Here is a 57,671-nt window from a genome sequence, read left to right as displayed (position 1 = left end):
GCGCTCGACCGCATCGTCCCCGTCAAATGCCGCCGGCCATTGCCGCCGGGACGCGAGATGGCGCTCGTCTGGGATGCGCGCATCAGCCAAGCCGGCGTCCCCGGCCGCACTGCGGGTCGCGACCAGCGTTTCGATTATGACGTGCGCCCCGCGTTCACCGCCAAAATGTCGTGCAGCCGCGTCAATCCGCAGGCGGGCTGTAACCCGATCAAGGATGTCGTGCTGAGCTTCGCCGCGCCCGTGCGGCGCGAGAGCGCGCTCGCCGCGGCGCTTAGCACCTCCGATGGCAAGACACTCGCGCCCCAAATCGACGACGACGACAAGAACGACGCCTGGCTGACCACCGTGCGCTTCGCCGGCCCGCTGCCACAGAATGTCGACGCGACGCTCGTGCTGCCCGCGAATGTCACCGACCAGAGCGGCCGCAAGCTACAGAACCAGTCGAACTTCCCGCTGAAATTCCACATTGACCGCGCGCCGCCGCTGGTCAAATTCGCCGCCGACTTCGGCATCCTAGAAGCTGGCGAGGGCGGCGTGCTGCCGGTCACCGTGCGCGGGGTCGAAGCCAGCCTCGTCCAGTCGAACCTCAAGATGCCCGTGGCGGCGTTGAAAGTCGGCGACGACGATGCCGCGATCGCGCGCTGGCTCCGCCGCGTCGACGACGCCGACGACACCGACTATCGCGAGGAAAAAAACGCCGCCGGCAAGGACGTCACCGTGAACTACACCGGCACCAAGTCGGTGTTCGTCGGCGCCCCGGCGGGCGGCGAACGCCGCAACCTGCAACTGACCCCGCCGGGCGGCGGCAAGGAATTCGAGGTCGTCGGCATTCCGCTCGCCGAAAAGGGCTTCCACGTCGTCGAGATCGCGAGTCCTGAACTCGGCGCCGCGCTGCTCGGCCGCCGCGAGACGCGCTATGTCGCGACCGCCGCGCTCGTCACCAATATGGCGGTGCATTTCAAATGGGGGCGCGAAGGCTCGCTCGCGTGGGCGACCGCGCTCGACACCGGCCTTCCCGTCAGCGGCGCCGAAATCCGCGTCACCGACGCCTGCACCGGCCGCCTGCTCGCGCGCGGCACCGCCGACAAGGCGGGCCGCCTCGCCTTCCCGTCGGCGCTGCCCGAACCCGAAACATATTCGAGCTGCGAGGAAAATCCCGACATGGCGAAAAGCGAAGGCCATGCCCTGATGGTCAGCGCGCGCTCGGGCGATGATTTCAGCTTCACGCTCACCGACTGGGGAAACGGCATCCGTCCCTATGACTTTGACCTCCCCTATGGCTGGTCGGAGCGGGCGGACATCCTGCACACCGTCTTCGACCGCGCGCTCGTCAAGGCGGGCGAGACGGTTCACATGAAGCATATCCTGCGCCGCCCGGTCGGACTCGGCTTCCGTACCCCCGAAGCGCTCGCGGGCAAGCTCCGCCTTGTCCACCGCGGCTCGGACACCGAATTCGAGATGCCGTTCGCGATTTCCGCCACGGGCAGCGGCGAGACCGTCTGGAACGTCCCTGCGTCGGCGCCGATGGGCGATTATGAGCTCGTCTTCGTCACCAAGGATAAGGACGGCGAGGACAAGACGATCTGGCCGGGCCAGACGGTTCGGGTCGACGAATATCGCCTGCCGACGATGAAGGCGACGATCACCGGGCCGAAAACCGCGCTCGTTCGCCCCGCCGCGGTACCGCTCAACCTCTTCGTCGGCTATCTCTCGGGCGGCCCCGCGCCCAATATCCCCGTCGAGCTCCGCACCAATTTCCGGTCGAGCTGGTCGCCGCCGGAGGATTATCGCGACTGGGATTTCGACGGCCAGCCGGTCAAGGAGGGCGTCGTCCAGCTCGACGACGGCGGCGATACGCCGTCGGCCGACCTGCCGCTCGCGCGCTCGGTCCCGCTCACCCTCGACGCCAATGGCAGCGCGACGACGAGCGTCACGGTCGACCAGCCGATCACCGAACCGACGCTGATGGCCGCCGAAATGGATTATGAGGACGCGAATGGCGAGACGCTGACGTCGAGCCGCCGCATCACCCTTTACCCCTCGGCGGTCCGGCTCGGGCTCAAGACCGACGGCTGGCTGATGCGCGACAACGACCTCCGCCTCAATTTCATCGCGCTCGACTTGGACGGCAAGCCGATCCGCGGCCAGCGCATCGACGTCGCGCTCTACAACCGTGAGATCATCACCGCGCGGCGCCGCCTGATCGGCGGCTTCTACGCCTATGACAACCAGATGCGCACGACGCGCCTCGGCGCGACGTGCAGCGCGACCACCGACAAGCTCGGCCGCGCGAGCTGCGCGATGGCGCCCGGCGTCTCGGGCGAAGTCACCGTCGTTGCGACCACGCAGGATGCCGACGGCAACGAAGCGCGCGCGGTGCGCTCGGTGTGGCTCGCGGGCGACGACGACTGGTGGTTCGGCGGCGACAATGGCGACCGCATGGACGTGATCGCCGAACAGCCGCGCTACGCCGCGGGCGACACTGCGAAATTCCAGGTCCGCATGCCGTTCCGCGAAGCGACCGCGCTCGTCACGGTCGAGCGCGAGGGCGTGCTGTCGAGCTTCGTCGTGCCGCTCAAGGGCACGAATCCTGTCGTCAAGGTCAAGCTGCCCGCGACCTACGCCCCCGACGTCTATGTCTCGGTCATGGCGGTGCGCGGCCGCGTCACCGGCGGCGAGAGCTGGTTCCGCAAGCTGAAGCGCGCAGCCGGCTTCAAGATCGAGAATAGCGAAGGCGCGCCGCCGACCGCCCTGGTCGACCTCGCCAAGCCCGCCTACCGCATGGGCATCGCGCGGATCAAGGTCGGCTGGGAAGGCCATAAGCTCGGCGTCAAGGTCAAGGCCGACAAGGAGAAATATTCGGTCCGCGAAACCGCGAAAGTCGACATCGAAGTCAAGACCCCGAGCGGCAAGGCGCCGAAGAACGCCGACGTCGCCTTCGCCGCGGTCGACGAGGCCTTGCTCCAGCTAGCCCCCAACGAAAGCTGGGAGGTGCTGAACGCGATGATGGGCGAACGCACGCTCGACGTGCTCACCTCGACCGCGCAGATGCAGGTGGTCGGCAAGCGTCACTACGGCCGCAAGGCGCTCGAACCCGGCGGCGGGGGCGGCGGCGACCTCTCGGGCCTGACGCGCGAGGATTTCCGCCCCGTGCTGCTCTGGAAGGGCAACGTTCCGCTCGATGCCAAAGGCCGCGCGAGCATCGACGTGCCGCTCAGCGACAATCTCTCGGGCTTCCGCCTCGTCGCCATCGCGACCGATGGACCCCAATATTTCGGCACCGGCGAAACGAGCGTGCGCACTGTGCAGGATCTCGGCGTCTTTGCCAGCATGCCCGAACTGGTGCGTACCGGCGACACCTACGATGCGCGCTTCACGCTGCGCAACGGCACCGACAAGGCGATGGAGGTTACCGCGACCCCGGCGCTGTCACCCGCCGTCGCGACCGCGCCGCCGCTCACCGTCACTATCCCCGCGGGCGGCGCGGTACCAATCAGCTGGTCGATGACCGCGCCCGAAGCCACCGGCCCGATCGAGTGGACCGTCGATGCGGCGTCAAAGGACGGCAAGGCGCGCGACCGCCTCGTCTTCGAACAGACGGTCGAACCCGCGGTGCCGGTCGAGACCTGGGCGGCGAGCCTCTTCCGCGTCGGCCCCAATACGACGCTGCCGATCGCGATCCCCGCGGGCGCGCTCCCCGGCGGCTATGTCGATATCGCGCTCGCGGGCACGCTCGCACCACCGCTCACCGGCGTGCGCGACTATATGAGCGCCTATCCCTACACCTGCTTTGAACAGCAGACGTCACGCGCCGTGGCATTGGGCGATGTCGGGCGGTGGCAGGCGCTCGCGGGTGCGATGCCGACCTATCTCGATGACGACGGGTTGCTCCGCTACTGGCCGAACGAGCGCATGACCGGGTCGATCGAACTCACCGCCTATGTGATGAGCGTGACCGCTGCGAACGGCTTCGCGATCCCCGAAGCATCGAGCGAAAAGATGGTGAAGGCGCTGCAGGCGGTCGTCGAAGGGCGCCTCACGCGCAAGGGCTATGGCCCGTGGGACATCCGCCCCGTGCGCATCGCAGCGCTCGCCGCACTCGCGCGCAACAAGGCGTCGAGCGCGAGCCTCGTCGCCGCGATCGACGTCGCGCCCGCCGACATGGCGACCAGCACGCTCGCCGACTGGCTCGTCGCGCTCGAAAAGACGCCGGGGGTGCGGAATGCCCCCGCGCTGCGCACCGCAGCCGAGGCCGAGTTGCGCAAACGCCTCGTCTACGAAGGCACGCGCCTCGACCTCGTCGACGACGCCAAGGCTCCGTGGTGGATGATGACGAGCGGCGACGAAATGGCGATCAAGGCCTTGGAAGCCGTGCTCGGCCGCAAGGGCTGGGAGGATGACGCGGGCAAGCTGATGGTCGGCGTCGCACAGCGCCAGCGCAAGGGCCATTGGGACACCACCCCCGCCAACGCATGGGGCGCGGTCACCGTCCGCCGCTTCGCCGCCCTCTATCCGGCAAGCGCGATCACCGGCATCACCAATATCGGCCTCGCGGGCGACACCGCCTCGCAAAGCTGGCCGCTGTCGGCCGAACCCGTCTCGCCGCTCCGCGTCGCACTCAACGCCGCGACGATGAACCTCAGCCACCAAGGCGGCGGCGCGCCATGGGCCACCGTCAGCGTCAAGGCGGCGGTGCCACTCAAGGAACCACTCAACGCGGGCTACCGAATCAAGCGCTCGGTCAGCATCGTCAAGGCGGCGAACAAGGACCGGCTGACGCGCGGCGACGTGATCAAGGTGCGGATCGAGGTCGTCGCGGCGGCGGGCCGGACGTGGGTCGTCATCAACGATCCGGTCGCGCCGGGCGCGACGATCGTCGGCAACCTCGGCGGCCAGTCCGAAATGCTGGCCGAACAGGCGAACGGATCGGGCGCGCAGCCGAGCTATGTCGAACGCGGCGAGGACAGCTGGCGCGGCTATTTCGGCTGGATGCCCGCGGGCACCCATGCGGTCGAATATGTCGTGCGGTTGAACGGTTCGGGCAAATTCACCCTGCCGCCGACGCGCGTCGAGGCGATGTATTCGCCCGCGATCCGCGGCCAGTGGCCGAACGCGCCGATGACGGTGGCGAGTGTCGGGCGATGATCAGACAGCACTCCAACAAGATCCTCCCTGTCGCGCGGCGATGGGGAGGTGGCAGCGTGAAGCGCTGACGGAGGGGCTTTTGGCGCACGACCCCGGCCCCTCCACCATCCTTCGGATGGTCCCCCTCCCCATGCCTGCGGCACGGAGAGGATTTGTTGGGCCTCTCAAACAATGATGCCCGGCAAACGCCGCTGGTTCGATGCACTGGCGTGGACGGCCCTGACCCTGCTCGTCCTCGTCACCGCCGCGCACCTTGTCACGCGCCCACCCGCGCTGCCGGAGTATGAGAAAGTGCGCGCCGACTGGCGCGCCAGCGAAGCCTGGCTCTACGACCGCGACGGCCAGCTCCTCGACAGCGAGCGCGTCGATTTCGAACGCCGCCGCCTCGCGTGGGTGCCGCTCGGCGACATCAGCCCCGCCGTCCGCGACGCAGTGGTGAACGCCGAGGACCGGCGTTTCTGGTCGCACGCCGGGGTCGACTGGCTCGCGGTCGCGAGCGCCGTCCGCGCGCGCCTGACAAGGGGGGAGACCGGCGGCAGCTCGCGCGGCGCCTCGACGCTCGCGATGCAGCTCGCGGCCTTCCTCGACCCCGGCCTCGCGCAGCCGGGCCAGCGCGACTGGCGCACCAAGATCCGTCAGATGCGCGCGGGACAGGCGCTCGCGGCAAACTGGTCGCACGAACAGATGCTCGAGGCCTATTTCAATCTTCTGCCCTTGCGCGGCGAGGCGCAGGGCATCGGCGCGGGCGCGCAAAGCCTGTTCGGCAAGAAGCCCGCCCAGATGAACCACACCGACGCCGCGCTGTTCGCGGGGCTACTTCCCAACCCCGCTGCGGGCGCCGAAGCACTCGGCCGCCGCGCGTGCCGCGTCGCGGGGACGCGCGACTGTTCGGCGATCCGCGCCGCCGCCGCGACGCTCGTCTCGGGCGAACATGCCGCACGCTTCGACCCCGGCCTCGCGCCACACCTTGCCGTCCGCCTGCTCGACAAGCCCGGCAAGCGCGTCACGACGACGATCGACCGCCGCATCCAGACCGCTGCGATCGTCGCGCTGCGCCGCCAGCTCGCGGGGCTCGGCGCGAACCGCGTCCGCGACGGCGCGGTCGTGGTGCTCGACAACGCGACCGGCGAAGTGCTCGCCTATGTCGGCGGCGTCGGCCTCGGATCCACCGCCGCGCAGGTCGACGGCGCCAATGCGCGGCGGCAAGCGGGCTCGACGCTCAAACCGCATCTCTATGCGCAGGTGATCGAGCATGGTTGGCTCACCGCCGCGTCGATCCTCGAAGACAGCCCAGTTCAGCTCGACACCGCCTCGGGGCTCTACGTCCCCAAAAATTACGACCGCAGCTTCAAGGGGCCGGTCAGCGTCCGCCACGCGCTCGCCTCGTCGCTCAACGTCCCCGCGGTGCGCACGCTCATCATCGACGACGTCCAGCAGTTCCGCGACCGCCTGTGGGCGCTCGGCTATCACGGCCTGGTCGAGGACGGCGAATATTACGGCTTCTCGCTTGCCTTGGGCTCGGCCGAAGTGTCGCTTGTCGAACAAGCCAACGCCTTCAGGACATTGGCGAATATGGGCAAGTGGTCGCCGGTCCACTTCGGCGATATGCGCAAAGATGGTGAAGAAGCGCGCGCGATCGTCAACCCCGCCGCCGCCTTCATCGTCGGCGACATTCTCGCCGACGCCTCGGCCCGCGCCGACGCCTTCGGCGCCGACAGCGCACTCCGCCTCCCTTTCTGGGCGGCCGCCAAGACCGGCACCTCGAAAGGCATGCGCGACAATTGGTGCATCGGCTATTCGGACCGTTTCACCGTCGCGGTATGGGTCGGCAATCTCGAGGGCGATTCGATGCGCGCCGTCTCGGGCACCTCGGGCGCCGCGCCGGTGTGGCGCGACGTGATGATGGCGCTCCATGCGGGGAGACCCGGCCAGCCACCGAAAATGCCGGGCGGCGTCGAGCTGCGGCAGGTCAGCCTCCCCGGCACGCGCGAGCCGCCGCGCCGCGAATATTTCCTTACCGGTACTGCGCAAACCGAGATGGCGGCCGCGCCGCAGGCCGCGCGCCGTCCGCGCATCACCAGCCCGGTCAGCGGCAGCGTCTATGCGCTCGACCCCGACATTCCGATTGATCGCCAGCGGCTCGCGGTCACGGTCAGCGGATCGGTCGCCGGATACCGGCTGATCCTTGACAAAAAGCCGCTCGGCGATGCCGACGCCGGGCAACAAATATTGCCCCGCCCGGGCGCACATATGCTCGCGCTGATTGATCCAGGCGGCCGAATGATTGACCGTGTGCGCTTTACGGTACGGTAAGCCGGGTTGCCCCCTGAAATTAAGTTGCGCTGACGCGCGGAGCGGCTAGTCTGCCCCGCCATGAGACGGGCGGCAGCTCAGCCGCTCCAAAGGGGAAGAACATGCTATTTGACCGCGTAAAGCCGTTGGATGCCATTTTGGCGACAGCGGAAAAGAAATCGCTTACGCGCACGCTCGGCGCTTTCCAGCTTACGATGCTGGGGATCGGCGCCGTGATCGGGACCGGGATTTTCGTGCTGACCGCGGAAGCCGCGCAAAAGGCGGGCCCCGGCATGATGATCAGCTTCATCATAGCCGGTTTCGTCTGCGCCTTCGCCGCGCTCTGCTACGCCGAAATGGCCTCGATGGTCCCCGTTTCGGGTTCGGCCTACACCTATAGCTATGCCGTGATGGGCGAGCTGATCGCCTGGATGGTCGGCTGGGCGCTGATCCTCGAATATGCGGTGGCCGCAGGCGCGGTGTCGGTGGGCTGGTCGGGCTATGTCGTCGGGTTGATCGAACATAGTTTCGGGCTCGACATACCCGCGAAATTCGTGCTCGGGCCGTTCGACGGCGGCATGATCAACCTGCCCGCGATGTTCATCGCCGGATTGGTGACCTTCCTCCTCGTCATCGGGACGCGCGAATCGGCGACGGTCAACGCAATCCTCGTCGTGATCAAGGTCGCCGCGCTGACGCTCTTCATCATCCTCGCCCTGCCGGTGATGAATATGGAGAAGTTCGAGCCCTTCGCGCCGCTCGGCATCGGCGGGATCGGCGCCGCCGCGGCATCGATCTTCTTCGCCTATGTCGGCTTCGACGCGGTTTCGACCGCGGCCGAGGAAACCAAGAACCCGCAGCGCAACATGCCGATCGGCCTGATCGGCAGCCTCGCCATCTGCACCATCTTCTACCTGCTCGTCGCCGCCGGCGTCATCGGCACCGTCGGCGCGCAGCCGGTCGGGATCGACGCCGCCGCGGGCCATGCGCTCGAACCCGGCAGCCGCGAACTCGCGGCCGCGTGCGGCGCGATCGGCGATCAGGCGGTGGTCTGCTCGAAGGAAGCGCTCGCGTGGACGCTGCGCGAAATCGGCTGGCCGCAGATCGGCAATTTGATCGGCCTCGCCGCCGGCCTCGCGCTGCCGTCGGTCATCCTGATGATGATGTTCGGCCAGACCCGCATCTTCTTCGTGATGAGCCGCGACGGGCTGCTGCCGCAAGCCTTCTCGAAGATCCATCCGAAGTTCAACACGCCGCACGTGATCACGATCATCACGGGCATCGCGGTCGCGCTGTTCGCCGCCTTCTTCCCTGTGGGGCAGCTGGCGAACATCTCGAACTCGGGCACGCTCTTCGCCTTTGCCGCAGTGTCGATCGCGGTGATGGTGATCCGCCGCACCGATCCCGGCCGTCACCGCCCGTTCCGCACGCCGGCAATCTATGTCACGGCGCCGATTGCGATCGCGGGCTGCCTCTACCTCTTCTTCAACCTCGACCAGAAGAGCATCAACCTCTTCCTGATCTGGGCCGCTGTCGGGCTGGTCGTCTACTTCGTCTACAGCCGCAAGCGCAGCCATGTGGGCTTGGGACATGTCGAGGTCCACGAGGACGACAGCGACGCCCCGCCGCCGCCGGTTCCGCCGGCACCGTCGTTCAGCTGACGGTTCGGACGATCAAAAAAGGGAAAGGGGGCTTCGGCCCCCTTTCTTTTTGGCTTTTTGGATAAGGCGATGGCGGCAATCGACCGATTGCTGCCATTAAATCCTTCCTGTCGCGAAGCGATGGGGAGGGGGACCGCCGCCGCAGGCGGTGGTGGAGGGGCCGCGACGTTGCGCCATGAGCCCCTCCGTCAGCGCTTCGCGCTGCCGCCTCCCCATGGCTTCGCCACAGGGAGGATATTTCCTCGTTCGTCACCCCGGACTTGATCCGGGGTCCCGCTTGATGCCGAAGACCGGTCGACGCCCCAAAAAACGGGATCCCGGGTCAAGCCCGGGATGACGGAAGTGGAGGAGAGCAACGACAGTTCACCACCCCAAAGTCGCCCTTATACCCCCCCGTCAAAAGGGCGTGCGCGGTGCGGTTCCGGGGCGCGTGAACAGCTTGCCGCGTTCGGCCCAGAAAACGAGCGCGAGGCCGACCACGGCGCTGATCAGGAAAGCATAGGCGAGCGGCAGCGTCGTGCCGTCATATTGCTGGCCGATCGTCGCGCCGACGGTCGCCGCGAGCAGCGTCTTGGCGAAGCTCTGATAGGAGGAGGCTACGCCCGCCATATGGCCGAAATCCTCCATCGCGATCGACCCGAAATTGCTGCCGATGAAGCCGACGAGACCGACGTTGACCATCATCAGCGCGGTGAACATCCACAGAGTCTCGGCGCCGCTCAATGCCGCAACGATCTGCAGGATCGACGTCGCCATGAAGGCGAGGACCGCCGACTGCGACACGCGCCGCGCGCCGAAACGTTCGACGATCGCGGCGTTCGAGAAATTGGCGATCGCGATGCCGACGGCGACGATGGCGAAGATCAACGGGAACATCGCGCGCGCGCCGAACACCTCGGCGATGATCTGCTCGCTGCTGTTGAGATAGCCGTAGAGCGCGCCCTGCATCATCCCCGATGCGATCATATAGCCCGCGGCGCGGCGGTGCCGCGTCACCGTTGCCCAGCCCGCGACCATCGTCTTGAAGTCGAGAGGACGCACGTCAGCGGGATCGAGCGTTTCAGGCAGGCGCCGGAGCCAGAACAGCATCACGATCGACATCACCGCGAGCACGATGAAGATCGCGCGCCAGCCCGCCACAGCGGCGATGCCCGCGCCGATCGTCGGCGCAATGATCGGCACGATCATGAAGACGAGGAATATCAGCGACAGTCGCTTCGCCATCGCGTCACCCGCGAACAGGTCGCGGATCACCGCAACGACGATGACGCCGAGCGCGGCGCTGACCAGCCCGTGAACGAAACGCAGCGCGAGCAGCATTTCGAAACTCGTCGCGAGCCCGCAGCCGATCGACAGCGCCAGATAGGCGAAGAGCGCCGGGACAAGCACGCCCTTGCGCCCGAAACGGTCCGAAAGCGGACCATAGAGCAGCGATCCGAAACCGATTCCGAGCAGATAGATCGAGATGACATGCTGACGATCATTGGCGACGGTGACGCCCAGCGCCTCGCCGATCGCCGGCAGCGCGGGCAACATCGAATCGATGGCGAGCGCATTGAGCGCCATGACCATCGCCATCATGACCACCATTTCCCGGTCGCCCGGCAGGCTCCGTTGGGGGGATTGGGCCGGCTTGTGCATCGCAGCAGCCTATGCGCCCAAGCCGCCGCTTTGGATAGCCCCCAAGGTGAAAGGACATTGCTATGCAAAGCAAAAGGGCCGCCCGATAGGACGGCCCTTCGCTTGTTGCCGGTGGGCGGGTCAGGCCTGGCGCGTGCCGGTCATCGCCATCGAACCGAACGCGCCGGCCTTGATCGTGCCCGTCAGCGCGTCGCCGTCGATCGTCGCTTCGCATTCGAGCGTCATCGGCATCGGCACCTTCATGTTCATGGTCCAGCTCAGCTTGTTGCCGTCGACCTTGCCATTTTCGACATCGAGCGACCCCATCGCGCCGGCATTCTGGCCGGTGAAGCTGTCGCCGTTGCTGGTGACGGTGAAAACCGACTTCTGATCGCCCATCGGCGACTTGGTGACGCAATCATAGCTGCCATCGACTTGGGACATCTGCGCTCTCCTTACTGAAACTGATGTTAGTTAGCGGGAGACACCGTTTCCACGGGCAGACCCAATCCGTCAAGCTGCGGTTTCACCACCGCGGCGTCGCCGACGACGACATAGACGAGATCGTCGGTGCTGAGCGCCTCCCGTGCCGCCGCATCCAATGCTTCGGGCGTCATCGCCTCATAGGTCGCGGGCAGCTTCTCGTAATAATCGTCGGGACGATCGAATTTGACGATCGCACGCAGCCCCCCGAGCACGTCGCTTGAGGTTTCGAAACTGCCCGGCAGTTCGCGGACACTGCCGTTCACGGTGCGCTGCAATTCCTCCTTGGTCACGCCCTTCTCGCCGAGGAAGGCCTTGAGGTCGCTTTGCAGTTCCTTGATCGAATCGCCGGTGCGGTCGGCCTGCACCGGCGCCGAAGCGATCCAGTTGACGCGGTTTTTTTCACCCGACACGCTTGTGCGCACGCCATAGGACCAGCCCTTCGTCTCGCGCAGGTTCATGTTGAAGCGCGACAGGAAATTGCCGCCAAAGATGTCGTTCGCCGCGCGCAACACTTCCAGCCCGTCGCCGCCCTTGGCATCGAGCACCTTGCCCGCGAGGATCACCGATTGCGGCGCCTTGGGCCGGTCGACGAGCAGGATGCGCGGCTGCGGCTTGGGGACGGTGACCTCGAAATGCTTCGTCGGCTTTGGCGTCGCCGGCGCTTTCCAGTCGCCGAACGCGGTGTCGAGTTCCTTCTTCACCTCGGCGAGCGTCGTGTCGCCGACGACGAAAATCCGCGCATTGTCGGGACGAATCCACGCCGAATGGAAAGCCGCGAGCTGGTCGCGCGTCGCCGCGGTCACCGCCTCCGCATTGCCGAGGCCCGAGGGCGGAATCCCATAGGGGTGCCCGGCGCCGTACAACGCGGGCATCAACACGCGGCTGGCGATCGCGCGCGGCTCGTTGAGTTCGGCCTTCAGCCGGTTGAGCTGCTGCGCGCGCACGCGCTCCAGTTCCTTCGCGTCGAAGGCCGGATTGCGCACATAATCGGCGAGCAGCGCGAGCGACGCGCGCAAATTCGGCTTGAGCGCGAACAGCCCGAGCGCGGTTTCGTCGGCGTCGGCATAGCCATAAGTCTGCGCACCGAGCCGCTCCTTCGCTTCGGCAAAGGCGATCGAATCGAGGCTGGTCGTGCCCTCGTCCATCAGGCTGAGCATCAGCGACTGGGTGCCGAGCGCGCTGCGCGGATCGGCGGCATAGCCGGCGTCGAAGCTCACCTGGACATTGACCGTCGGTACTGTCGTGCGGCGCGCGAACACCACCTCGATCCCGTTCTTGAGCTTCGCGCGTTCGATCTCGGGGAATTCGAGCGCCTTCAGCCCCGTGACGCCGGGAAATTGCGAACGATCGGCGATCGAGGTCGCCGCGCCGATCGCGCTGTCGGGACCGACATCGCCGAGCGCCGGGTTCCAGTAGCGATCGGGCTGAACCGCCGGCGTGCCCTTCGCCGCGACGACCGCGCCACCGCGATTTTCGCCGCCTTCGGTGCGCTCACCGGGGGTATAGGTCAGCGAAAAGGCCGGGCGCGACAGCCATTTGCGCGCCGCGTCGCGCACCTGCTCGGGGGTCGCCTTGGCGAGGCGCTCGAGCTCGACCTTGTAATAAGCGGGATCGTTCGAATAGAGCGCGCCCTCGGCCAGCGTCACCGCCTTGCCGCCGAAACCGCCGACCGATTCGAGCTGCGAGATCGCGCCGCCCAGATAGCTGGCGGTCGCACGCTGCAATTCGTCGGCGGTCGGCCCGCTCGCAAGGAAGGCCGCGATTTCCTCGTCGAGCCTTTTCGCGACATGCGCGGGATCGACGCCCGCCTTGACGTCGGCCTGGACCAGCACGATCCCCGCATCCTCGAACGGCGACGCGCCCGCCGAGACGCTGACCGCGATCGGGTCCTTGCGCACGAGCGCATTGTCGAGCCGCGACGAGGACAGCCCGCCGAGCACCGACATCGCCATCTGGAGCGGCACCGCTTCGGCGTCGTTGAGCCCCGGCATCGTCCACATGCGGTAGATGCGCGTCGTCGGGATCAGGTCCTTGACCTCCTTCGCGAGCGGCGCGGGCAGCGTCGGCAGCGCCGTCGCGGGCGCCTTGATTTCGGGGCCGCGCGGGATGTCGCCGAACCATTCGCCGACCTTCGCCTTCGCCGTCGGCACGTCGATGTCGCCCGCAAGGACGAGCACCGCGTTGTTCGGACCGTAATTGTCGGTGAACCAATTTTTCACATCGTCGAGGCTCGCCGCGTCGAGGTCGGCCATCGAGCCGATCGTGCTGTGATGATAGGGGTGCCCCTTGGGAAAGAGATTCTCGAAAATCTCGTAGCGCAGCAGCCCATAGGGATTATTGTCGCCCTGCCTTTTTTCGTTCTGGACGACGCCGCGCTGGTTATCGAGCTTTTCCTGCGTCACCGCGCCGAGCAGATGCCCCATACGGTCGCTTTCGAGGAACAGTGCGAGGTCGAGCGCACCCGTGGGCACGGTTTCGAAATAGTTGGTGCGGTCGAGGAAGGTCGTGCCGTTGAAATCGGTCGCGCCGACCTGGCGCAGCGGCTCGAAGAAATCATTGGGGGCGTTTTCGGAGCCGTTGAACATCAGATGCTCGAACAGGTGCGCAAAGCCCGTCTTGCCCGCGGGCTCGTGCTTCGACCCGACGCGATACCACACCGACACCGCGACGACCGGCGCCTTGCGATCCTCGTGCACGATGACGCGCAGGCCATTGTCGAGCGTGAAGGCTTCGTAGGGAATATCGACCGCTTTGACGAGGTCGGCGGTCGGCGCGGGGGCCGCAGTCTTTGCCTTGGCGAGCGCCGGAGCGGCAGCGACGAGCGAGGTCGACAGCGCAAGGGCGACCGCGAAACGATGAAAACGAGCCATGAAAATCCCCTAGATCAAGGCATGCAGGCGCGCCTGCTTAAAATCGGGTGCCGGACGGCACTGTATCAATGGTTTAGGACGGTGGTTCCGGGCTTTCAAGGCCGATAGAAACGCGCGCCGCTCGCCTTCAGCGCCGCCGGGTCGAACAGCACGGGCTTGAGCTTGTGCTGCGCGAACAGCGGCGCCTGGTCATTATAATGCGGGCTGTCGGGACGCGTCGTTGCGGCGCCAAACGGCTGGATCGATTCGGACCGGACGCGGCCGTTCCGGTCCCACGTCACGAACATGATAAAGCTGTCGCCGTGGCGCACCTTCAGCCGCCCGTCGGGCTCCACGTCCCACAGGGTCGAGGCGCGCACCGTGTCGTTGCCGCCATCGAGCGGCAGGTCGACGCGGTTCGCGCCTTCGCCGTGGCGGAGGCGCAGCACGGTGCCGAGCTTCGGATCGAGCCCGTTGAAATGTTCCTGCAGATGCGCGACCGTCTCCTTCAGCACCGTGCGCGGATCGGGTGCCGCGCGGCGCTGGTAATGGCGGCCGTTCGCCGGGCGCAGCAGCATCAGCGCGAGCGCGTCGCCCTTGCCCCGGCCGTCGAGATTCCAGTCCCATGCGCGCAGGAGGTCCTGCGCCCGCGCGAGCGCCGGATCATCCTTCGTATCGAGCGCGAGCAACCGGTCCATCCACGCTCTCGCATAACCGCTCCGCGAATAGGCGGTGTCATATTTGATCGCCTTGAGCCGCGCCTCGTCGATCTGCCCCGACGCCTCGAACAACTCGATCAGCCGCACCGCGCGATTGGTCATATCGTCCTCGATCCCGAGCAGCGGCGAAAAGGCCGCGGCGTCGAGTTCGTCGCCCGGCCCCGCCGCGACCCATGGCGTGTTGTTCGCGTTCATCACATAGCCCGAGCGCGGATTGACCAGCGCGGGCACGCGGTCGAACGGTAGCGTCTTCGTCCACAAATCGGCCGACGTGTCGCCCGGCAGCACCCCGCGCCAGTTGAACCCGGCCGGCCGGTCGGGGAACATCGCGTTATAGAAAAGCCCGATATTGCCCTTCGCATCGGCATAGATGAAATTGGTCGCAGGCACGCCCTGCCCTGCCATCGCCGCACGCCATTCGGCGAAAGTCTTCGCCTTGTTCAGCCGGTAATATTGGGTGACCATATTCGCCTGATCGATCCCGGCATAACGGATCGCAAAGGCGCCCTTTTCATTCTTCACGACCGGTCCGTGGACCGAACGCCAGATGGTGCGCGGCACCGGCAGCACGAAGGGGCCGAACTTGACCTTCAGCCACACGCGCTTTTCCTCGAGCGGGCGCCATGCGCCGTCGAAACGGTAATTTTCACCGCTGTCGTCGAGTTCCAGCTTGTAGACGTCGATCAGGTCGGGCCGGTTCACCGTGTTGGTCCAGCCGAGATATTTATTGTGGCCGAGGAAGGGGTAAGGCGAGCCTGGGAAGTTGGCGCCGGCGAAATCCCAGCCCTCTTCGCTATGGACGACCAGTTCGTACCAGGCGACGCCGCCCGTCCACGGCTGGTGCGAGTTGGAGACGAGCCGCGTCGCGCCGTCGGTCGATCGCGCCGGCGCGACCGCCATCGCATTCGACCCGTTATCGGCCGGGTCGGTGCCGACCGGCGTCAGCTCGCGCGGGACGAGCTTGCCCGACTTGTCGAGCGCGGGGCCGCCTTCGCGCCCGATCTCGGTGCCTTCGGTGAGCGAACCGAGAACCGAATCGAGCCCGAAGAAAAAGGGCGATCGCAGCACGAACCCCGCGACGACATCCTCGCCGGTCACCGGGAACAGTCCCGACAACCGCACCTCGCCCGGATGCTTGTCGGCATAATGGTTGAGCCCCGCGGCATAGGCCGTGAACAGATTTTTCACATCCTCGGGCAGACGCGGCCAGTCGCGCCGCGTCGTCGCGCGGATATCGAGCAGCGCCGCGGCATAGTCGACCTTCGCCCCATTCTCGCCAAGCATCGCGCCGGCGCGCCCGCGCGTCATCGCGAGCACTTCCTGCAGCGTCGCAAAATCATCCTCGGCGTGGGCATAGGCGACGCCATAGGCGACATCGGCGTCGGTCTTTCCGAAGATATGTGGCACGCCGAAATTGTCGCGCGCGATGCGAACGTCGGCGGGCTTGAAGGCGGGAGCCGGCGGCGCTTCGGCCGTCAGCGGTTCCCAAAAAGCGAGCGATACTGCGGCAACGACGACCAGAGCCAGAAAGCCCAGTAAAATCCGTCGCAGCATCGTGGGTCCTCTTCGTCGCCGGTCCGGGCGCATCTGTGGCCGTCATGTCGTCCGATGGCAAGCGGCTGTCGTTCGTCGAGGCGGATTTGCGGGTGGGCCGAGCGCGGCTATGCAGGATGCAGGTCTTTGAACAACGGGGAATTTCGAACGATGCGCATCAAGAGCCTGCTCCTTTCCGCCTGCCTGACGCTGGCGCCCGCACCCGCCGCGATGGCACAGACCGTCACTGGGTCGGGCGTCGTCCCGGCGACCGCCGCGAACAGCGCCGAGCGCGCCATCGGCTTTGCCGCGACGGCACCCACAGGCGCCGCGCTCGTCGTCATAATGACCGACGCCACGCTGCCGCCGCTCGACGGCGTCGCGCTGAGCGCGGCCGAGCGTCAGGCCGTCGCCGCAGCGGCCACCGCGGCGGGCTTCGACGGCAAGGCTGGATCGACACTGTCGCTGCGCGGCATTGGCGCGCACCCGCGCATCCTGCTCGTCGGTGCGGGCGCCACGCCCTCGTCGCTCGCGTTGGCCGAAGCGGGCGGCAAAGCGGCACAGGAACTCAAGAGCGAAGCGCATCCGGTGGCCATCGCGGGCGCTTTCGGCGACATAAGCGCGGCAGACGCCGCCTATGGCTTCGCGCTCGGCCAATATCGCTTCGACCGCTACAAGACGGTCGACAAAAACCCGCCGCCGACGGGCGCGGTGACGTTGGTGGGCGCCGCCCCCGCCGCGGCCGAAACCGCCTTCGCCCGCCGCTGGAAGTCGCTTGTCGACGGCGTGCGCCTGTCGCGCGACCTCGCGAACGAGCCAGCGAACATCATCTATCCCGAAAGCTTCGTCGCGCGCGTCCGCGAGGCCTTTGCCGGGGCGCCGGGCGTCAGCATCGAGGTGCTCGACGAAGCGGCGATGCGCAAGCTCGGCATGGGAACGCTCGTCGGCGTCGGACAGGGCAGCCCGCGCGGGTCGCGCCTGCTCGCGGTGCGTTATCGCGGAGCGGGCACATCCGACGCGCCGATCGCTTTCGTCGGCAAGGGCATCACCTTCGATTCGGGCGGCATTTCCTTGAAGCCCGGAAACGGCATGTGGAACATGAAGGGCGACATGTCAGGCGCCGCCTCGGTCGTCGGCGCGGCGCTGTCGCTCGCAAAATCGCGCGCGCCGGTCCATGTCGTCGCGGTCGCCGCGCTGGCCGAAAATATGCCCGACGGCAATGCCCAGCGCCCCGGCGACGTCACGCGCACCATGTCGGGCAAGACGATCGAGATGCTCAACGCCGACGCCGAAGGCCGTCTCGTCCTTGCCGATGCCAATGAATATGTCGCGGCGACTTACAAACCGCGCGCGATCGTCAATATCGCGACGCTCACCGGATCGATCGTCGGCGCGCTCGATGACCAATATGCCGGCCTTTTCGCGCGCGACGAAAAGCTCGCCGACGCCTTGCTCGCCGCCGGCGCCGCGAGCGGCGAAGAGTTGTGGCGAATGCCGCTTCACAAAAATTACGCCGAGAAGCTCAAATCCGACATCGCCGACATCCGTAACATCGCGCCAAGCCAAGGGCCGGGCGCCAGTCTCGGCGCGCACGCTATCGGGTTCTTCGTCGACGAGGCGACCCCTTGGGCGCATCTCGACATTGCCGGGGTGAACCAGGCCGACAAAGCGACGCCGCTTGTTCCCAAGGGAATGACCGGCTTCGGCGTGCGCCTGCTCGACCAGCTCGCGCGGGACAGCGAATAGAGTCTTGCGGAACCTCGCAATGCCCCTTGTGTTGCACAATGGCAACACTATCTTGCCCGGCGAGAAAGGGGCTTATCCAGAATGAACCTCGAAAAATTTACCGACCGCGCCAAGGGCTTTTTGCAGGCGGCGCAGACGATCGCGATCCGCATGAACCATCAGCGGATCGCGCCCGAGCATATCGCCAAGGCCCTGCTCGAAGACAATCAGGGCATGGCGGCAGGGCTGATCGCCAACAGCGGCGGCGACACCGCGCGCGCGGTGGCCGGCATCGACGCGCTGCTCGCCAAGCTCCCCGCCGTGTCGGGATCGGGCGCGCAGGCGACACCGGGCCTCGACAACGACGCGGTGCGCTTGCTCGACCAAGCCGAACAGGTCGCGGCAAAGGCGGGCAGCGAATATGTCGCCGTCCAGAACATCCTGCTCGCGATGGTGCTCGCCCCGAGCACGCCGGTGGGCAAGGCCTTTGCCGACGCCGGCGTGAAACCCGAAGCCTTGAACGCCGCGATCGCCAAGCTGACCGGCGGCCGCACCGCCGATACGGCGTCGGCCGAGGATCGCTACGACGCGCTCCAGAAGTTCGCGCGCGACCTCACCGAAGTGGCGCGCGAGGGCAAGCTCGATCCCGTCATAGGCCGCGACGAGGAAATCCGCCGCACGGTGCAGATCCTCGCGCGCCGCACCAAGAACAACCCCGTACTGATCGGCGAACCCGGCGTCGGCAAGACCGCGATCGCCGAGGGGCTTGCGCTGCGCATCGTCAACGGCGACGTGCCCGACAGCCTGAAGGACCGCCGCCTGCTCGCGCTCGACATGGGTGCGCTCATCGCGGGCGCCAAATATCGCGGCGAGTTCGAGGAGCGCCTCAAGGGCGTCCTCGACGATGTAAAGGCCGCCGAGGGCGAGATCATCCTGTTCATCGACGAGATGCACACGCTCGTCGGCGCGGGAAAGGGCGAGGGCGCGATGGACGCGTCGAACCTGCTCAAGCCGGCCTTGGCGCGCGGCGAACTTCATTGCATCGGCGCGACGACGCTCGACGAATATCGCAAGCATGTCGAAAAGGACCCCGCGCTCCAGCGGCGCTTCCAGCCGGTCTTCGTCGGCGAGCCGACGGTCGAGGATTCGATCTCGATCCTGCGCGGCATCAAGGAGAAGTACGAGCTGCACCACGGCGTGCGAATCACCGACGGCGCGATCGTCGCCGCCGCGACGCTGTCGAACCGCTACATCTCCGACCGCTTCCTGCCCGACAAGGCGATCGACCTGATGGACGAGGCGGCGAGCCGCATCCGTATGGAGGTCGAATCGAAGCCCGAGGAAATCGAGAGCCTCGACCGCCGCATCATCCAGATGAAGATCGAGGAAGCCGCACTCGGCAAGGAAAGCGACGCCGCGTCGAAGGACCGGCTCGCGAGCTTGCAGGCCGAGCTCGCCAATCTTGAGCAGCAGTCAGCCGAACTTACTCAGAAATGGCAGGCCGAGAAGGACAAGATCCACGCCGAGGCGAAGATCAAGGAAGAGCTCGACGCCGCGCGCTCGGCGCTCGATCAGGCACAGCGCGCCGGCGATCTCGCCAAGGCGGGCGAACTCAGCTACGGCACCATCCCCGGCCTCGAAAAACGGCTAGAGGAGGCGCAGGCGGCCGCGGGCAACGCCATGCTGCGCGAGGAGGTCACCGCCGACGATATCGCCGCCGTCGTGAGCAAATGGACCGGCATCCCCGTCGACCGGATGATGGAGGGCGAGCGAGAGAAACTGCTCGGCATGGAAGACACGCTGGGCCAGCGCGTGATCGGCCAGGATGAAGCCGTCCGCGCCGTCTCGACCGCGGTGCGCCGCGCGCGCGCCGGGCTGCAGGACCCCAACCGGCCGTTGGGCTCGTTCCTCTTCCTCGGCCCTACGGGTGTCGGCAAGACCGAGCTCACCAAGGCGCTCGCGCGGTTTCTGTTCGACGACGACAATGCGATGGTCCGCATCGACATGTCCGAATTCATGGAAAAGCACAGCGTCGCGCGCCTCGTCGGCGCGCCGCCGGGCTATGTGGGCTATGAAGAGGGCGGCACGCTCACCGAAGCGGTGCGCCGCCGTCCCTATCAGGTCGTGCTGTTCGACGAGGTCGAGAAAGCCCACGCCGACGTCTTCAACATCCTTTTGCAGGTGCTCGACGACGGTCGCCTCACCGACGGGCAGGGCCGCACGGTCGATTTCACCAACACGCTGATCATCCTGACCTCGAACCTCGGCAGCCAGGCGATCGCGGCGCTTCCCGACGATGCGCCGGTCGAACAGGCCGAACCCGCGGTGATGGAGGTCGTGCGCGCGCATTTCCGGCCCGAATTCCTGAACCGGCTCGACGAGATCGTGCTCTTCAACCGCCTCGCGCAGCAGCATATGGGCGGCATCGTCGACATCCAGGTCGCGCGCGTCCGGAAGCTGCTCGCCGACCGCAAGGTGACGCTAGACCTGACCGATGCCGCGCGCGCGTGGCTCGGCCGGGTCGGCTACGATCCCGTCTATGGCGCGCGGCCGCTGAAGCGCGCGGTGCAGAAATATCTGCAAGATCCGCTTGCCGACCTGATCCTGAAGGGCGAAGTGAAGGACGGGTCGACGATCAAGGTCGACGAGGGCGACGGCGCGCTGGTGCTGCTGGCCTCCGCCTGAGCGGGATCAGCCCGCGCGCGGCGCGGATCAATTGCTGTGATTGACGGGTGCGCGCGTCATCGCTTCGGCGGTGTCGCGCGCATTCTGGTTGCCCTGCGCCCAAGCCTGCTTCCACTGCTCGTTGGTACGGCACACGCGCGCCTTTTTGACCCACGAGCCGCTCTCCTCGATCTTGCGGCACTTGATATAATCGGGATGGGTCATCGCCAGCCCTTCGTTGAAGACCTTGATCTCGGCATTGGTCATGGCCGACGGCGCCTTGTCGAGCACGCGGCGGTTTTCGGGCTCCGCCGTCGCGGGGGCGGCGGCGAGCGCCAGTGCGGTTACGATATGCAGCATGGGAGAGATATCCTTCCGTTCATTGCGGCCGGTCGGGCGCCCGCATCAACTGATCCTGGGGTTCCTGCGAAACGCTCCACCCGCGCGCGAGCGTTTCCATCGAATCGCGCGCATCCTGATTGCCCTTGTCGACGATGCGCTTCCATTCAGCGTTAGTGTTGCAGACGCGCAGCTTCTTGACGAGCGAGCCCACCTGCTCGATCCGGCGGCAACGGATATAGTCCGGATCGCTCGCCATCCGACCTTCGTTATACGCGTCGATCTCGGCGCCCGACATGTCCGACGGCGCGCGCGCGAGCCGCGGCTCGCCTTCGCCCGCGCAGGCGGGCGTCGCGGCGATGATCGCAGCAGCCCATGTCAGCGACCGCATCTTACCCCCCCTTTTCGCCGCGATGACCGATCAGTTCGAGTTCACGCCCTTGCCCACCATCGCTTCGGCGGTGTCGCGCGCATTCTGGTTGCCCTGCGCGGTCACCTGCTTCCACTTTTCATTGGTGTAGCAAACGCGATTCTTCTTCACGAGCGACCCGATCTCAAGCGTCTTGCGGCATTTGATATAATAAGGGTGGGTCTGCGCCAGTCCCTCATTATGCGCCTTGATCTCGGTCGGGGTCATTGCCGACGGCGCCTTGGACGGCGGCGCGTGATCGGCGGGCGCCGCGCTCTCGGCGGCAAACGCCGGCGCAGCGAGCAGCGTCGCGGCCATGAAAGCAGGTAAAATCGGGTTCATGCTAGTCCTCCTGCCGCGGGCATAACCCACAGCCTCATGCCCTGCATCTTATGTGCCCTTGCGGCTTTCGCAAAGCTGAATCTCCGGCGCGACAGGCCGCGCCGGGCCTAGCGCGGCACGGCGTAGCCCGACGCATCGGCCGATACGAAATAGCGTAGCAGCAGTTCGCGTTCGCCGACGGTCATATGCGGGTTCCAGACGTCGAAGATCAGCACCGCACGCAGCTCGTCGCTGTCGTTCCATGCTTCATGTTCGATCGTGTCGTCGAAGGCGAAGGCGGTGCCTTCCTTCCACTCGCGCGTTTCGCCCCCGACGCGAAAGCCGCAGCCGGGCGGGACGATCAGCGGCAGATGCACGATCGCGCGCGTGTTGGTGACGCCGGTGTGGGGAGGGATGCGCGTGTGCGGTTTGAGCATCGAAAAGAAGGCACTGGGCGCGCGGCCCGGAATGCGCGCGCCCGGTATGGCGGCGAGCGCGGCGGCGGTCGCGGGGCAGCGGTCGAGCACCGGCTGGTTCGGCTCGCCATATTCCCACAGGAAACAGGCGCCCCAGTCGAGCCGGTTGTCGAGACCTGACCAGATGGTTTCGGGCGAGCCCGCCTCCATCCGCACATAGGGACGAAGCGCCTCGCCCGGATCGTCGAGCAGCGCCTGCAATTCCGCACGGATCGCGGCGGTCTGCGCCTCGATTTCAGGAAGCCAGGGAAAATGGCCGCGGTCGAAGAACTCGTCGGCGGGCAGGAAGGGATAATAAACTCCCGCGCATTCGTTCTGATAGATGCGGCGGCGACCGAGCGCGCTCGCGATGAAAGCTTGGCCGCGCCGCGCTTCGGTCTCCGACAGGTCGCCGCGCATTTCCTCGAACGCGCCCGACGCTGCGGTAAACATCGTATCGGTCGCCCCCGCAACGAAGTCCCGGCCATGCGCGAGCAGCGGGGCGAGCGGCGGCGGCACCGGGTCGAGTTGCGCGCCGAGCGCGATCGCGGCGCTCCACGCGGCGAGCGCCAAGCCCATTTCGCCGCGCGCCTCGTGGCGTTCGCCCTTGCGGATCCACGCCATCAGGTCGCGGCGATCGATCGCGAGCGCGGCGTCGAGCGCCTCGAGCTCCCGAACATCGTCGCCGAGCGCACGCCATGCCGAGGCGAGGTTGCGCTGCAAGGCGCCCGAATGCGGATCGGCCGCGATCGCCGCGCCGAAATGGTTCGCGGCTGCTTCATTGTCGCCGGCCTGCAAGGCCGCGATGCCAAGCCGGTTGGCCTCGACGGCCAGGGCGGGTGGAGGTGTGCTGGTCATGCCCATGCTTGCCATCGGCGGGACCAATCGGCAAGGTCGATTGATGACCGCCGCGCCCTCTGTGCCTGCCATTATCGACGACGCCGAATGGCTCGCGCATCGATACGATCCGGGGCACGACGCCTTCCATTTTCGCCAGGTCGCGCGCCAGAAGCGCACCGCGGTCCCGTTCCTCACGGACGCGCATCTGGGTGAAGAAACGGCGCCGGCGATATTGCGCCGGAGCGACTGCCTCGCCGCGATGGGGGCGGCATCGGCCCCGCTCCATTTCATCTTTCATTCGGCCTATTGCGCCTCGACAATGCTGACCCACGCGCTCGATCAGCCGGGCGTCGCAGCCAGCCTGTCCGAACCGGTACTGCTCAACGACATGGTCGGCTGGCGCCGTCGCGGCGCGGCGCCGCGCGAGCATGGCCGGGTGATGGACGGCGCGCTCACGATGCTCGGGCGCGGCTTCGCGCCGGGCGAGGCGGTGATCGTCAAACCGTCGAACATCTTCAATCCGCTCGCGCGGGGGGCACTGATGCTGCGGCCGCAGGCGCGCGCGATCCTGCTTTACGCACCGCTCCGTGCTTTCTTGCTGTCGGTCGCACGCAAGGGCATGTGGTGCCGCCTGTGGTGCCGTGAATTGCTCGAATCCTATCTCGCCGACGGCTTCGTCGGGCTCGGTTTCGAGCCGCGCGATTATTTCCGTCAGTCGGACCTGCAGGTCGCGGCGGTCGGCTGGCTCGCGCAGCAACAGGCCTTCGCCGCGCTGCTCGACTGGGCACCCGAGCGGATCGCATCGCTCGACAGCGAGACGTTGACGCGCAATCCCGCCGCGGCGGTCGCGGCGGCGATGGACCATCTGCACCTCGCGGGCGATCTTGCCGCGATCGCCGATCATCCGGCGCTGGCGCGCAACAGCAAGTCGGGCGCCGCATTCGCGGAGGGCGAACGGCAGCGCGACCTTGCCGAGGCCGAAGCGGCCTATGGCGACGAGATTTCGCAAGTGGTCGGCTGGGCGGAGGCCGTTGCGGAGCAGGCGAATATTCCGCTGATCCTGCCGGGGCCGTTGCCGGGGCGCTGAGACCCTTCGGAAAGAACGGTTTCGCCCGATAGTTGCCATCAAATCCTCCCTGTCGCGAAGCGATGGGGAGGGGGACCGCCGCCGCAGGCGGTGGTGGAGGGGCCGCGACGTTGCGCCATGAGCCCCTCCGTCAGCGCTTCGCGCTGCCACCTCCCCATGGCTTCGCCACAGGGAGGATATTTCCTCGTTCGTCACCCCGGACTTGATCCGGGGTCCCGCTTGATGCCGAAGACCGGTCGACGCCCCAAAAAGCGGGATCCCGGGTCAAGCCCGGGATGACGAAAGTGGAGGAGAGCAACGACAGCTCAACACCCCAAAGCCGTCGTTTAAGCCAATGTCGCCATCCCCATAGAAAAAGGGGCGGACATTGCTGTCCGCCCCCAATTCTTGGTCGAAGCGTGAAGCGACTAGAACTTCAGCTTCGCCGACACCGCGTAACGGCGGCCCAGCGCGTCGTAAGTCGACGGGAAGGTGTTGCCGCTGTTGTAGGTGGTCGAACCGATCGTGTTGCCGAGGATCGGCGGCTTGTTGTCGAGCAGGTTCTGCACGGTGGCGGTGAACACCAGATTCTCGCTGACGTTGAAACGCGCCGTCAGGTCGAAATAGTTCTGCGCCTTGACCTTGCGGAACTGCGGGTCGACCACGCAACCACCGGCGTCCGTACCGGTCGGATCCGGGCAGTCGCCCGGAGCGCCGAGCGCCGCATCGATGTCGTCCTGCAGCTGCTGGGGTTCGAACTGAACGCCGTCGATCCAGCGCCACAGCAGCGAGACGTCGACGGTGTCGAAGCCCAGCGTGAAGCGGTTCGAGAACTGGAATTCCGGCTGGATCGAACCCGTGAACGAGCAGTTCACGCTGTAGTAGCCGACGCATTCGCGGTTGAGCGAATCCGGGCTGGCAACGTTGGCGTTGAACTTCGAATGACGGGTCCAGTTGCCGACGAACGACCAGGCGAGGTTCGCGAAACCAACATCGGTGTTGTAGTTCATCAGAAGGTCGAAACCATCCGTGTACAGGCGGCCGAGGTTGTTGGTCAGACCGAACAGGCCCGGGGTGGTCGACGGATCGCCGTCGAGACCGCCGGTGATCGGGTTGCGGCGGATCGACGTACAGGCCGGGTCGCTCGCGCTCGCCGCCGAGATGTTGTCGAAGCAAGCCGCGATGATGTCACCCGGAAGCGGCGTGCCCAACACGTCGTTGATCTTGATGTTGTAATAATCAAGCGACAGGTTGAAACGCGGCAGGAAGTCGGGCTGGAACACCACGCCGAGCGTCCAGGTATCGGCCTTTTCGGGCTGCAGGTTCAGGTTACCACCGGCGGTGATGTTCGCCTGTGCCGCGGTCGGGTTGGTGATGACACCGATCGTCCCGGCCGGAGCGCCCTGTGCGATACAGATCGCGCGAAGGTCGGCGTTGGTGGTCGGAGCCGAGCCCGCGCAGGGATCGATACCGAGGTTGGTAAGCACCGTCGAAGTCGGCGTGAACAGTTCGCCGATGTTCGGCGCGCGAACCGCGCGGCTGTAGTTGCCGCGGAACTTGACGCCCGCGCCCGGTTCCCAGCTACCGCCGGCCTTCCAGGTCCAGGTGTCGTAGCCGCCGGCACCGCGGATGCTGTAATCCGAATAACGGATACCGGCTTCGAGCGTCAGGCTTTCGAAGAAGGGCTTGTCTTCGATCAGCGGCGCGACGACTTCGGCATAAGCCTCATAGACGTCATACGCACCGTCGATGTCGGGAGCCGCACCGCCGGCGCCGCCGAGTTCGCCCGCCGTCTTGGCAAGCAGATCCGACTGCTGCTGCGCGGTATATTTGCGGTATTCGCCGCCGATCGCGAAGCCGATCGGCTGCACCGCCATCGGCGAAGCGAAGCCGAGGTCGCCCGAGATGATACCGCGGACCTGCGCCAGCGAGGTGCGGTTGACCGAGGTGCTGTTTTCCTGAAGATAATCAGCCATTTCGGGCGTGATCGAGCCTTCGGGACCGAACAGGTCGACGGGAACACAAGCGGCGTTGCCGCTCTGACAGGTCACGCCGTCATCCGACAGCGAGGCTTCGCGCCAGCGCGACTGCAGGGTGTAGCCCTGAATCGTCTGGATATTTTCCGATTCGCCGTAAGCACCCTCGACGCTCCAGTCGATCGAGTCGGTGATGCCGCCGCGAGCGCCGACGCGATAGTCGAAGAAGGTCGTCTGATAGTCGCTGATACGCGGACCCACTTCGGGGGTACGACGGTTCAGCGTGGCGGTGACTTCACGATAGTTCGGATCATCAGATCCCGTCGCGGTCGCCGCCAGGTCGCACTCGGCCTGCGTGAAGCGCGGCGTATAGGTGCCGTCGGCCTGCGTCGTGTTGAAGCCGCAGAACTGGTTGCGCAGATTGGTGGGCAGGAACGGGTTGTTCAGGTTGATCGTCACCGAGCCGCCGAACGAACCCGACGGGGCGATGATCGTCGACACGGTCTGCTTCGAGAACATGCCGCGGGTGTAGACTTCCACCGCATCCGACACTTCGTAATTGGCCTGGCCATAGATGTTGAAGCGTTCGAACGGCGTCTGGAAAATGTTGAACGGGTTGAAGTTATAGGTCGCGAAGGTCGGAACCGCCGTACCCGTCGCCGGGTCGACCTGGAACACGCCGTTGTTGGCAACCGTCGGATCGGTGACCGGCAGACCGTCGGGGCCGAGCGGGCGGGTGCCCGAGAAGCGCGACGGAACCGAGGTGCCCGAACCGACGAACTGGTTCGAGTAGCTGTCGAGCGTATTTTCCGAGAAAGGACGCGCGCCCTGATAGACGGCGTCGGCCTGCTGGTAACCGACGCTCAGCACCGCGTTGCCGCGGCCATCGTCGAAGTTGGCGCCGATCGTGGCGTCGACGCGGAAGATGTTGCCGTCGCCCTGTTCGGTCAGCTGTTCCGAAGCGGTGACTTCAAGACCGGCGAAATCGCGCTTGGTGATGAAGTTGACGACGCCGGTGATGGCGTCGGCACCATAGGTGGTCACCGCCGCGCCGGTCAGCGCGTCGACGCGCTCGATCAGCGCAAGCGGGATGTTGTTGAGGTCGACGCGGCCGTTGACGTCCGACGGAGCGACGCGGTTGCCGTTCAGCAGGACGATGTTGCGGATCGAGCCGAGACCGCGAAGGTCGACGTACGAAGCGCCTCCGTTACCGTTGTTGACCGCCGAACCGATGTTGGCGACCACGCCGGGCAGTTCGCGCAGAACTTCTTCGGCGACGTTCGACTGCTTCAGCTCGATCGTGTCGGCGGTCGTGACGTTGACCGGCGTCGACTGTTCGAGGTTGGGGTTGCGGATCAGCGTACCGGTGACGACGATTTCCTCGCCCGGTGCCGCGCCCTCAACGGCTGCGTCCTGCGCATAGGCAGGAGCCGAAACCAGGGCGACGCTCATCACGAGCGGCGCAGCACCCAGCTTCAGCTTGGAATAGTGGGTTTTCTTCACAGTGCAGTCCCTTGCTACTGGTGGATTGAATTACCCGGACCCCCAGCGCGGCGACGGAAAGCCGACGCGCGCAGATGCCCCGATAGCGTGCGGGATGAAACTTCGTTCATGTCGAGTAAAGCAAATTCCCGGCGCAAAGGGCCGTTTCGCGGCGCATTGTGACGTATTTGCAACAAACTCGGAGGGCCGCGAAATACAATATGCTGCATCGCGTCATTCGCGACATTTTGTTTCAACGGTTACGAAATCCCGCGACGAGGCGAGCGTTCAGTCGCCGATCGGGCCCGCGAGCTTGGCCGGATCGAGGCGCGCGTCGCGCCACTTGAGTCCCCAGTGCATATGCGGCCCCGTCGCGCGTCCGGTTTGACCTACGGTGCCGAGCCGCTGGCCCTGCACGACGCGATCGCCGAGCTTCACGTCGAGGCGCTGGCAATGGAGAAAGGCGCTCGACAATCCCATGCCGTGGTCGACGATGAGCAAATTGCCCTCGAGCGTGAAGGGTGCGGCCGCCGCCAGCACGACCACCCCGTCGGCGGGCGCGGCGAAGGGCGTTCCCGCGGGCACCGCGACGTCGGTGCCACTGTGATAGCTGCCGGGCTTGCCCTGATAGACGCGCTGCGAGCCGAAGAAACCCGACAGCCGCCCCGTCACCGGCCAGCGGAACGCCTGCCGCCAGCCGTCGGATTCGACCTGCTTGCTCCGCGCCGCGGCGATCTGGGCGAGTTCGGCGGGGCGGCGGCGCTCGAAATCCGCGTCGTTCCGCGCGCTGCCGCGATAAGGCGCGTTGATATGCTCCAGTCGCCAGCGGCCCGGCGCGACCGCGATCGGCCGCACGACCTCGCGCCCGTCGGCAAGCGTCGCGACCAGCCGCGCCTCGGCGCTCGCGTCGCGATCGAAGGCGATCAGGAAGCGCCCGTCGGCCGCGACCGGAATCGCCTTGCCGTCGAAAGCCAGCGCGCGCGTGCCATCGGGTGCCCGTCCGACCATCACCGCGCCCTGTTCGGGGATGCCCTGCAGCGCAAAGTCGGCGCGCGCCGGCGGACGCGGCGGAGCGGGTGGCGGCGCGGGATCGGGCTGAACCGGCAACCGCGGCGCGGGCTGCGTTCCCGCATCGACCGGCGGCACGCAGCCGGCAAGCACGGCGACGAGCGCCAGCGCCGCTCCGCGTCGAAATCGATCCGCCGCCTTCGACCTCATGCCTTGCGCGCGGTATCCAGCGCGGCCTGAACCGACAGCGCGGCGCTGGCATAGGGTTCCTGCCGCGCGACCGACCAATAGCGCAACTCGTCGAGCCCGATCGGCGCCCCGGTCACCGCGCACAGAACATGGTCGCCGGGCGCGAGGACGCGAAAGCCGTTCGGTCCATATTGCAGGCGGGCGAGGCGGTTACGGCTGGCGATCAGCATGATTCTCTATCCATAAGTCGGCAAGTCATTGGAGCGACTATAACAGCATCGTCGCGCGCGGCCACCCCCGGCTCCGTTGGGCGGCCTCAGAACAGTTCGCCCTGCCCGCGCTTCCGCTCGGCGAGCGGCGGCTTGCGCTGTGGCTTGGGCGCGGGCGGCGGCGTATCGCTGCCCACCACCTGCACCGGCACGTCGCCGTCGGCGAACTGCAGCCGCAGATGCCCCGCGTCCTTCGCCTTGCCCGCCGACGTGACGATCGCGCCACCGCCATCGCGGACCATCGCATAGCCGCGCGATAGGAGTGCGCGCGGATCGAGCGACGTCAACAGCCGCCCCAGTCCTTCGAGCAGCGCGCGGTCGCGGTCCCAGCGCCGCGCGAGCAACGCGGGCCGCAGCGCCGCGCCGCGCGTCGCGACCCGCTCTGCAATCACCGTCAGCCGATGCCGCTGGCTGCGGTCGAGCCGCTCGCCCGCATCGTCGAGCCGCTGGCGCTGCGGCGCATAAAGCGCCTCGCGCTTGGGCAGGTGCCGTGCCAATGCCGTCAGCCGTTCGCCCGCCAGCGCCTGATGCCGGTTCGCCGCGCCGATGATCCGGCCGTTCCACGTCGCGAGCTGCGACATCAGCTCGGCGCGCACCGGGACCGCCATCTCCGCCGCGGCAGTCGGCGTCGGCGCGCGCACATCGGCGGCATAGTCGGCGAGCGTGACGTCGGTCTCGTGCCCGACCGCGCTGATCGTCGGGATGCGGCAGTCGGCGATCGCGCGCACCACGACCTCCTCGTTGAACGCCCACAGATCCTCGATCGACCCGCCGCCGCGCGCGACGATGACGAGGTCGGGGCGCGGTACCGGCCCGCCGGGCGCGATGGCGTCGAAGCCACGGATCGCATTCGCAACCTGCGCCGCGGCGCCGTCGCCCTGCACCAGCACCGGCCAGACGATCACATGCGTCGGGCAGCGGTCGGCAAGCCGGTGGAGAATGTCGCGGATCACCGCGCCCGTCGGCGAGGTCACGACCCCGATCGTGCGCGGCAGATAGGGCAGCCGGTCATATTTCCGCTCGCGGTCGAACAGCCCTTCGGCGCCGAGCCGCGCCTTCAATTTCTCGAAGAGCAGCATCAGCGCGCCCTCGCCCGCGACCTCGAGCGTGTCGACGATGAGCTGATATTTCGACCGCCCCGGATAGGTGGTGAGCTTGCCGGTCGCGATCACCTCGATCCCGTCCTCGGGCCGGAAGGCAAGCCGCCCCGCCTGCCCCTTCCACATCACCATGTCGATCAGCGCGTTGTCATCCTTCAGCGCCGCATAAAAATGCCCCGACGCCGCGCGCTTCGCCCCCGACAATTCTCCCCGCACGCGCACGCGCGCGAAGCCGTCCTCGACCGTGCGCTTGATCGCCGCCGACAATTGGCTGACCGATAAGGCTGGCGCATTGTCGCCGGGCGCCGCCTCGGCTAACAGCCGCGCTTCGGTGCCATCGTCGGACGCCGTATCGGGAAAAGGGACAGACATGAATATCCTGCTGGTCGGATCGGGGGGCCGCGAACATGCGCTCAGCTGGCAGTTGGCACAATCGCCAAGCTGCGCCAAGCTCTATGCCGCGCCGGGCAACCCGGGGATCGAGCTCTACGCCGAATGCGTGCCGATTTCGGTCGACGACATCGACGGCCTGATCGCCTTCGTCAAGGCGCACGCGATCGATTTCGTCGTCGTCGGCCCCGAAGCGCCGCTCGTCGCCGGCCTCGCCGATCGCCTCGGCGACATCGGCATCCCGGCCTTCGGCCCGTCCGCGGCCGCCGCACGCCTCGAAGGCTCGAAAGGCTTCACCAAGGATCTCTGCGCGCGCGCATCGATCCCGACCGCCGCCTATGTCCGCTGCACCAGCGCCGAGGAAGCGCTCGCGGTGCTCGAAGGCTTTTCGATCCCCGTCGTGATCAAGGCCGACGGACTCGCCGCGGGCAAGGGCGTAATCATCGCCGAAAGCCGCGAAGACGCTGAGGCGGCGATCGAAGATATGTTCGACGGCGCCTTCGGCAGCGCGGGCGCCGAGGTCGTGATCGAGGAATTTATGACCGGCGAGGAGGCGAGCTTCTTCGCGCTCTCGGACGGCAAGGACGTCATCGCCTTCGGCAGCGCGCAGGACCACAAGCGCGTCGGCGACGGCGATGTCGGCCCGAACACCGGCGGCATGGGCGCCTACAGCCCCGCGCCAGTGCTCACCCCCGAACTCGAAGCGCAGGTTATGGACCGGATCATCCGCCCGACCGTGGCGACGCTCGCCGCCGAGGGCACGCCCTATGTCGGCGTCCTCTTCGCGGGCCTGATGCTGACGGCTGAAGGCCCGAAGCTGATCGAATATAATTGCCGCTTCGGCGATCCCGAGTGCCAGGTGCTGATGATGCGCTTCAAGGGCGATTTCGCCGCGCTGCTCCACGCCGCTGCGACCGGGACGATTGCCGGCGCCGAACCCCCGGCCTTTTCGCACGACTATGCGCTTACCGTCGTGATGGCGGCCAAAGGCTATCCGGGCACGCCCGAAAAGGGCGGCGCGATCCGCCGCATCGCCGATGCCGAAGCGGGCGGCGTGCGCGTTTTCCACGCCGGAACGGCACGCGACGACCGCACTCTCGTCGCCGCCGGTGGCCGCGTTCTAAATGTCACCGCGACGGGTAAGAGCGTGACCGAGGCGCAGGCGCGCGCCTATGCCGCGGTCGACAAGCTCGATTTCCCGAGCGGTTTCTGCCGCCGCGATATCGGCTGGAGGGAAGTCGCGCGCGAAGCCGGGTGACAATGGTGGACGCGCGCGAAAACGCGGAATAGGCTGGGTAAAAGTCACAAGCGGAGAAGATCATGACCTGGCTTCAGGAAAACTGGATTATCGCGGTCGTCGGCCTCGTTATCGCCGTCGTTCTGTTGTGGTGGCTGTTCGGACGCGCCAAGCCAGCGGACGTTGCGCCGCCGACGGTAGAGCCGACGAAACCCGCCAAGCCGCTCGAACCGGCTAAGCCCGAGATTATCGCCGCCGAACCCGCGCGCTTCAAACCGGTCGAGCGGGCGCCGCAGCCCACTCCGCCCGCGACCCCGTCGCCTGCGCCGGCTCCGGCGGCCGAAGCGCCCCCGCCGACCGTTCCGGAGCCGGCACCGGCGCCGGTCGTCGAACCGGTCGCTGCAACCACCCCTCCGGCGCCCAAAGCCGCAGCCAAACCCAAGTCCGCCGCCAAGCCTGCCGCGAAGAAGGCCGCGACCAAGGAACCGGCGGCGAAACCCGCTTTGAAGCCGGCAACGAAGACGGCCGCCAAGCCCGCGGCAAAAAAAGCGCCGGCAAAATCGGCAGTGGCCGGTGCCGCCGCGATTCCCGAAGAACCGACCGTTCCCCCGCCGCCCACCTCCAAACCCGCCCCGGCGCCATCGGCGACGAAGACCGACAATCTGCAATTGCTGAAGGGTGTAGGCCCCAAGCTCGTCGTGCTGCTGAACGGCCTCGGCGTCACCAGCTTCCAGCAGATCGCCGACTGGACCGACGCCGACATCGCACGGGTGGACGCACAGCTCGGCGCCTTCCAGGGCCGCATCGCGCGCGACAATATCGTCGATCAGGCGGGCTATCTTGCGCGCGGCGACAAGGCCGGATTCGAGGCGAAATATGGCGCGCTCGGCGGGGAGCTATAAAGTCGCTTTCGACCGGGAGTTATCATAAGCTCCGCCCTGTGCCGCAGGCATGGGGAGGATATTTCCTCGTTCGTCACCCCGGACTTGATCCGGGGTCCCGCTTGATGCCGAAGACCGGTCGACGCCCCAAAAAGCGGGATCCCGGATCAAGTCCGGGATGACGGAAGTGGAGGAGAGGAACGACAGCTCACCACCCCTAAGCAGACCTTCGAATAACGCTTTCCTACATTATCCGGCCATGCTTCAAACTGGTCGATGGAACAAAGCATCCCGCCCGCCCAGCTGCTCGCCGGCACAGCCCTCGCCTTCCAGCCCGTCCCGCAGCGACGTCACCGCGCCGACGGATGGACGCCCGAAACGCAAGCCAATTTCATCCGCGCGCTCGCAGCGATGGGCTCGGTCGGAAAGGCCGCACGTGCCGTCGGCATGGGCCGTGCGTCCGCTTACCGCCTGCGCGAACGGGACGCAGCGGTGAGTTTCGCTGCTGCTTGGGATCGCGCGATTTCGATGGGACGCACGCACCAGTTCAGCATCGCGATGGACCGCGCCCTCAACGGGGTCACGATCGTCCGCGTCCTGAAGGGCGGCGCCATCGATGTCAGCGGCGGCCCGGACATGACGGTCGTTCACGCCGCGCTGCGCAACGAGGCGATGCCGCCTCACGTCCTTAAAGCGACAAAGGAGACAGAATGACGGCGAACGTCCGTATCTTTTGTCGCTTTAAGACCGAAATCGACCCGAGGTCATTCGCCCTCATCGTCCTTGGGCTTCGACAATTCGGTGACGAGCAATTTGTCGATCTTGCGCCCGTCCATGTCGATGATCTCGAAGCGCCAACCCCTGTCGGTGAATTTCTCGCCTTCGGTCGGCAGATGCTTCAGGATCGCGAGGACATGGCCCGCCGCGGTCGCATAGTCGCGGTCTTCGCCGAGTTCGATGCCGAGCCGCTCGGCCATCTGGTCGGCGGGCATCGATCCGGCGATGAGCAGGCTGCCGTCGTCGCGCTCGACGACGAAGGGCTCGCTGCCGATATCCTGGTCCGACGCGAATTCGCCCGCGATCGCCGAAAGCAGGTCGGCGGGCGTCACCAGCCCGTCGAAATGACCATATTCGTCGTGGACGAGCAGCATCGGCACTTCGGCGACACGCAGCGCCTCGAGCGCGTCCATCGCATCGATCTGGTCGTGGATGACTTTGGCGGGGCGCATCAATTGTTCGAGGTCGAGCATCTCGCCCTGAAACAGCGCTGCCGCGATATCGCGCGCCTGCACCACCCCGACGATGTCGTCGACCGATCCGCGCGCGACGGGGAGACGACTGTGCGGGGTCTCCAGCAATTTGTCGCGCACGCCGCGCGCATCGAGCGAGATATCGACCCAGTCGACATCCTTGCGCGGCGTCATCACCTCGCGAACCGGACGGTCGGCGAGGCGGACGACGCCCGAGATGATCGCGCGTTCGCTTTCCTCGATCACCCCCGATTTCGACGCCTCGGCGACGATCAGGTGGAGTTCCTCGGCGGTGACGCGATCTTCCGATTCGCGATTGAGGCCGAGCAGGCGGAACACCAGCGCCGAACTATTGTCGAGCAGCCACACCAAGGGCGCCGCGATCCGGGACAACCAGTACATCATCGGCGCAACGATGATCGCGATCCGTTCGGGCGCGCGCAGCGCGAACTGCTTGGGCACCAGTTCGCCGGCGATCAGCGAGAAATAGGTGGTGAGCGCGATGACCGCGGCGAAACCCGCCGCTTCGGCATTTTCGGCGTCGAGCCCGAACCATGCCGCGAGCCGGTCAGCGACCGGCTGCCCCAGGCTCGCGCCCGAATAGGCGCCGGTCAGCACGCCGATCAGGGTGATGCCGACCTGCACCGTCGACAGGAAACGCCCGGGGTCGGAGGCGAGCTGGCGCGCGATCTTCGCGCCACGGCTGCCGCGCTTTTCGGCCGCCTGAAGGCGCGGGTCGCGTGACGAGACGATCGCGAGTTCGGACATGGCGAAAACGCCATTGAAAAGGATGAGGATCAGGATGATCGCAACATCCGACCAGGGAAAAGGGGTCATCGGGCGGTCGTACGGCGCATCGGCGCCCAGCCCCTGTCAGCTTCGGTCATGCTTCCCTATAGGCGAAAGCTGCGACCTTGCACAATGGCGCACGGTCGAAACACGCCGCTCAGCCGCCGTTCAGTCGAATTCGGGAACCAGATTGCCGGCCATATGTTATCGGCAGGGAAGCGCGGCATGCAAAAGATCGAAGGCATCCGCCGGACAAGGGAGCGAAAAATGAACAGCAGGACGATCAAGCTCACCATTTTGACCAGCATGGGCGCAATCGCGCTGACCGGCTGCGTCACCGATCCGGTGACCGGGGAGAGGAAGATATCGAAGGCCGCGATCGGCGGCGTCGGCGGCGCGCTCGGCGGTTATCTGCTCGGCGACCTGATCGGCGGCAAGAACAGCCGCACCGAGGAAATCGTCGGCGCGGGCATCGGCGCGGTCGCGGGCGCGGGGGTCGGCTATTATATGGATCAGCAGGAAAAGAAGCTGCGCGAACGCACCGCTGGTACCGGGATCGACGTCGAACGCCAGGGCGACCAGCTCGTGCTCAACATGCCCGGCGACGTCACCTTTGACCTCAACAGCGCGATGGTGAAGTCGCAGTTCCGCAGCGCGCTCGACAATGTCGCCTCGACGCTCGCCGAATATCCGAGCACCTATATCGACGTTTACGGCCACACCGATTCGACCGGCAGCGACAGCTATAACCAGGGTCTTTCCGAACGCCGCGCCGCTTCGGTCGCCGACTATCTCGCCGGTCGCGGTATCCAGCGCGCGCGCATGGCGACGCTCGGCTATGGCGAATCACAATTGAAATGCTCGCCCGAACGCGGCGAAGCCGATTATCAGTGCAACCGGCGCGTCGAGATCCGCATCGCGCCGGTCACCCAGAACGACGTCAACGCGGCGCGCTAAACAAGTTCCATTCCCGTGGAAAAGAAAGGGCGTCGCCGAAAGGCGGCGCCCTTCTCACATCAGCCGAGGCTGAAGCTCGCCTTGACTCCGTCGATGACGAACTGGGCCGCGAGCGCGGCAAGCAGAACGCCGAGCAGGCGGGTGATTACTGCTTCGCCCTTGTTGCCGATGATCCTCATCAACGGCCCGGCCGCCAGCAGCGCGCCAAGGGTCAGCAACAGAACGAGCAGTAACGCGCCAAAAATGACGAAGGCGCGGTCGAGCCCATTGTTCTGCGACACGAGCAGCATCACCGACGCGATCGATCCCGGCCCGGCGAGCATCGGCATCGCCATCGGAAAGACCGAGACATCCTCGATCTCAGGGGTCGCCATCACCTTCTCGGCGCGTTGTTCGCGGCGTTCGGTGCGCTTCTCGAACACCATGTCGATCGCGATGATGAACAGCATGATCCCGCCTGCGATACGGAAACTGTCGAGATCGATGTGGAGGAAGCTCAGCAATGCTTCGCCGAACATCGCGAAGAAAACGAGGATCAGTCCCGCGATGATCGTCGCGCGGATCGCCATCGAACGGCGCTGCTGCGCGCTCGCGCCCGTCGTCAGGCTGGCATAGATCGGCGCGCAGCCCGGCGGGTCGATCACGACAAAGAGCGTGACGAAGGCCGAGATGAAAAGATCGATCATGGCTGCTTCGGCGCCGCGACCCGGTCGTCGATGACGGTCGCCATCTCCTTGCCGTCCCACAGGCGGATCGCGACGCGGCGCGACTTGTCGGCGCGGACGGTCGAGGTCCAGCTCAGCGTCTGATCCGCCGAGAGGCCGACGGCCATATCTTCGCCTTCGCCCGCCGCTTCGATCGGAACTGCGGGCCGCGAACCGCAGACCGCCCCTTTCGACGCGATGAATTCCGGCGCTTCGCGCGGCGTCACCAGCGCGTCGCCATGGTCGAGAACCCAGCTCAGCCGGCCCTTTTCATCGCGCGCCCAGACGGTGGTGAAGAAACCATTTGCCGGCCCCTTTTGCCACGCGCCGGTGGTGACGCCGCTATTGCCGTCGCAGCTGACATAAACGGCATGCGGCTGCCATTTCACCGCCTCGGCAGGATCCTTCTGTGATTTCAGCCAGTCGCGCGCATTGACGCGTTCGGGCACGAACATCACGGCGTCAGGATGCGCGGTTTCGCGGAAGGCGGTCCATTGCCCCTTTTCCTGCGCGAGCCGGGCGAAGCCGATCTCGGCGGCGATGAAGGCGCTGGGGTTCGCGGCGAGCGGCCGGTTGCGGAAATCATCGGGCGATCCCGCACAGCCCGCGAGCGTCAGGGCAAGCGCAGCGACGATCAGCTGGCGCATCAAAAACCCTCCGGTTCGGCAAGGCCCGCGCGGCGATGCGCGGCGACGAGCGTATTGCGCAGCAGGCAGGCGATGGTCATCGGACCGACACCGCCGGGCACCGGCGTGATCGCGTCTGCGACACTTGCTGCGTCGGCATAATCGACGTCGCCGACGAGCCGCCCCTTGGCTTCGCCTTCCGCGGGGGGCAGGCGGTTGATACCGACGTCGATCACGACCGCGCCGGGCTTGATCCAGTCGCCCTTGACCATTTCCGCGCGGCCGACCGCGGCGACGACAATGTCGGCGCGGCGGACGAGATCGGGCAGGTCCCTGGTCCGGCTGTGCGCCATCGTCACGGTGCAATTGGCGCCGAGCAGCAATTGTCCCATCGGCTTGCCGACGAGGATCGAACGTCCGACGACGATCGCATCCCTGCCCGACAGGTCGCCGAGCCGGTCCTGCAACAGCAGCAGGCAGCCATAGGGCGTGCACGGCACCATGCCGGGGATGCCGAGCGCGAGACGCCCGGCGCTGACCGGGGTCAGCCCGTCGACGTCCTTGTCGGGATCGATCGTCGCAACCGCCGCCTGTTCGTCGAGGTGGCCGGGGAGCGGAAGCTGGAGAAGGATGCCGTCGACCCTATCGTCGACGTTGAGCTTGGCGAGCAGCCCCTCGACGTCTTCCTGCGTCGCGGTCGGCGGCAGGCGGTACTCGAAGCTTTCCATGCCCGCGGCGACCGTCGCCTTGCCTTTCGACCCGACGTAGACCGCGCTCGCCGGATCGTCGCCCACCAGGACCACGGCAAGCCCGGGCGCGCGTCCCGTCGCCGCGACAAAGGCCGGAACGGCATCGGCGATTCGCGCGCGAAGCCCCGCCGCGAAGACCTTGCCGTCGATCACTTTGGTCGCGGGAACCGAAACGGTCATGTGTCAGGCCATCCCGGTCTGTACGCCGAGCCGATACAGATAGGACATCACCGGGCCCTGGATGATGATGAGCAAGATCAGCACGACCATCGGCGTCAGGTCGATGCCGCCGAAATCGGGCATAATGCGCCGGAACGGACGATAGAGCGGCTCGGTGATCCGGTCGAGCACATGCCAGAGCTGTCCGACGAAATCATTGTGCGTGTTGATAACATTGAACGCGATCAGCCACGACATCACCGCCTGGACGATGATGATCCACCAGAGGATGTTGAGCAGGATCGACAGAATATCGAGAAGCATGAAATACAAGGAAGGTCTCCGGCCGGAAGGTCGATGGCGTCCGTCTTAGCGGTGAATGAGCGTACCCGCACCCCTTGCGGTGAAAATTTCGAGCAGCATCGCGTGCGGAATGCGCCCGTCGAGGATGACCGCCGCCTCGACCCCCGCATCGACCGCCGCGACGCAGGTTTCGACCTTCGGAATCATGCCTCCGGTGATCGTACCGTCGCCCTTGAGCGCGTCGATCGCAGCGCGGTCGAGGTCGGTGAGCAGCGCCCCCGACTTATCGAGGACGCCCGCGACGTCGGTGAGCAGGAAGAAGCGCTTCGCCCCCAGCGCGCCCGCGATCGCCCCCGCCATCGTGTCGGCGTTGATATTGTAGGTCGCGCCATCGGCGCCGAGCGCGACGGGTGCGACGACGGGGATGAAATTGTCGTTGGTCAGGTTGACGAGGATCGTCGGGTCGACCGCGACGGGCTCGCCGACGAAGCCAAGGTCGACGTGGCGCTCGATCCCCGAATTGGGATCGGGCTCGGTGCGTGCGACTTTTTCGGCCAGCACGAGGTTCGCATCCTTCCCCGAAATGCCGACCGCGCGACCGCCGAGCCCCGCGATCCAGCTGACGATTTCCTTGTTGATCTTGCCTGCAAGGACCATCTCGGCGACTTCTGCGGTCGCGGCATCGGTGACGCGAAGTCCGCCGACGAAGGTCGATTCGATCCCGAGCTGCTTCAGCATCGCACCGATCTGCGGCCCGCCGCCATGTACGACCACGGGATTGATCCCGACGGCCTTCAGAAGCACGACATCTTCGGCGAAGTCCCGCTGCGCCTCGGGATCGCCCATCGCATGCCCGCCATATTTGATCACGAAGGTCTCGCCGGCATAGCGCTGCAGATAGGGCAGCGCCTCGACGAGCGTTTCGGCTTTGGCGAGGAGGTCGGGCATTTGCGAGGGGTCGGTCATCGATATCATCCGGCGTTCTTCGTATCGAGGCTGCGGCCGAGAGCGACCAGCCCGGTGATGACGAAAGGAATGACGAGCACCGACAGCGCAACCTTGGCGAGCATCTGCCCGCCCATCAGGTTCGCAATCGGGAACACGCCATAGAAGGCGATCGTGACGAAAAGCAGCGTGTCGACGATCTGGCTCAGAGCGCTGGCGATCGCGCCGCGGATAGCAAGCCATGTTGTACCGGTCCCCGCTCCTTCACGCCCGCGCAGCTTCGAAAAGATGGTGACGTTCAGAAATTGCGAAGTGCCGTAAGCGACGATTCCCGCGGCCATCAAACGCGGGCTTTGACCAAGAACCATATCGAAGGCCGCAAGCCGCTGGGGCTGCATTTCGGGCGATGCCGGGAGCGCGAGAACCAGCGAGGTCAGCATGATCGACAGGACGAGCGGGACGAAACCCCAAAGCACCAGCCGGTTCGCGACCGACTGTCCATGGAGTTCGGACACGGCGCTCGACAGCGCCACGAGCAGCAGAAAGGCGAAGATACCCGCCTCGACCGCCAGCCAGCTTCCCAGCGCAACCTGCTTGTTCCCGAGCACGCCGGCGAGGACGACCATGCCGCCATAGACGATCGAGAAAAGAAAGAGCGATGGCGAAAGCGTGCGCGGCAACGCCGCCGAGGTGGGTTCGGTCATGCCGCCCGATAGTCGGTTTTGCGCGGGCTGGAAAGTCCGAGAAGCACGGCTCGACGCGCGGCTCTTGCCCCGCCGCCAAAGCCCGTTATTCAGGCGCATTAACCTGCGGGGGACGCATTTACATCATGGAACGCCTCATCGGTCTGCTCGGCATCGTCGCATTGCTTGCGATTGCCGTGCTTTTTTCGTCGAACCGGCGGTGGATTCGGCTGCGCGTCGTTATTCCCGCCTTCCTGCTCCAGGCCGGGTTCGCGATCCTCGTCATCGGGACGCCGTGGGGCCGCGCGGTGATCCAGGCCATGTCGAACGCCGTCTCGAATCTTCTCGGCTATGCCAAGGCAGGGACGGATTTCATCTTCGGCCCGCTCGCCTCGCCCGAAATGGGCGCCAACAGCTTCGCGATCGCCGCGCTGCCCGTCATCATCTTCTTCGCCTCACTCATCTCGATCCTCTATTATCTCGGGATCATGCAACTGGTGATCAAATGGGTCGGCGGGGCGATCCAGAAGATCACCGGCATCACCAAGGTCGAAAGCCTGGGCGCGGCGGCAAACATCTTTGTTGGCCAATCCGAATCGCCGCTCGTCATTCGCCCCTATCTGGCGGGTCTCACCCCTTCGCAGCTCTTCACCGTCATGACAGTCGGCATGGCGGGCGTCGCGGGCACGATCCTCGGCGCCTATGCGAGCATGATCGGCGAGCAGCTCCTGCCCTATCTGCTCGCGGCGAGCTTCATGTCCGCGCCCGGGGGCATATTGATGGCCAAGATCATGATGCCCGACGATCCCAAGGACCTCGGCATCGAACCCGTGATCATGCCCGAGGCAAGCCACGACGAGGAAAAGCCCGCCAATATCATCATGGCGGCGGCGCAGGGCGCGCAGACGGGGGTCAAGCTGGCGGTCGCGGTCGGCGCGATGGTGCTCGCCTTCGTCGCGCTCGTCGCGCTTGCCAACGGGCTGCTCGCCGGCATCGGCGGCTGGTTCGGCTATCCCGATCTGTCTTTCCAGGCGGTCATCGGCGCGATCTTCCGCCCCGTAATGTGGCTGATGGGCGTGCCGTGGGAAGAAAGCGCGACGGTCGGCGGGCTGTTCGGTTCCAAGGTCGTGCTCAACGAATTCGTGGCCTTCATCGATCTCGGCAGGGCGCAGGCGGACATGTCGCTGGCGGCGGTCGCGATCGCGACCTTTGCGCTTTGCGGCTTCGCCAATTTCAGCTCGATCGCGATCCAGATGGCGGTGACCGGCGGACTCGCGCCGAACCAGCGCCCGATGATCGCCAAGCTCGGTCTGAAGGCGCTGCTCGCTGGCAGCCTCTCGAACCTGATGTCGGCTGCACTTGCGGGGCTGATGCTCGGGATCGCGCCGCCGATGGCCACCCCGGTACCCGAGCCTGCCGCGACCCCGGCGGCCACGCCCGATGCCGCCGTCGCCGCGCCGGCGCCATCGACGACAGCACCCTGATTCATTCCCACGAAACGCACGCGCGGATCGGCGATCGGGAGAGTTTGCAAGCCGTCATGCAATGACGTAAATTATGGGAACATAACGAATCCCGGGTCATGTTCGTCAACAGGGAGGCTGTCATGAAATCCGCTTATCGTTTGTCGATCCTTGCCGCAGCCGCGGCGTCGATAGGGGCGGGCTTTCTCGCTACCTCGAACGCCCAAACCGTTGAAACAGAACGATACCGTTCGCCCGAGGCGACGATCTATCGCGACGCCGGCTATCGCGGCCCCGCGGTATTCATCGGGGAGGAAAAGCCGAACCTTGGGCTCGCATGGCCCGTCAATTCGATCCGCGTCACTCGCGGCCGCTGGGAGCTTTGCGAACGGACGCGCTATCGCGGGAACTGCCGGACGGTCGATCGCGACACGCCGATGCTGAACAATGTCCTGCGCGGCATCACGGTTCAGTCGATGCGTCCCGCCGGTTCGGGCGGCGGCGGATGGAACCCCAACCCGCCCGCCAATGATCAGGTCGCGCGCGGCAATTTTGCCGAATTCCACACACAGCCGGCGACAAGCAACTACCGTGTCCTCGCCTGTACCCGCGGTTCGGCAACCGCCAATTGCGCGGCGCAAACGGCCGACAATTGGTGCCGCTCGATCGGCTGGAACGGGTCGGCAAGCGAGCATATGGAAACGGTGAACGGTCGGGTTTACCTCGCCGACGTGCTGTGCGTCCGCTCGGGTTATTGAGGGAAGACCGATAATGAAGTCCATGACGGTTGTCGCGGCCGTAGCCGCGGTTCTAGTCCTTGCGGGCTGCTCGTCCGTGCCGCCGCGCAACACCGGCACCAGCTATGATTGCAACCGAGGCACCAGGCTGAAGGTCGACTATGTCGGCAACACGGCGATCGTGCGCATCAACGGTCGGCGCTCGATGGTGCTGACGCAGACGCCGTCAACCGGCGGTGCGGTCTATGAAAACAAGAAGGGCGCGCGGCTCCAGCGGAATGGCAACGAGGTAACGTGGAACACCGCGCTACGCTCGGCGCCCGAAAGCTGCCGCACCGTCTACACGCCGCTCTGAGCGCCGGATCAGGGCCGGGCCGGTGCCTTGCAGCCGCGCTCGAGCCCGACGCCCTTCAGGAAGCCGCGGCGCACCGTCCCGGCGTAAACGGCAAGGGCATAGCGCCGCCGTTCGGCATTGGCGCCGGTAACCTCGCCGATCAGCCCGCGAAAGGGGATGATGCCGCCCGCCACCGTGCCGGCGACGCGCCCGGCGGTTTCCTCGCGCTTCTTCGCGCGGCTCTTGTCGACTTGTTCGTTGACATCCGGGCCGAGCACTTCGTCGAGTTCGTTGACTTCGCGGATGATGGCAGCGCATTTGCCGAGGCCCGCCAGCGAATAGGGATCGCCTTGCACCTCAAGCAGTTTGGGGGGCACTTCCTTGCCGTCGAAGGGTTCGGTCACCGAATTGGCCGTGCCTTCGATGGTCGACTCTTCGGGCGCGCCCTGTTGGGCGTGGACAGGTGCCGCGCCGGCCAGCAAGATTGCCGCGAGAGCGAATAAGACCTTGTTACGCATGATCATTCCATCCCCTACAGTCTTGCAGATCCAACGCGCCCGATGCCTTTCGGCTCCATCGCCCCCTATAGCGAGCGGCGCACAGCGATTTGAATCCATGGCCCCTGCACCCCATCATAGCCGCCGCCGAGACCTTCGGTAAGATCGAGCCAGTCCCAAGGCGCGGCGTCACGATAAACGGATTCGAGTTCCTCGCGCGCAAAATAGTTGAAATAGCGTCCGAAACGGTCGCGCCCCTCGCGCCCGCCGCCCTTGTAGCTCGCGAAATGCAGACCACCGGGTTTCAGTGCGCGATGGATACGCGCCAGCACGCCGGGAAGATCGCCGCGCGGCACGTGGAGCAGGCTGGCCGACGCCCAGATGGCATCGTAGCGGCCGACGGCGTCGAGTTCTCCGAAGCGCATAACGCGGACCGGCCTGCCGATCCTCGCTTCGGCCTGGGCCGCGATCTCGACCACTCCGTCGGTTGGGTCGACCGCGAAACCGCGCGCAATCATATGCGCGGCATCGCGGCCGCCGCCACAGCCGAGTTCGAGAATCTCCGCCCCCGCAGGCAACCGGTCGAGGAAGTGATCGAGATGGCGCGATACACCCGACGGGCCCGACGCCGAATAGACCGGCGCTTCGGCCGCGTAAAAGGCAAGGGTCGGGGCGTCGGAACCGCTCACCGCGTCGGGACGGGTTCGGCACCGCTCCAGTCGTAAAAGCCGCGCCCGGCCTTTTTCCCGACCCAGCCGGCGTCGACATATTGGACGAGCAAGGGCGCCGGGCGGAATTTCGGATCGCCGGTGCCGCTGTAAAGCACGCGGATGATTTCGAGGCAGGTATCGAGCCCGATGAAGTCGGCGAGCGTGATCGGCCCCATCGGATGATTGAGGCCCAAACGACAACCTGTGTCGATATCCTGCATCGTCGCGACGCCCTCGCCCAAGGCAAAGACCGCTTCGTTAATGAGCGGCATCAGCACGCGATTGACGATGAAACCCGGCGCGTCGTTGGCGTGGACGATCTCCTTGCCGAGCCCGCGGCCATAGGCCTCGACCTTGGCGAGCGTGTCGTCGCTCGTCGCGAGGCCGCGGATCAGTTCGATCAGCCCCATCACCGGCACCGGGTTGAAGAAATGGACGCCGATGAAGCGCGCCGGGTCGGGCGCGGCCTGCGCGAGGCGCGTGATCGGGATCGAGCTGGTGTTGCTCGCGAGGATTGCGGTTGCCGACAGATGTTCGCCAACGCTGGCGAAGATCGCGCGCTTGATTTCCTCGCGCTCGGTCGCCGCTTCGATGACGAGGTCGGCGGGGGCGAAGGCGGCGTGGTCGGCAACGGGCGTGATTCGCCCTAGCAGTCCATCGGCGTCGGACTGGCTCATCTTCTCTTTCGCGACCAGTCGGCCGAGCGCCTTGGCGATCCCTGCCTTGCCCGCTTCGGCGCGTGCCATGTCGATGTCGGAAAGAAGCACGTCATGGCCGGCGCCCGCCGACACCTGCGCGATCCCCGCACCCATCTGCCCTGCTCCGATAACGCCGACGATCATGTGCTGCCCTTTCGCTGAAAATCTGCCTGTGGCCCTACGGCTCCGGGCAGAGGCGTCAAGAGCGAGCGTTAGGGGGCGGAACGGAACTCGGTTGCTTCGGCGAGGATCAACGCGAAAGCGGGGTCGGCATCGTCCCACGTCGCGATCGGGGTCCAGCCGCCGGCGCGGAGCAGCAGGTTCGCATCGCGAGGCCCGTATTTATGGCTGTTCTCGCTGTGGATCGTTTCGCCCTTCGCCATATGATAGGCGCGGCCGTCGATCGTGAAATCCATGTCGCATTCGGCGACGAGGTGCATTTCGATGCGCGCGTGGACATCGTCCCACACCGCGCGGTGGCTGAAATTCTCGACCGCTATATCGCCGCCGAGTTCGCGATTGATCCGCTCGAGGAGGTTGAGGTTGAACGCCGCGGTCACCCCCGCCGGATCGTCATAGGCGGTTTCGAGTATGCCGATGTCCTTGATCCGGTCGACGCCGATCAGCATCAGCGACCCGTCGCCGAGCGCGGCGCGCCAGTTGCGCAAGAGGTCGATTGCCGTGCGCGCGACCATGTTTCCGATCGTCGAACCCGGGAAAAAGCCGAGTTTCGGGAGCGGGCAGATTTCGCGCGGCAATTCGACCCGCTGGGTGAAATCGGCCTCGACCGGATAAATTGGCACCGCCGGGAAGCGCGCGGCGAGCGCCTGCGCGCTGTCGCGCAGGAAATCGCCCGAAATATCGACCGGGACATAGGCGGCGGGCGCGATGGCGTCGAGGAGCAGGGGCGTCTTGGTCGAGCTACCCGAGCCGAGTTCGACGACCGCGCGGCCGGAACCGGTCGCCGCCGCGATGTCGGCGGCATGGCGCGTCAGCAGGTCGGTTTCACTGCGCGTCGGATAATATTCGGGGAGCGCGGTGATATCCTCGAACAAGGCCGAGCCGGTCGCGTCGTAGAACCAGCGCGCGGGAATCGCCTTTTGTCGCTGCGCGAGGCCAGCGTGGACGTCGGCGCGAAAGGCGATGTCGACGCCGGTGTCGTCGGCCGAAACCTGACGAAGATTGCGCACAACACCCATGGTCAAAGATCCTTCGCGAGGCGCAGGCCGGTGAATTGCCAGCGCTGGTGGGGGTAGAAGAAATTACGGTAGGAAGCACGCAGATGACCGCGCGGGGTCGCGCAGCTGCCGCCGCGGAGCACGAACTGGCCGCTCATGAACTTGCCATTATATTCGCCGACCGCACCCGGCGCGGCGCGGAAGCCCGGATAGGGGCGATAGGCGCTGCCGGTCCATTCCCATACGCTGCCGAACATCTGTTGCAGGTCCGTGTCGCCATGTTCGGGCGCAGGCTGGACAGGGCCGGCCGCGTCGAGTTGCTGGCCCGTGCGCGGATCGAGCCCCGCGGCCGCCGCTTCCCATTCCTGTTCGGTCGGCAGGCGCGCGCCGGCCCAACTGGCGAAGGCGTCGGCCTCGAAGAAGCTGATGTGCGTCACCGGCGCGGCGGGGTCGATATCCTGCCAGCCCGACAGGGTGAAATATTGCCCGTCCCGCCAATAGGCGGGCGCCCCGACATCCTCGGCCTGCACCCACGTCCAGCCGTCGCTGAGCCAGAGCGAGGGGGTGTGATAGCCACCGTCGGCGATGAATTCCTGCCATTCGCCGTTGCTGACCGGGCGGGTCGCGAGCGCGTGCGGGGTGAGCAGCGCGTCGTGGCGCGGGCCTTCGCAGTCGAAGGCGAAGCCGTCGCCGTCATGGCCGACCGAAACGATGCCTTCGGCGCCCTTCACCCATTTCATGGCGGAAAACCGGGAAACTTCATTCGCGATCGGCGCGTCCCATACCGCCGGGCCGAGCGGATTTTGCGCGAAAAGATGCTTGATGTCGGTGAGCAGCAATTCCTGATGCTGCTGCTCGTGATGGATGCCGAGCTCGACCAGCGCCAGCACGCTCGCCGGAAGGTCGGGCAGCGCGGTCTGGACCGCGGCATCGACATGCGCGCGCCAGACGCGCACGTCGTCGAGCGAGGGGCGCGTCAGCAGGCCGCGATGCGGGCGGGCGTGGCGGGGACCTTCGGCTTCATAATAGGAGTTGAAAAGGAAGGGATAGCGATCGTCGAAGAGGCCATAGCCCGGCACATGGTCGCGCAGGATGAAGGTTTCGAAAAACCACGTCGTGTGCGCGAGATGCCATTTGGCGGGCGAGGCGTCGGGCATCGACTGCGCGCTCGCGTCGGCGTCGGAGAGGGTCCCCGCGAGATCGAGCGAGAGGCGCCGCGTCGCGGCGAAGCGGCGGGTCAGCGCCTCGATCGGGTCGGTGCGGGTCGAAGCGTCGGTGCGGCTGGCCATGCTGTGACAATTCCCCGGGGAGCGATTCGGTTTCGCGGTTCACCCGATTATGGTTACAGCATGCGGCAAAGTCTAGAACATTTAGGGAACAATGCTCCCCCCTCGTCCAGCCGGACTTGATCCGACGTCCATTTTTCTGAGGTAGCGGTGGACCCCGGATCAAGTCCGGGGTGACGAAATTCTGCCGTCAAAGCCCCCTCCGCCATAAGCTGTGCCGAAGGTCCCCCACGGCCCTGCCGCAGAGAGGATTTTCAGCGCGTCGCGCCGGGTTTCCAGAGGATGTCGCCACCCGCGGCGGCGTTGAGGTGGCGCGTGAGCACGAAAAGATGGTCCGACAGGCGGTTGAGATAAGCGAGCGCAAGCGGGTTGAGCTTGCACGCCGCCCCAGCCGCTACGCCCGCGCGTTCGGCGCGGCGCGTAACCGCGCGCGCGAGATGGAGGCGCGCTGCGGCCTCGGCCCCGCCGGGCAGAATGAAGCTTTTGAGCGGCGCGAGATTGTCGTTCATCGCGTCGATCTCGTCCTCCAGCCGCGCGATCTGGCTCGGCACGATGCGCAGCGCCATGTCGTGCGGACCGAAACCGAACTGGATGTCGGGCGGGGTCGCAAGGTCGGCGCCGAGGTCGAAGAGCTCGTTCTGGATACGCGACAGCATCGCGGCTTCGTAGCTTGTCGCGTCGAGCGCCGCGGCGGCGATTCCGATCGCACTGTTCGCTTCGTCGACGTCGCCGATCGCCGCCATCAGCGCGTCGGACTTGGCGATGCGCGAGCCGTCGACGAGGCCGGTCGTGCCGTCGTCGCCGGTGCGCGTGTAGATCTTGTTGAGCTTGACCATCGCCGGGCCTTAGCTTCCGGCAGCAAAAACGCCGATCAGCACGAGCAGGATGATGGTGATCGCCTGCCATTTCACGCGGGCCATCATCATCTTGTTCTGCATCATCTGATTTTCGCGCACGGTCCCATCCTGCTGGGCTTTGTGCCCCTGCGAGAAATAGAAGAGCCCCCGCGCGAGCGAGAAGAGGACGAAGCCGGCGGCGATCACGACGCCAAGGACGAGCAGGATTTCCATAGCCCCTATTTAGGGCTTCTGGAGCGAATAGCCAGCAGGAAGCCGGCCGGCGGCGAGATCGGCGGCGAGCGCGCGGCCGTCGACGCCCGCTTCGCGCAGCGCCTTCAGCGCGGCGGCGGCGTCGCGCTTGGCGAGCCGCTGGCCGTCCGCGCCGCAGACGAGCGCGTGGTGGCAATAAAGGGGAACGGGTAGCCCGAGCAGCGCCTGCAAGAGCCGGTGGGCGTCGGTGGAGGCGATCAGGTCGGCGCCGCGGATCACATGCGTCACCCCCATGCCGGCGTCGTCGAGCGTGCTCGCGAGATGATAGCTCGCGGGCGCATCCTTGCGCGCGAGGACAATGTCGCCGTGCGCGGCGGGATCGGCGGCGCGCAGCCCCTGCCCTTGCTCTTCCCAGACGAGATCGCCGGCCGCCGCCACTGCGCGCGCCATGTCGAGGCGCCAGCAATGGGGTTCCGCCGCCATCCGCCGGTCGCGTTCGCCCGCGGGCAGGGTACGGCAGGTGCCGGGATAGATCGCGCCGGACGGTCCATTTGGGGGCCCGTGCGGCGCCGACAGGCTGGCCGCGATGTCGGCGCGGGTGCAGAAGCAGGGGTAAACCAGGGCGCGCGCGCGGAGGTCATCGAGCGCGGCGGCATAGCTGCCGAGCCGGTCGGACTGGCGCACGGGATCGCCGTCCCAGTCGATGCCGAGCCAGTCGAGATCGGCGAGCGAGCCCGCGACATAGGCCTCGCGCGACCGGCTGCCGTCGATATCGTCGATGCGGATGCGGAATTTCCCGGCGGCCGAACGCGCGGCGGCATGCGCGAGCACCGCGCTATAGGCGTGGCCGAGGTGGAGCTCGCCGGTCGGGCTCGGAGCAAAACGCGTCAACATCGTCCTGCCCATGAATCCATATGCGGTATCGAGTCAAAGCGAATCATTCCATATCTTGCGGACAGAAGCCCCTTGACGGCAGAATCTGATAGGGCATGTAATGACAGTGTCACGCGCGGGAGGCAGTGGCGCGCCATCCCGTGAAGCAATGGGGGCAGCGTTATCTAGCCATGTTCCATCCCGATCTTGCCCGGCATCCCGATAGCTGTCCGGCGCTCGTCCTCAACGCAGACTATACGCCGCTGAGCTATTATCCGCTGAGCCTCTGGCCCTGGCAGACCGCAGTGAAGGCGGTATTCCTCGACCGGGTTACCATCGTCGAAAATTACGAACGCGAAATCCATTCGCCAACGCGAACGATGCCGATCCCGAGCGTGATCGCGCTCCGCCAATATGTGAAGCCGTCGGAGCATCCCGCCTTCACGCGCTTCAACCTGTTCCTGCGCGACCGTTTCGCGTGCCAATATTGCGGGTCGGGCAAGGACCTGACCTTCGATCATGTCGTGCCGCGCCGGCTGGGCGGGCGGACGACGTGGGAAAATGTCGCGACCGCCTGCGCCCCGTGCAACCTCAAGAAGGGCGGCCGCACCCCGCAACAGGCGCATATGCCGCTCTATCGCCAGCCGTGGCGCCCGACGAGCTGGCAGTTGCAGGACAATGGGCGGGCCTTCCCGCCGAATTATCTCCATACAAGCTGGATCGACTGGCTGTACTGGGATGTCGAACTCGAAGGCTGAACGGCGCGTAGGCATGCGCGACAGCATGGGTTCACCTCGATGGCACTAGGCGCCCGCCGATCATCGAAAAAGGAGAAACATCATGGTTCGCATTAACCGCATCCTCGCCGCGGGTGCGATCGCCGCCCCCCTGCTCGCCGGCTGCGCCACCATTCCTGCCGAACAGCCCGTGTCGGTCACCGGCAGCATCACCTATCGCGAGCGCGTCGCGCTGCCGCCGACGGCGCAGGTCGAAATCACCCTTGCCGACGTCAGCCTGGCCGATGCGCCGTCGACAACGATCGCGCGGCAAGCGTTCACCGCCGACGGGCGGCAGGTGCCCTTTGCCTTTTCGCTGACGGTCGACCAGCGCCCGCTCGATCCGCGCCACAGCTATGCGGTGTCCGCGCGCATCACCGATGCGTCGGGCAGGTTGATGTTCATCACCGATACGCGCAACTCTGTTACGTTCGATGGCCGCCGCGCGATCGATCTGGGCATGCTGACCCTCGTCAAGACGAACTGATCTTATAGGCGCATAGCTATGCGCCGCTTGACCCTGCACCTTCGCAGGTGCAGCAAGCGGCGCATGGGCCCACCGATCCAGATCTCGCAAAATCCCGACATCCGCTATTTGGGGCGGATCCTCGGCGACGTCATCCGCGCCTATGGCGGCGACAAATTGTTCCGCCAGACCGAATATATCCGCTCGTCGAGCGTCGACCGGCACCGCGGCATCGCGGGGGCCGAGGCGATCGATCCGGGGCTCGATGCGCTCAGCCTCGACGACACGATTTCCTTCGTGCGCGGCTTCATGCTGTTTTCGATGCTCGCCAACCTTGCCGAGGACCGGCAGGGGGTCGCCGCCGAACCCGAAGCGACCGTCGCGGCGGCGCTCGAAAAGCTGAAGGCCGACGGGATCGACGACGACGCGGTCGCCGCGCTGCTCGGCGCCTCGCTCGTCGCGCCGGTGCTCACCGCGCATCCGACCGAAGTGCGCCGCAAGTCGGTGCTCGACCACAAGAACCGCGTCGCCGAACTGATGCGGATGCGCGATGCCGGGCTCGACGAAACGCCCGAGGGCGATGTGATCGAGGACGCGATCCGGCGGCAGGTCGTGCTGCTGTGGCAAACGCGGCCGCTGCGCACGCAGAAATTGTTCGTCGCCGACGAGATCGACAATGCGCTGACCTATTTGCGCGACGTTTTCCTGCCCGTGGTGCCCAAGCTTTATGCGCGCTGGGAAAAGGAGCTGGGGCAGCGCCCCGCGAGCTTCCTGCGCGTCGGGAGCTGGATCGGCGGCGACCGCGACGGCAATCCCTTCGTCACCGCCGAAACGATGCGACAAGCGACGTCGCGCAACGCCGCGGCGGTGATCGGCCACTACATCGACCAGGTCCATGCGCTCGGCGCCGAGCTGTCGGTGTCGTCGAGCCTCGCGCCCGTGCCCGAGGCGGTCGAAGCGCTGGCGGAAGCGAGCGGCGACGCCGCGCCGAGCCGCGGCGACGAACCCTATCGCCGCGCGCTGTCGGGAATTTATGCGCGGCTGTCGGCCACCTATCTGGCGATCACCGGCAAGGCGCCGCCGCGCCCCGCCGCGCTGAAGGGCGAGGCCTATGCCACCCCCGCCGATTTCCGCCGCGACCTCGTCACCATCGCGAACGGCCTGTCGGCGAGCGGCAAGGGGCAGCTTGCGGGCATCGGCGCACTCGGGCGGCTGATCCGCGCGGTCGAGGTGTTCGGTTTTCACCTTGCGACGCTCGACATGCGGCAGAATAGCGCGGTCCACGAACGCGTGCTCGCCGAACTGCTGGCGGTATCGGGCGTGTGCGCCGACTATCTGGCGCTGGACGAAGCGGCGCGCGTCGCGCTGCTCACCGCCGAACTCGCGAGCGACCGGCCGCTCGCCGCACCGTGGCACGAGTGGAGCGAGGAAACCGCGGGCGAGCTTGCGATCGTCCATGCCGCCGCCGACGTGCGCGCGCGGCTCGGCAACGACGCGATCTGCCAGTGGATCATCAGCATGGCGCAGGACCTGTCCGACCTGCTCGAGGTCCATGTCCTCGCGCGCGAAGGCGGGCTGTGGCGGAGCGGCACCGACGCGGGCGCCAGCAATCTGATGGTCGTGCCGCTGTTCGAGACGATCGACGATTTGAGCCGCGCGCCCGACATCATGCGCCGCTATTTCGCGATGCCCGAAATCGGCCCGCAGGTCGGGGTGCGCGGGCATCAGGAAGTGATGATCGGCTATTCGGATTCGAACAAGGACGGCGGCTATTTCACCTCGACCTGGGGATTGCATCAGGCATCGCAGGCGCTGACGCCGGTGTTCGACGAGGCCGACACCGCGATGCAGCTGTTCCACGGCCGCGGCGGTGCGGTCGGGCGCGGGGGCGGCAGCGCCTTTGCCGCGATCCGCGCGCAGCCCGCGGGCACCGTGCAGGGCCGCATCCGCATCACCGAACAGGGCGAGGTGATCGCCGCCAAATATGGCACGATCGACAGCGCGGCGACCAATCTGGAGGCGATGGTGTCGGCGAGCCTGCTCGCGAGCCTCGAGCCCGAGAGCCTGGGCGGCGATGCGAGCGAGCACTTCACGGCCGCGATGGACGCGCTATCGGACACCGCCTTCGCCGCCTACCGCGACCTTGTCTATGGTACGCCGGCGTTCAAGGATTTCTTTCGCGCGATGACGCCGATCGCCGAGATTGCGACGCTCAAGATCGGATCGCGTCCGTCGAGCCGCAAGAAGAGCACGGCGATCGAGGATCTGCGCGCGATCCCCTGGGTGTTCAGCTGGGCGCAGGCGCGCACGATGCTGCCCGGCTGGTACGGCACCGGCGAGGCCTTCGCGGGCTTCGGCGACAAGGCGCTGCTCGCCGACATGGCGCAAAGCTCGCCCTTCTTTGCCGCGCTGCTCGGCAATATGGAAATGGTGCTCGCGAAGTCCGACATGGGGATCGCGGCGCGCTATGCAGAGCTGGCGAGCGAAGTCGACGGGCATGACGCGATCTTCGGCCGCATCAAGGATGGCTGGAACCGCGCGCACGACGGACTGCTGGAGATCACCGGGCAGACGCGGCTGCTCGAAAGGAACCCGGCGCTCGAGGCATCGATCCGGTTGCGGCTGCCCTATATCGAGCCGCTGAACCTGCTCCAGATCGAGCTGATGAAGCGGCATCGCGCGGGCGAGACCGACCCGCGGATCGCAGAGGGTATCCAGCTGACGATCAACGCGATCGCGACCGCGCTTCGGAACAGCGGATAAGCGCCCGCGCTCAGACCTTCGTAATCACCACTTCGCCCTTGGCGGTCGCGCCGTCGGGGGCAAAGTTGATGCGGAAGTCGGCGCCGTCCTTGTCCTTGCCCGCGAGCGTGTCGCCGGTGCGGGTGACCTTGACGCCCTTCTTCGCGAACTCGCCCGCCATCCAGTCGGCCGCCTTGGTCGGCGCGGCGGGCGAGGTGAAGCCGAGTTTGACCGTCGCCTTCTCGGCGCCATTCGTGTCGTTCGCATCGACGTCGACCTTGGTGACCTTGCTGCCCGGGTAGAGCTTGACCCCGTCGATATCGAAGTCGCTTTCGATATCGAGGTCGACGAAATCGGGGATGTCGATGTTGATCGCCGCGCCGTCGCCGCCGATCTTGAGATTGCCGCCGTCCTTGCCGGTGCGGATCTGGACCCCGCCATGCTCGTCGCCGGCGTTGATCGAGACTTCGGTACCCTCGCCGGATTTCTTCTCTTCCGAGCCGCAGGCGGCGAGGAGCATCATCGGGGGAATCAGGAAGGCGAGACGCATGGACAATCTCCTTGGTGCATTAGTTATGTAATACACCTTCGAGACAGGCGAGTCAAATTCCTCTTTCGTCACCCCGGACCTGATCCGGGGTCCCGCTATTCGACGCTACGAAGCGGGATGCCGGATCAAGTCCGGCATGACGAGAAAAGGGAAGTCAGGCGTCGATGCTGGTTTTCAAATCGCCGTGCACCAAGCCGCCGTCGACGGTGATCGTGTCGCCGACGACATAGTCTCCCGCCTTCGACGCAAGGAAGATCGCGGCGCCCGCCATGTCCTCGGGCACGCCGATACGCTTGACCGGGATGCTCTTTGCCACCGCGTCGCCATGGTCGCGCGCCGCCTTGTTCATGTCCGACTGGAAAGCGCCCGGCGCGATCGCGGTGACGATGATGTTGTCGGTGACCAGCCGCGCCGCCATGCGCTTGGTGAGGTAGAGGATCGCCGCCTTCGACGCGTGGTAGCTGTAGGTTTCCCACGGGTTGAGCCGCTGGCCATCGATCGAACCGATGTTGATGACCTTTGCGGGGCGGTCGGCGCTGCCGCCGGCCTTGAGGAGGCCGTGGAGCGCCTGCGTCAGGAAGAAGGGCGATTTGACGTTGATGTCCATCACCTTGTCCCAGCCCGCCTCGGGGAAACCCTCGAACGGTTCGCCCCATGCCGCGCCGGCATTGTTGACGAGGATGTCGAGGCGTTCCTCGCGCGCTTCGAGTTCCTTGGCGAGCGCGCGGCAGCCTTCGACGGTCGACAGGTCGACGGGCAGGCCGATGACCTTGCCCGGATAGCGAGTTTCGAAATCGGCGACGGCTTCCTCGATCTGCGCACTCTTGCGCGCCGAGATGTAGACGCGCGCGGCGCCCGCGGCGAGATAGCCCTCGACGATCATCTTGCCGATGCCGCGCGAGCCGCCGGTGACGAGCGCGATGCGGCCATCGAGACCGAACATTTCTTGAAGATTCATGTGTTTTCTCCCCCGGCTCAATAGCCGTTCATGCGAGCGACCTGGTCGATGTGGTAATGCACGTCGCCCATATATTCGGCGAGCGCGCGGTCGCGTTTCATGTAGAGGCCGATGTCATATTCGTCGGTCATGCCGATGCCGCCGTGCATCTGGACGCCTTCGCGCACCGCGAGGTTGGCGGCGCGGCCGGCCTTGGCCTTCGCGACCGAGACCATCAGCTTCGCGCCCTCGCTGCCTTCGTCGAGAAGCTGCTGCGCCTTCATCACCGTCGCGCGCGCGACTTCCATCTCGCCATAGAGATGCGCGGCGCGGTGCTGGAGGCCCTGGAACTCGCCGATCAGCTTGCCGAACTGCTTGCGTTCCTTGAGGTAATTGACCGTCATGTCCATCGCGCCCTGCCCGACGCCGACCATTTCGGCGGCGGCACCGGTGCGCGTCGCAGCGAGCAGCGCGTCGAGGATCTCGCCGCCGGCATCGACCTCGCCGATCACCGCGTCGGCATCGACCTCGACGCCGTCGAGCGTGACATGGCTCGCGAGGCTGGAGTCGACGAGACGGCGCGGATCGGCAGTCAGACCCTTCGCATCCTTCGGCACCGCGAACAAAGTGATGCCGCCGTCGGTCTTCGCCGCGACGATGCTCATGTCCGCGACATGGCCGTGGAGCACGAAGCTCTTCTTGCCGTCGAGGCGGAAACCGTTGCCGCTGCGCGTCGCGGTCGTCGCGATGCGCTCGGGGCGGTGCTTCGCGCCCTCGTCGATCGCGAGCGCGATGATCGCCTCGCCGCCCGCGATCGCGGGCAGCCAGCGGCCCGCCTGCGTGCCGCCCGCCTTCGCGAGCGCGGCGACCGCGCCGACGCTGGTCGCGAGGAAGGGCGACGGGGTCAGGTTGCGGCCGATTTCCTCGAGCACGATGCCCGCTTCCATATGCCCCATGCCGAGCCCGCCATGCGCCTCGGGCACCAGCATGCCGGGCAGGCCCATTTCGGTGAACTGCGCCCAGAGGTCGCGCGAGAAGCCGGTCGCATCGGCGCTGTCGCGCAGCTTGCGCAGATGCGAAACGGGGGCCTGTTCGGCCACGAAAGGCGCGACGCTGTCCTTGAGCATCGCCTGGTCGTCATTGTGATACAAAGGCATGGGTCAGGCTCCGGGCAAATCGAGGATGCGCTTGGCGATGACGTTGAGCATGACTTCGCTCGTCCCGCCTTCGATCGAATTGGCCTTGGTACGCAGCCAGCCGCGCGCGCGCGCGCCGCCCTTGGTCTCTTCGCTGTCCCATTCGAGCGCTTCGCTTCCGCCGCCCGACATCACGAGTTCGTGACGCCGCTTGTTGAGCTCGGTGCCGACATATTTCATCATGTTCGAGCTTGCCGGATGCGCGCGGCCGGTCTTCCACATGTCCATGAAACGCTCGCCCATCGCGCGGTACGCAAAGACGTCGACGTCGAACGCCGCCATTTCGGCGCGGAGGATCGGGTCGTCGAGTTCGCCCGCTTCATTCTTGCCGAACGCCTTGGCGAAAGCGCCGCCGATGCTGAGCATGTCGCCGCCCGCGCCGCCGCCCGAGATCATCTCGCGTTCGTGGCCGAGCAGATATTTGGCGACGTCCCAGCCGCGGTTGATCTCGCCGACATACTGCGTCTTCGGCACTTCGACATCGTCGAAGAAGGTCTCGCAGAAGGGCGAGTTGCCTGAAATCAGCAAGATCGGCTTGGTGGTGACGCCCTTGCTCTCCATGTCGAAGAGCATGAAGGTGATACCCTGATATTTGTTCGTCTTGTCGGTGCGGACGAGGCAGAAGATCCAGTCGGCCTTGTCGGCGTAGCTGGTCCAGATCTTCGACCCGTTGACGACCCAGTGATCGCCCTTGTCCTCGCCGAAGGTCTGCAAGCTGACGAGGTCGCTGCCCGAACCGGGTTCCGAATAGCCCTGGCACCAGCGGATTTCGCCGCGTGCGATCGGGTTCAGATAATGGACCTTCTGTTCCTCGGTGCCGAATTGCAGCAGCGCGGGGCCGAGCATCCAGATGCCGAAGCTGTCGAGCGGCGAGCGCGCCTTGATGCGCTTCATTTCCTGTTTGAGGATTTTGGTCTGCTCAGGCGTCAGTCCGGCGCCGCCATAGGGTTTGGGCCAGTCGGGTACGGTATAGCCCTTCGCGACGCAGGCATCGAGCCACGCTTTCTGGGCGGCATTCTTGAATTTGAAATTGCGCCCGCCCCAGCAGACGTCATCCTCGTCGCGGATCGGTTCGCGCATCTCGGCGGGGCAGTTTGCCTCCAGCCATTCGCGCACCTCGGTGCGGAAAGCGTCCAGTTCGCTCATCCTTTTGGCTCCTCTTCTGCCCCCAAATCTACGTCCGCTTCGCTACTTTACGCAAGCGTCAACTTGGCGCGCCGAAGCGACGCTACGGCGCCGTAACGGAAGGTCGAGGGCCGTTGACGGGGGCCGCTTCGCGCCTAAGCTAAGTGGCAAAAGAAAACGGGAGCAGAGGATATGCGATTCGCAGGCAAGGTCGCCGTCGTCACCGGCGCGGCATCGGGTATCGGCAAGGCATCGGTGCTGAAACTGGCAAGCGAAGGCGCGCATGTCTTCGCCGCCGACATCGACGAGGCGGGCGGGAAAGCGCTCGCCGAACAATCGAACGGCAAGATCGACTTCGTGCGCTGCGACGTCACCGTCCCGGCCGATATCGAAGCCCTGATGAACGCCGCCGCCGAGAAGGCCGGCGGGATCGACATCGTGTTCAACAATGCTGCCGCGGGCGGCGACCGCGCGCCGATCGACGAGATCAGTCCCGAAGGCTGGGACCGCACGATGGATCTGGTGCTCAAATCGGTCGCGATGGGCATCCGCTACGCCGCGCCGTACATGAAGGGCCGCAAGGGCGCATCGATCGTCAATACCGCGAGCGTCGCGGCATTGGGTGCGGGCTATTCGCCTATCGCCTATGCGGTGGCGAAGGCGGGCGTGCTGCATCTCTCCAAGGTCGCGGCGACCGACCTCGCCCAATATGGCATCCGCGTGAACGCGATCTGCCCCGGCTTCATCAACACCAATATCTTCACCGCCTCGCTCGAGGTTCCGGGCGAGCTCAAGACGCAGGCCAATGCCGTGATCGCCGAGATGAGCGCGAACGCGCAGCCCGTCGCGCGCGGCGGCCAGCCCGAGGACATCGCGAACGCGGTCGCCTATCTCGCCAGCGAGGAAAGCTCCTTCATGACGGGCACCCACCTGCTCGTCGACGGCGGGCTGACGATCGGCCAGCGCCATGCGTGGGACAAGGAAACGCCGGGCATGTTCGACGCCCTGCTCGCAATGGAGGAAGCGGCGAAAGCCGGAGCCGCCGCGTGAGTGCGGCGAGTATCGCGGCACCCAAAGCCGAACGCCTGCCCGTCTGGCTGAAGGTCACGCACGGGCTCGGCAGCATCGCATACGGCGTCAAGGACAACGGGTTTTCGACCTTCCTGCTGCTCTTCTACAACCAGGTGATCGGGCTCGACGCGGGGATCGTCGGGTTCGCGATCATGGTCGCGC

At 66.2% G+C, this 57,671-nt stretch carries 49 protein-coding genes (2 of these 49 running past the window's edge); 18 read left to right on the top strand and 31 right to left on the bottom strand.

Annotated elements, in window-relative coordinates:
- From E5675_RS01075 to E5675_RS01065, 3 genes are all read left to right on the top strand, one after another.
- Positions 1–5,145, top strand: partial view of an MG2 domain-containing protein gene (locus E5675_RS01075; RefSeq protein ID WP_247594743.1) — the 3' portion only. The gene continues 699 nt to the left of window position 1, outside the view; only the last 5,145 of its 5,844 coding nucleotides appear in the window; the start codon falls outside the window, past its left edge; its stop codon occupies positions 5,143–5,145.
- A gap of 171 nt (positions 5,146–5,316) precedes the next feature.
- On the top strand, positions 5,317–7,458 hold the full coding sequence (gene pbpC, locus E5675_RS01070; protein ID WP_210727588.1) for a penicillin-binding protein 1C: 2,142 nt from the start codon (positions 5,317–5,319) through the stop codon (positions 7,456–7,458).
- Between the two features lie 101 nt (positions 7,459–7,559).
- Positions 7,560–9,098 carry an amino acid permease gene (locus E5675_RS01065; protein WP_136173059.1) on the top strand — a complete coding sequence of 513 codons (1,539 nt, stop codon included), beginning with the start codon at positions 7,560–7,562 and terminating at the stop codon, positions 9,096–9,098.
- Between the two features lie 396 nt (positions 9,099–9,494).
- Here E5675_RS01065 and E5675_RS01060 read toward each other — a convergent pair whose 3' ends face one another.
- The 4 genes from E5675_RS01060 to E5675_RS01045 all read right to left on the bottom strand — a co-directional run bounded on the left by E5675_RS01060 (position 9,495) and on the right by E5675_RS01045 (position 16,326).
- Positions 9,495–10,679 (bottom strand): multidrug effflux MFS transporter, encoded by a 1,185-nt coding sequence (locus E5675_RS01060; RefSeq protein WP_247594742.1) that lies wholly within the window; start codon positions 10,677–10,679, stop codon positions 9,495–9,497.
- Positions 10,680–10,859: 180 nt separating this feature from the next.
- On the bottom strand, positions 10,860–11,162 hold the full coding sequence (locus tag E5675_RS01055) for a hypothetical protein (protein ID WP_136173057.1): 303 nt from the start codon (positions 11,160–11,162) through the stop codon (positions 10,860–10,862).
- Between the two features lie 26 nt (positions 11,163–11,188).
- Positions 11,189–14,074, bottom strand: a complete 2,886-nt coding sequence (locus tag E5675_RS01050) for a pitrilysin family protein (RefSeq protein WP_136173056.1) — start codon at positions 14,072–14,074, stop codon at positions 11,189–11,191.
- A gap of 95 nt (positions 14,075–14,169) precedes the next feature.
- Complete coding sequence (locus tag E5675_RS01045) at positions 14,170–16,326, bottom strand: acylase (protein ID WP_210727587.1); 2,157 nt, start codon at positions 16,324–16,326, stop codon at positions 14,170–14,172.
- A gap of 150 nt (positions 16,327–16,476) precedes the next feature.
- Here E5675_RS01045 and E5675_RS01040 point away from each other — a divergent pair, with 150 nt between their 5' ends.
- Positions 16,477–18,051, top strand: a complete 1,575-nt coding sequence (locus E5675_RS01040; RefSeq protein WP_247594741.1) for a leucyl aminopeptidase — start codon at positions 16,477–16,479, stop codon at positions 18,049–18,051.
- An 81-nt stretch (positions 18,052–18,132) separates the two neighbouring features.
- On the top strand, positions 18,133–20,715 hold the full coding sequence (clpB, locus tag E5675_RS01035; protein WP_136173054.1) for an ATP-dependent chaperone ClpB: 2,583 nt from the start codon (positions 18,133–18,135) through the stop codon (positions 20,713–20,715).
- A 27-nt stretch (positions 20,716–20,742) separates the two neighbouring features.
- Here the strand turns inward: clpB and E5675_RS01030 are convergent, their stop codons facing one another.
- The 4 genes from E5675_RS01030 to E5675_RS01015 all read right to left on the bottom strand — a co-directional run bounded on the left by E5675_RS01030 (position 20,743) and on the right by E5675_RS01015 (position 23,076).
- Entirely contained in the window at positions 20,743–21,054 is a 312-nt protein-coding gene (locus E5675_RS01030; RefSeq protein ID WP_136173053.1) for a hypothetical protein, read from the bottom strand.
- Between the two features lie 19 nt (positions 21,055–21,073).
- Positions 21,074–21,424, bottom strand: a complete 351-nt coding sequence (locus E5675_RS01025) for a hypothetical protein (RefSeq protein WP_210727586.1) — start codon at positions 21,422–21,424, stop codon at positions 21,074–21,076.
- A gap of 30 nt (positions 21,425–21,454) precedes the next feature.
- Positions 21,455–21,784 (bottom strand): hypothetical protein, encoded by a 330-nt coding sequence (locus E5675_RS01020; protein ID WP_247594740.1) that lies wholly within the window; start codon positions 21,782–21,784, stop codon positions 21,455–21,457.
- Between the two features lie 107 nt (positions 21,785–21,891).
- On the bottom strand, positions 21,892–23,076 hold the full coding sequence (locus tag E5675_RS01015; RefSeq protein ID WP_247594739.1) for an aspartyl/asparaginyl beta-hydroxylase domain-containing protein: 1,185 nt from the start codon (positions 23,074–23,076) through the stop codon (positions 21,892–21,894).
- 43 nt (positions 23,077–23,119) lie between these two features.
- Here E5675_RS01015 and E5675_RS01010 point away from each other — a divergent pair, with 43 nt between their 5' ends.
- Positions 23,120–24,145, top strand: coding sequence for a hypothetical protein (locus E5675_RS01010; protein ID WP_136173051.1), 1,026 nt, complete (start codon positions 23,120–23,122; stop codon positions 24,143–24,145).
- A gap of 407 nt (positions 24,146–24,552) precedes the next feature.
- Here E5675_RS01010 and E5675_RS01005 read toward each other — a convergent pair whose 3' ends face one another.
- From E5675_RS01005 to xseA, 4 genes are all read right to left on the bottom strand, one after another.
- Complete coding sequence (locus tag E5675_RS01005; protein ID WP_247594738.1) at positions 24,553–27,603, bottom strand: TonB-dependent receptor; 3,051 nt, start codon at positions 27,601–27,603, stop codon at positions 24,553–24,555.
- Between the two features lie 267 nt (positions 27,604–27,870).
- Positions 27,871–28,800, bottom strand: coding sequence for a M23 family metallopeptidase (locus tag E5675_RS01000; protein WP_136173050.1), 930 nt, complete (start codon positions 28,798–28,800; stop codon positions 27,871–27,873).
- Entirely contained in the window at positions 28,797–29,009 is a 213-nt protein-coding gene (locus E5675_RS00995) for a DUF2093 domain-containing protein (RefSeq protein WP_136173049.1), read from the bottom strand. The genes E5675_RS01000 and E5675_RS00995 overlap by 4 nt, the downstream gene beginning before the upstream one ends.
- An 86-nt stretch (positions 29,010–29,095) precedes the next feature.
- Entirely contained in the window at positions 29,096–30,520 is a 1,425-nt protein-coding gene (gene xseA / locus E5675_RS00990; protein WP_136173048.1) for an exodeoxyribonuclease VII large subunit, read from the bottom strand.
- Between xseA and purD the strand changes: the two genes are divergently transcribed.
- From purD to E5675_RS00975, 3 genes are all read left to right on the top strand, one after another.
- Positions 30,519–31,796, top strand: a complete 1,278-nt coding sequence (purD, locus tag E5675_RS00985; protein ID WP_136173047.1) for a phosphoribosylamine--glycine ligase — start codon at positions 30,519–30,521, stop codon at positions 31,794–31,796. The genes xseA and purD overlap by 2 nt on opposite strands.
- 62 nt (positions 31,797–31,858) lie before the next feature.
- Complete coding sequence (locus E5675_RS21645) at positions 31,859–32,677, top strand: hypothetical protein (protein ID WP_247594737.1); 819 nt, start codon at positions 31,859–31,861, stop codon at positions 32,675–32,677.
- A gap of 255 nt (positions 32,678–32,932) precedes the next feature.
- Positions 32,933–33,370 (top strand): hypothetical protein, encoded by a 438-nt coding sequence (locus E5675_RS00975; RefSeq protein ID WP_136173046.1) that lies wholly within the window; start codon positions 32,933–32,935, stop codon positions 33,368–33,370.
- A gap of 50 nt (positions 33,371–33,420) precedes the next feature.
- Here the strand turns inward: E5675_RS00975 and E5675_RS00970 are convergent, their stop codons facing one another.
- A complete protein-coding gene (locus E5675_RS00970) occupies positions 33,421–34,743 on the bottom strand; it encodes a hemolysin family protein (RefSeq protein ID WP_136173045.1) in 1,323 nt (440 codons plus the stop codon).
- Positions 34,744–34,962: 219 nt separating this feature from the next.
- Between E5675_RS00970 and E5675_RS00965 the strand changes: the two genes are divergently transcribed.
- Complete coding sequence (locus tag E5675_RS00965) at positions 34,963–35,652, top strand: OmpA family protein (protein ID WP_136173044.1); 690 nt, start codon at positions 34,963–34,965, stop codon at positions 35,650–35,652.
- 59 nt (positions 35,653–35,711) lie between these two features.
- On the opposite strand, the gene E5675_RS00960 is transcribed toward E5675_RS00965, so the two are convergent.
- From E5675_RS00960 to E5675_RS00935, 6 genes are read right to left on the bottom strand one after another with little or no spacing between them, the layout of a single operon-like run.
- Positions 35,712–36,338, bottom strand: coding sequence for a MarC family protein (locus tag E5675_RS00960; RefSeq protein WP_136173043.1), 627 nt, complete (start codon positions 36,336–36,338; stop codon positions 35,712–35,714).
- The gene (locus E5675_RS00955; protein WP_136173042.1) at positions 36,335–37,003 is read right to left on the bottom strand and encodes a hypothetical protein; all 669 of its coding nucleotides are present in this window, start codon (positions 37,001–37,003) and stop codon (positions 36,335–36,337) included. Before E5675_RS00955 ends, E5675_RS00960 begins: the two co-directional genes overlap by 4 nt.
- A complete protein-coding gene (gene folD / locus E5675_RS00950) occupies positions 37,003–37,911 on the bottom strand; it encodes a bifunctional methylenetetrahydrofolate dehydrogenase/methenyltetrahydrofolate cyclohydrolase FolD (RefSeq protein ID WP_136173041.1) in 909 nt (302 codons plus the stop codon). The genes E5675_RS00955 and folD overlap by 1 nt, the downstream gene beginning before the upstream one ends.
- A gap of 3 nt (positions 37,912–37,914) precedes the next feature.
- Positions 37,915–38,214: a YggT family protein gene (locus E5675_RS00945; protein WP_168707955.1), complete on the bottom strand. Its 300-nt coding sequence runs from the start codon at positions 38,212–38,214 to the stop codon at positions 37,915–37,917.
- A gap of 45 nt (positions 38,215–38,259) precedes the next feature.
- Positions 38,260–39,159: an acetylglutamate kinase gene (argB, locus tag E5675_RS00940; RefSeq protein WP_136173039.1), complete on the bottom strand. Its 900-nt coding sequence runs from the start codon at positions 39,157–39,159 to the stop codon at positions 38,260–38,262.
- 5 nt (positions 39,160–39,164) lie between these two features.
- Positions 39,165–39,842 (bottom strand): queuosine precursor transporter, encoded by a 678-nt coding sequence (locus E5675_RS00935; protein ID WP_136173038.1) that lies wholly within the window; start codon positions 39,840–39,842, stop codon positions 39,165–39,167.
- Between the two features lie 125 nt (positions 39,843–39,967).
- Between E5675_RS00935 and E5675_RS00930 the strand changes: the two genes are divergently transcribed.
- The 3 genes from E5675_RS00930 (at position 39,968) to E5675_RS00920 (ending at position 42,376) form a co-directional block, all read left to right on the top strand.
- Complete coding sequence (locus tag E5675_RS00930) at positions 39,968–41,305, top strand: NupC/NupG family nucleoside CNT transporter (protein ID WP_136173037.1); 1,338 nt, start codon at positions 39,968–39,970, stop codon at positions 41,303–41,305.
- A gap of 122 nt (positions 41,306–41,427) precedes the next feature.
- On the top strand, positions 41,428–42,042 hold the full coding sequence (locus E5675_RS00925) for a beta/gamma crystallin-related protein (RefSeq protein WP_136173036.1): 615 nt from the start codon (positions 41,428–41,430) through the stop codon (positions 42,040–42,042).
- Positions 42,043–42,055: 13 nt separating this feature from the next.
- Positions 42,056–42,376, top strand: coding sequence for an MliC family protein (locus E5675_RS00920; RefSeq protein WP_136173035.1), 321 nt, complete (start codon positions 42,056–42,058; stop codon positions 42,374–42,376).
- A gap of 8 nt (positions 42,377–42,384) precedes the next feature.
- On the opposite strand, the gene E5675_RS00915 is transcribed toward E5675_RS00920, so the two are convergent.
- The 8 genes from E5675_RS00915 to gluQRS form a co-directional block, all read right to left on the bottom strand.
- Positions 42,385–42,873: a hypothetical protein gene (locus E5675_RS00915; protein ID WP_247594736.1), complete on the bottom strand. Its 489-nt coding sequence runs from the start codon at positions 42,871–42,873 to the stop codon at positions 42,385–42,387.
- 65 nt (positions 42,874–42,938) lie between these two features.
- Positions 42,939–43,541: a class I SAM-dependent methyltransferase gene (locus E5675_RS00910; protein WP_136173033.1), complete on the bottom strand. Its 603-nt coding sequence runs from the start codon at positions 43,539–43,541 to the stop codon at positions 42,939–42,941.
- Positions 43,538–44,404: a 3-hydroxyacyl-CoA dehydrogenase NAD-binding domain-containing protein gene (locus E5675_RS00905; protein ID WP_136173032.1), complete on the bottom strand. Its 867-nt coding sequence runs from the start codon at positions 44,402–44,404 to the stop codon at positions 43,538–43,540. Before E5675_RS00905 ends, E5675_RS00910 begins: the two co-directional genes overlap by 4 nt.
- A 68-nt stretch (positions 44,405–44,472) precedes the next feature.
- A complete protein-coding gene (egtD, locus tag E5675_RS00900) occupies positions 44,473–45,459 on the bottom strand; it encodes an L-histidine N(alpha)-methyltransferase (protein ID WP_136173031.1) in 987 nt (328 codons plus the stop codon).
- A gap of 2 nt (positions 45,460–45,461) precedes the next feature.
- Positions 45,462–46,727 (bottom strand): ergothioneine biosynthesis protein EgtB, encoded by a 1,266-nt coding sequence (gene egtB, locus E5675_RS00895; protein ID WP_136173030.1) that lies wholly within the window; start codon positions 46,725–46,727, stop codon positions 45,462–45,464.
- A gap of 251 nt (positions 46,728–46,978) precedes the next feature.
- A complete protein-coding gene (locus E5675_RS00890) occupies positions 46,979–47,560 on the bottom strand; it encodes a cob(I)yrinic acid a,c-diamide adenosyltransferase (RefSeq protein WP_136173029.1) in 582 nt (193 codons plus the stop codon).
- Between the two features lie 9 nt (positions 47,561–47,569).
- Positions 47,570–47,794: an HIG1 domain-containing protein gene (locus E5675_RS00885; RefSeq protein WP_136173028.1), complete on the bottom strand. Its 225-nt coding sequence runs from the start codon at positions 47,792–47,794 to the stop codon at positions 47,570–47,572.
- A gap of 9 nt (positions 47,795–47,803) precedes the next feature.
- Positions 47,804–48,667, bottom strand: a complete 864-nt coding sequence (gene gluQRS, locus E5675_RS00880) for a tRNA glutamyl-Q(34) synthetase GluQRS (RefSeq protein WP_210727585.1) — start codon at positions 48,665–48,667, stop codon at positions 47,804–47,806.
- 170 nt (positions 48,668–48,837) lie between these two features.
- Here gluQRS and E5675_RS00875 point away from each other — a divergent pair, with 170 nt between their 5' ends.
- From E5675_RS00875 to ppc, 3 genes are all read left to right on the top strand, one after another.
- Positions 48,838–49,404 (top strand): HNH endonuclease, encoded by a 567-nt coding sequence (locus E5675_RS00875; RefSeq protein WP_037553138.1) that lies wholly within the window; start codon positions 48,838–48,840, stop codon positions 49,402–49,404.
- Between the two features lie 82 nt (positions 49,405–49,486).
- Entirely contained in the window at positions 49,487–49,909 is a 423-nt protein-coding gene (locus E5675_RS00870; protein ID WP_136173026.1) for a YbaY family lipoprotein, read from the top strand.
- Between the two features lie 63 nt (positions 49,910–49,972).
- Complete coding sequence (gene ppc / locus E5675_RS00865) at positions 49,973–52,651, top strand: phosphoenolpyruvate carboxylase (protein ID WP_136173025.1); 2,679 nt, start codon at positions 49,973–49,975, stop codon at positions 52,649–52,651.
- A gap of 10 nt (positions 52,652–52,661) precedes the next feature.
- Here the strand turns inward: ppc and E5675_RS00860 are convergent, their stop codons facing one another.
- From E5675_RS00860 to E5675_RS00845, 4 genes are all read right to left on the bottom strand, one after another.
- Positions 52,662–53,180 (bottom strand): hypothetical protein, encoded by a 519-nt coding sequence (locus tag E5675_RS00860; RefSeq protein ID WP_136173024.1) that lies wholly within the window; start codon positions 53,178–53,180, stop codon positions 52,662–52,664.
- Positions 53,181–53,334: 154 nt separating this feature from the next.
- Positions 53,335–54,138, bottom strand: coding sequence for an SDR family oxidoreductase (locus E5675_RS00855; RefSeq protein ID WP_136173023.1), 804 nt, complete (start codon positions 54,136–54,138; stop codon positions 53,335–53,337).
- Between the two features lie 17 nt (positions 54,139–54,155).
- Positions 54,156–55,274, bottom strand: a complete 1,119-nt coding sequence (locus tag E5675_RS00850) for an acyl-CoA dehydrogenase family protein (protein ID WP_136173022.1) — start codon at positions 55,272–55,274, stop codon at positions 54,156–54,158.
- A gap of 3 nt (positions 55,275–55,277) precedes the next feature.
- Positions 55,278–56,459: an acyl-CoA dehydrogenase family protein gene (locus E5675_RS00845; protein ID WP_136173021.1), complete on the bottom strand. Its 1,182-nt coding sequence runs from the start codon at positions 56,457–56,459 to the stop codon at positions 55,278–55,280.
- A 171-nt stretch (positions 56,460–56,630) separates the two neighbouring features.
- Here E5675_RS00845 and E5675_RS00840 point away from each other — a divergent pair, with 171 nt between their 5' ends.
- Together E5675_RS00840 and E5675_RS00835 are read left to right on the top strand one after the other, a co-directional pair.
- The gene (locus E5675_RS00840) at positions 56,631–57,488 is read left to right on the top strand and encodes an SDR family oxidoreductase (RefSeq protein WP_136173020.1); all 858 of its coding nucleotides are present in this window, start codon (positions 56,631–56,633) and stop codon (positions 57,486–57,488) included.
- Positions 57,485–57,671 carry the beginning of an MFS transporter gene (locus E5675_RS00835; protein WP_168707772.1) on the top strand. 1,277 nt of this gene lie beyond the right edge of the window, so 187 of the gene's 1,464 nt are visible here — the first part of the coding sequence; its start codon is at positions 57,485–57,487; its stop codon lies beyond the right edge, outside the window. Before E5675_RS00840 ends, E5675_RS00835 begins: the two co-directional genes overlap by 4 nt.

This window comes from Sphingopyxis sp. PAMC25046, assembly GCF_004795895.1.
Classification (GTDB): Bacteria; Pseudomonadota; Alphaproteobacteria; order Sphingomonadales; family Sphingomonadaceae; genus Sphingopyxis.
Note: the sequence above shows the minus strand (reverse complement) of the source record. Positions and strands in the feature narration are given on the sequence as shown.

Coding starts and splice junctions, on each gene's coding strand:
- E5675_RS00975 (WP_136173046.1), top strand. CDS start 32,933: ATGGAACAAAGCATCCCGCCCGCCCAGCTGCTCGCCGGCACAGCCCTC.
- E5675_RS01040 (WP_247594741.1), top strand. CDS start 16,477: ATGCGCATCAAGAGCCTGCTCCTTTCCGCCTGCCTGACGCTGGCGCCC.
- clpB (WP_136173054.1), top strand. CDS start 18,133: ATGAACCTCGAAAAATTTACCGACCGCGCCAAGGGCTTTTTGCAGGCG.
- E5675_RS01045 (WP_210727587.1), bottom strand. CDS start 16,326: ATGCTGCGACGGATTTTACTGGGCTTTCTGGCTCTGGTCGTCGTTGCC.
- E5675_RS00965 (WP_136173044.1), top strand. CDS start 34,963: ATGAACAGCAGGACGATCAAGCTCACCATTTTGACCAGCATGGGCGCA.
- E5675_RS00945 (WP_168707955.1), bottom strand. CDS start 38,214: ATGCTTCTCGATATTCTGTCGATCCTGCTCAACATCCTCTGGTGGATC.
- E5675_RS01015 (WP_247594739.1), bottom strand. CDS start 23,076: ATGACCAGCACACCTCCACCCGCCCTGGCCGTCGAGGCCAACCGGCTT.
- E5675_RS00970 (WP_136173045.1), bottom strand. CDS start 34,743: ATGACCCCTTTTCCCTGGTCGGATGTTGCGATCATCCTGATCCTCATC.
- gluQRS (WP_210727585.1), bottom strand. CDS start 48,667: ATGTTGACGCGTTTTGCTCCGAGCCCGACCGGCGAGCTCCACCTCGGC.
- E5675_RS00955 (WP_136173042.1), bottom strand. CDS start 37,003: ATGCGCCAGCTGATCGTCGCTGCGCTTGCCCTGACGCTCGCGGGCTGT.
- E5675_RS00920 (WP_136173035.1), top strand. CDS start 42,056: ATGAAGTCCATGACGGTTGTCGCGGCCGTAGCCGCGGTTCTAGTCCTT.
- E5675_RS01055 (WP_136173057.1), bottom strand. CDS start 11,162: ATGTCCCAAGTCGATGGCAGCTATGATTGCGTCACCAAGTCGCCGATG.
- ppc (WP_136173025.1), top strand. CDS start 49,973: ATGGGCCCACCGATCCAGATCTCGCAAAATCCCGACATCCGCTATTTG.
- egtB (WP_136173030.1), bottom strand. CDS start 46,727: ATGGCCAGCCGCACCGACGCTTCGACCCGCACCGACCCGATCGAGGCG.
- E5675_RS01010 (WP_136173051.1), top strand. CDS start 23,120: ATGACCGCCGCGCCCTCTGTGCCTGCCATTATCGACGACGCCGAATGG.
- E5675_RS00925 (WP_136173036.1), top strand. CDS start 41,428: ATGAAATCCGCTTATCGTTTGTCGATCCTTGCCGCAGCCGCGGCGTCG.
- purD (WP_136173047.1), top strand. CDS start 30,519: ATGAATATCCTGCTGGTCGGATCGGGGGGCCGCGAACATGCGCTCAGC.
- E5675_RS00855 (WP_136173023.1), bottom strand. CDS start 54,138: ATGAATCTTCAAGAAATGTTCGGTCTCGATGGCCGCATCGCGCTCGTC.
- E5675_RS01020 (WP_247594740.1), bottom strand. CDS start 21,784: ATGAACCCGATTTTACCTGCTTTCATGGCCGCGACGCTGCTCGCTGCG.
- E5675_RS00840 (WP_136173020.1), top strand. CDS start 56,631: ATGCGATTCGCAGGCAAGGTCGCCGTCGTCACCGGCGCGGCATCGGGT.
- E5675_RS01060 (WP_247594742.1), bottom strand. CDS start 10,679: ATGATGGCGATGGTCATGGCGCTCAATGCGCTCGCCATCGATTCGATG.
- pbpC (WP_210727588.1), top strand. CDS start 5,317: ATGATGCCCGGCAAACGCCGCTGGTTCGATGCACTGGCGTGGACGGCC.
- E5675_RS00995 (WP_136173049.1), bottom strand. CDS start 29,009: ATGCTGATCGCCAGCCGTAACCGCCTCGCCCGCCTGCAATATGGACCG.
- E5675_RS00960 (WP_136173043.1), bottom strand. CDS start 36,338: ATGATCGATCTTTTCATCTCGGCCTTCGTCACGCTCTTTGTCGTGATC.
- egtD (WP_136173031.1), bottom strand. CDS start 45,459: ATGGGTGTTGTGCGCAATCTTCGTCAGGTTTCGGCCGACGACACCGGC.
- E5675_RS00875 (WP_037553138.1), top strand. CDS start 48,838: ATGTTCCATCCCGATCTTGCCCGGCATCCCGATAGCTGTCCGGCGCTC.
- E5675_RS00870 (WP_136173026.1), top strand. CDS start 49,487: ATGGTTCGCATTAACCGCATCCTCGCCGCGGGTGCGATCGCCGCCCCC.
- argB (WP_136173039.1), bottom strand. CDS start 39,159: ATGACCGACCCCTCGCAAATGCCCGACCTCCTCGCCAAAGCCGAAACG.
- E5675_RS00930 (WP_136173037.1), top strand. CDS start 39,968: ATGGAACGCCTCATCGGTCTGCTCGGCATCGTCGCATTGCTTGCGATT.
- folD (WP_136173041.1), bottom strand. CDS start 37,911: ATGACCGTTTCGGTTCCCGCGACCAAAGTGATCGACGGCAAGGTCTTC.
- E5675_RS01050 (WP_136173056.1), bottom strand. CDS start 14,074: ATGGCTCGTTTTCATCGTTTCGCGGTCGCCCTTGCGCTGTCGACCTCG.
- xseA (WP_136173048.1), bottom strand. CDS start 30,520: ATGTCTGTCCCTTTTCCCGATACGGCGTCCGACGATGGCACCGAAGCG.
- E5675_RS00915 (WP_247594736.1), bottom strand. CDS start 42,873: ATGCGTAACAAGGTCTTATTCGCTCTCGCGGCAATCTTGCTGGCCGGC.
- E5675_RS00860 (WP_136173024.1), bottom strand. CDS start 53,180: ATGCGTCTCGCCTTCCTGATTCCCCCGATGATGCTCCTCGCCGCCTGC.
- E5675_RS00905 (WP_136173032.1), bottom strand. CDS start 44,404: ATGATCGTCGGCGTTATCGGAGCAGGGCAGATGGGTGCGGGGATCGCG.
- E5675_RS00935 (WP_136173038.1), bottom strand. CDS start 39,842: ATGACCGAACCCACCTCGGCGGCGTTGCCGCGCACGCTTTCGCCATCG.
- E5675_RS00885 (WP_136173028.1), bottom strand. CDS start 47,794: ATGGAAATCCTGCTCGTCCTTGGCGTCGTGATCGCCGCCGGCTTCGTC.
- E5675_RS21645 (WP_247594737.1), top strand. CDS start 31,859: ATGACCTGGCTTCAGGAAAACTGGATTATCGCGGTCGTCGGCCTCGTT.
- E5675_RS00890 (WP_136173029.1), bottom strand. CDS start 47,560: ATGGTCAAGCTCAACAAGATCTACACGCGCACCGGCGACGACGGCACG.
- E5675_RS00850 (WP_136173022.1), bottom strand. CDS start 55,274: ATGCCTTTGTATCACAATGACGACCAGGCGATGCTCAAGGACAGCGTC.
- E5675_RS01065 (WP_136173059.1), top strand. CDS start 7,560: ATGCTATTTGACCGCGTAAAGCCGTTGGATGCCATTTTGGCGACAGCG.
- E5675_RS01030 (WP_136173053.1), bottom strand. CDS start 21,054: ATGCTGCATATCGTAACCGCACTGGCGCTCGCCGCCGCCCCCGCGACG.
- E5675_RS01000 (WP_136173050.1), bottom strand. CDS start 28,800: ATGAGGTCGAAGGCGGCGGATCGATTTCGACGCGGAGCGGCGCTGGCG.
- E5675_RS01025 (WP_210727586.1), bottom strand. CDS start 21,424: ATGCGGTCGCTGACATGGGCTGCTGCGATCATCGCCGCGACGCCCGCC.
- E5675_RS00845 (WP_136173021.1), bottom strand. CDS start 56,459: ATGAGCGAACTGGACGCTTTCCGCACCGAGGTGCGCGAATGGCTGGAG.